The following is a 56,343-nucleotide window of genomic DNA, read 5'->3' as shown; positions in this document are numbered from 1 at the left end:
GGGAAGGGCGCCGTTCACCCCCGCTTTGGCCGCGAGGGCGAGCACGGTGCCGTACTCGGCGGCCCGGAAGAAGGGCGGGACCAGCCAGTCGAGGGCGCCCTTGAGGGGGCGGGCGACGGCCAGCGGGGACTGCAGGACGTAGAAGAGGGCGCCGAGGACGGGCCACCAGCTGCCGTACGGAGCGAGCGAGGCGGCGAGTACGACGACGGCGCCGCCGGCCAGGGCGGTGTACGCCGGGGCCCGCAGGGACACCCGGCGGGCGATGCGGGTCAGCCCCTGCGCGAGCGGTCCGCTGTCGGCGAGGTCCGCGAGTGCCTGCACGGCCCGGTCCGTGCGCCGCGCCTTGCGGGTCAGGGACCGCAGGACACGGCCCGCCGTGGTGTACGTCGCCGCGAAGGCGCAGCCGACGAGCAGCACGTAGAAGGTGATCCGGGGTGTGGTGACCGCGGTGAGGACCGCGATCATCGCCCAGCGCTCGCCGATCGGCAGCACGATCATCCGGCGCACCCACACGGTCCAGCCGACGCTGTCCAGCTTGTCGGAGAGGGCGGCGGTGGGGCTGGTGTTGGCGGTGGCGTCGTGGTTGGCCTCGTTGAAGGAGAAGTCGACCACGTGCCGGAAGGTCTGCAGGACCATCGCGCCGAGGGCGAGGGCCCACACGTCGTCGCCGCCCCGGGCCGCTCCCAGGGCGAGGCCCGCGTAGTAGGCGTACTCCTTGGCCCGGTCGAAGGTCGCGTCCAGCCAGGCGCCGAGCGTGGAGTACTTCAGGGCGTAACGGGCGAGCTGTCCGTCGGTGCAGTCCAGCACGAAGGAGGCGATCAGCAGCACGCCGGCCGCGACGAAGCCCACGCGCGTGCCCGTCGCAGCGCAGCCCGCCGCTATCAGGGCGGTGAGCAGCGAGGCCGTGGTGACCTGGTTCGGGGTCAGGCCGCGGCGGGCGCACCAGCGGGCGAGGTAGCGCGAGTAAGGGCTGATGCAGAAGGTGGTGAAGAAGCCGTCGCGGGACTTCACGGCCGACTTCAGGCGCACGGCCTCGTCGTCGACGGCGGCGACGGCCTGCCGTGCCTCGTTGCGGGCCTGCGGGTCGGCGGGGACCGCGGCGACCAGGCTGCCCAGCTCCGGCCGGTGCACCTCGCAGCCGTCGGCGTCGAGGGCGGTGACGACGCGGTCGGCGAGGCTGTCCACGGCGAGCGCGGTGCCGCCGCCGACGGAGGTCTCGCGGGCCACGGCCCGGGTCAGCGCCTGCCGGGCGGCCGGCTGGGCGGTGACGGCGCCGGGGACCGCGGAGAGCGTGAAACGCGGGTCGGTCAGGCCCAGGCGCAGGGCGTGCCGGTGGCCGACGAAGCGGGCGTCGACCAGCGCCACCCGGTCGCCGGCGGGTGCGGCGGCGAGCAGGGTCTCGGCCTCGGCGGCATCCACGGCCATCCGGACGTCGAAGCCGAGCGACCGCAGATCGTTCTCGAGCGACGATCCGGGGACCGGCTGACCGGTGACGATGGCGGTCGACAACCGAACTCACTCCCTGGGTGCCGGCGCGGCGGCACCGGTCTCTTGCGTGGTGGGGCGCCCTGACAGCGGCACCCGGGCGGCATGTCGGCAGAGGCTATCGGATGGGCGGGAGCCCTTGTTCACCGGCCGTTCACGGCCCGGCCCACGGGGGCTGCCCCGGCCTTTGCCGCGATCATCATCGGGGATCCGGGCCCCGCCCACAAACCCGTCGGCGCAGAACCGGGCAACCGGGACATGCGAACGGGCCGCATAGGGTGGACGACCATGACATGGCTGATCACCGGCGGAGCCGGATACATCGGGGCGCATGTGGCACGGGCCATGGCCGGCGCCGGGGAGAACGTCGTCGCGCTGGACGACCTGTCGGCGGCGGTCCCCGAACGGCTCCCCGCGGACGTGCCGCTCCTCCCGGGCTCGACGCTGGACGGTGAACTGCTGAAGCGGGTCTTCGCCGAGTACGACGTCACGGGCGTCGTCCACCTCGCGGCGCGCAAGCAGGTCGCCGAGTCGGTGGCGCGGCCCACCCGCTACTACCGGGAGAACGTGGGCGGCCTCGCCACGCTGCTGGACGCGGTCGCCGAGGCGGGGATCGACCGTCTGGTGTTCTCCTCGTCGGCGGCGGTGTACGGCAACCCGGACGTGGACCTGATCACCGAGGACACCCCGTGCGCGCCGGTGAATCCCTACGGCGAGACCAAGCTGGCCGGTGAGTGGCTGGTGCGGGCGGCCGGGAAGGCGCACGGAATCTCCACCGTCTGCCTGCGCTACTTCAACGTGGCGGGCGCGGCGACGCCGGAGCTCGCGGACACCGGTGTGTTCAACATCGTGCCGATGGTCTTCGACCGGCTCACCCGCGACGAGGCCCCGCGGATCTTCGGTGACGACTATCCGACGCCGGACGGCACCTGCATCCGGGACTACATCCATGTCGCCGACCTCGCCGAGGCCCACCTCGCCGCGGCGCGCCTGCTCGCCGACGGGGGCCTGTCCGGCGATCTGACACTGAACATCGGGCGGGGCGAGGGCGTCTCCGTGCGCGAGCTGATCACGGTCATCGGGGAGGTCACGGGCGACCGCCGGGAGCCGGTGGTGGAGGCGCGCCGGCCGGGGGACGCGCCGCGCGCGGTCGCCTCGGCCGAGCGGGCCGCCGAACAGCTGGGGTGGCGGGCCGGGCGCGGGGTGCGCGAGATGGTGGAGTCGGCCTGGCGGGGCTGGCGGCTGCACCACGGCGGCTGAGCCGCAGGGACGAGCCACCCCGGGAGAGCCTGGGGGCGGTGACCGCACCCACCCTGACCTGCGGAACGTTTCCGCAGGTCAGGGCACATGACAACGGTGTTCAGTGCCGCGTTGCCCGATACCCCCCACCCGTAGTTCACTGGGCCCTGCCGACGGATACGGAAGGGCGGATGTCATGGGGGCAGGGCACGACCACGGGCACGCGCACAGCCATGCGCCACCCACGGGTACGGCCGCGGCCGCGTACCGGGGGCGGCTGCGGATCGCGCTGGGCATCACGCTCACGATCATGGTGGTGGAGATCGCCGGCGGTCTGCTCGCGGACTCGCTCGCGCTGATCGCGGACGCGGCGCACATGGCGACCGACGCGGTGGGCCTCGGCATGGCGCTGCTCGCGATCCAGTTCGCGAACCGCCCGCCGAGCACGAACCGCACCTTCGGCTATGCCCGCGCCGAGATCCTCGCCGCCCTGGCCAACTGTGTGCTGCTGCTCGGGGTCGGCGGATACGTCCTGTACGAGGCCGTCCAGCGGTTCGTGACGCCCGCGGAGACCCGCGGCGGCCTGATGGTCGTGTTCGGCCTGATCGGCCTGGTCGCGAACTCGATCTCGCTGACGCTGCTGATGCGCGGGCAGAAGGAGAGCCTGAACGTGCGCGGCGCCTTCCTGGAGGTCGCCGCGGACGCGCTGGGCTCGTTCGCCGTACTGGTGTCGGCCGTGGTGATCCTGACCACCGGCTGGCAGGGCGCCGACCCGGTCGCCTCGCTGGTCATCGGCGTGATGATCGTGCCGAGGACGCTGAAGCTGCTGCGCGAGACGCTGGACGTGCTGTTGGAGGCGGCCCCGAAGAACGTCGACATGGGCGAGGTGCGGGCGCACATCCTGGCGCTGGACGGCGTGGAGGACCTACACGACCTGCACGCGTGGACGATCACCTCCGGGATGCCCGTGCTGTCGGCGCACGTGGTGGTCAGCTCGGAGGCACTCAGCGCCATCGGCCACGAGAAGCTGCTGCACGAGCTGCAGGGCTGCCTCGGCGACCACTTCGACGTGGAGCACTGCACCTTCCAGCTGGAGCCGGGCGGGCACGCGGAGCACGAGGCCCGGCTGTGCCACTGACGGCACACAGACGCACGCACAGGCGCGCGCACACACGTTCGATACCCGCCCCGGACGGTTCCGTGATCTCCTGACCGGGCACGATGATCTACCGGGTCCGCCTTCCGGTGCCGCGCCGCGCGCGGACGTGCCGGGAAGTGCCGGGAGTGCCGGATTCGTACGGCAGACTTGGGGTGCGAAGACCGAGGCGAAGGATGGGTATGCCGATCACACCTGCCACCGCGACGCACAGCTCGTCGAATGGCACCGCAGAGGCGATTTTGCTGGAACTGGTCGACGAGAAGGGTGTGACGATCGGCACGGCGGAGAAGCTCGCCGCGCACCAGCCGCCGGGACAGCTGCACCGCGCGTTCTCGGTGTTCCTCTTCGACGAGCAAGGCAGGCTGCTGCTCCAGCAGCGGGCGCTCGGCAAGTACCACTCCCCCGGCGTGTGGTCCAACACCTGCTGCGGCCACCCGTACCCGGGCGAGGCACCGTTCGCCGCCGCGGCCCGGCGCACGTTCGAGGAGCTCGGCGTGTCCCCCTCGCTGCTGGCGGAGGCCGGCACGGTCCGCTACAACCACCCGGACCCGGCCTCGGGCCTGGTCGAGCAGGAGTACAACCACCTGTTCGTCGGCCTGGTGCAGGCGCCGCTCGCGCCGGACGCGGAGGAGGTCGCCCAGACCGCCTTCGTGACGGCCGCCGAGCTGGCCGAGCGGCACGCCCGCGCCCCCTTCTCGGCCTGGTTCATGACCGTCCTGGACGCGGCCCGCCCGGCGATCAGGGAGCTGACGGGCCCGTCCGCGGACTGGTGAGCGCCCCACGGCAGCCCCGCGGGCCTGCGGCATCACGACACCGTCGGCGTGCCCGCGCTTCAGCAGTCGCGTCACCCGACGGGCCCACGGCACTCGACAGCGTCGCCGGGCTGTGGGGCCACACGGCACTCACGCAAGCCCCCGGCTCGGCAGACTCGCCTGCAGGCCCCACGGCACCCTCACGACCTCCGGTACGGCCGTCTCACCGGGCCGCAAGGCCACGGCCCTCACGCGAGCCCTGGCTCGGCGATCTCGGCAACCTGCAGGCCCCACGGCACCCTCACGACGTCCGGTACGGCCGTCTCACCGGGCTGCGAGACAACGGCACTCACACGAACCCCCGGCTCGGCAGCCGCGCCGCGGTGCGGGCCACGGCACTCACGAGCCTCCCGTTCTGCCCGGCCGCGAGGCCACGGCGCTCACGCAAGCCCCCGGCTCGGCACACTCGCCTGCCTGCAGGCCGCATGGCACCCTCACGAGCCTCCGGTACGGCCGTCTCGCCGGGCCGCGAGGACACGGTGCGTCCGCTGGGCCACCGTCTCGGCATCTTCGTGGGACTGCGGCGTCAGGGTGGATCTACGGCAGGGTCGCGGGCTTGAGTGGCAGGGCGGCCCAGATCACCTTGCCGCCGCTCGCGGTGTGCTCCACGTCGACCGTCCCGCCCGCCTCCCGCGCCACCTCACGGACCAGGAGCAGGCCCCGGCCCCCGGTCTGGCCGTGGTCCGCCTCCAGGGCGGTCGGGCGGTAGGGGTGGTTGTCCTCCACGGACACCCGCACCCACTCGGCTCCGACGGCGACCTCCACGGCCAGCATCGGCGACAGCAGCGCCGCGTGCCGGACCGCGTTGGTGACCAGCTCGGAGACGATCAGCAGCAGGCCGTACACCAGCTCGTCGGAGACCGGCACGCCTTGGCGCAGCAGCAGGTCCCGTACGGCGTGCCGGGCCTGCGGGACCGAGGCGTCCACCGCGGCGGCGGTGAACCGCCAGACGCCTTCGTACGGCAGCGGTCCGGGCGGCCGCCCGGCGCCCCCCGCTGGGCGCGGGCCGTCCCCGCGCCCGTGGTTGTCCATCGTCCGGTCGCCACCCTCACGCTCGATTGTCACCACACGTCGAGTGTTGGTAACGATCCGCTCCGGACCGCGGGACTGAACACAAGTCAGCGGGTATCGAACGCTTTCTGACCGAGTGCGTATGACACGGTCACGTGTGGGACTGTTCCTGTCCCCCGGACGCCGGTTCGTTGAACTAGTCGGGTCGTACGGGTTTGGACTGCCCCTGTTCGGAGACGAGCCCGACGACACGGCGCCCGCCGTAGCCGGTGGCCACGAGGCCGAGGCCGTCGAAGAGCAGGGCGAGCGAGAAGAAGGCGCCGATGACGTACTGACTGCTGCTCGGCCAGGAGCCGAGGACCAGGATCCCGAGCAGCAGGTCGAACGCGCCGAGCAGCAGCGTCCAGCCCAGCTGCGGTCCCCGCACGACCAGGCCGCCGACCAGCCGGAAGAGGCCTGCGGAGAGGAACAGCAGCGCGGCGAACATGGAGAGCGCGGCCGCCGCGGCGTGCGGCAGGCGGATGACGACGACGCCGGCCGCGATGTTCAGGGCGGCGACGATGACACCGAGCCAGAAGAAGCTGGTGCCACGGGCCTGGATCGCGTGCAGCAGACCGACGATCCCGCCGATCAGCAGCAGCCAGCCGAACAGCAGCATCGAGGTGAGCGTGGCGGCCGCGGTGTAGACGAGTCCGACGATCCCGGCGAGCACGAGGAGCACACCGAGCGCGGTGAGCCAGCTGAAGCCGCGGTGCAGTTTCGTCGCGCTGTCTCTGCGTGTACCGGCCCTGGCCATCGCCACCTCCTCGGTCCACGCCCCCGTCGCCCCCCTCCCTCTTTGTCCCCATCGGGAGGGTTTCGTAACGCGCCGCATCTGCCGACCCGTGCTCTCCGTACCGGCAGGCCCCCGTTACGATCCGCGCATGGAGCCCCAGCTGTCGCACCGCGTCGAAGGCGCTGTCGCCACCGTCGTCATCCGCAACCCGGCCAAGCGCAACGCCATGACCGCCGCGATGTGGCGGACCCTCCCGCCGCTGCTGGACGAGTTGGCGCACGACCCCGGCGTGCGGGCGCTGGTGCTCACCGGTGAGGGCGGGACCTTCTGCGCGGGCGCGGACATCAGCACGCTGCAGGGCTCCCCGGAGGAGGCACAAGGGCTCGCCGTGGCCGCCGAGGAGGCGCTCGCCGCATTCCCCAAGCCGACCGTGGCCGCCGTGCGCGGGCACTGCGTGGGCGGCGGGGCCCAGCTCGCCGCGGCCTGCGATCTGCGGCTGGCGGAGGAGGGTGCGCTGTTCGGGGTGACTCCGGCGCGCCTCGGCATCGTCTATCCGGCCTCCTCGACCCGCCGGCTGGTCTCGCTGGTGGGCCCGGCCGCCGCCAAGTACCTGCTGTTCACGGCCGAGTTGATCGACACGGGGCGGGCGCTCGGCTGCGGGCTGGTGGACGAGGTGCTGCCGGAGGGCGAACTGGGCAAGCGGGTCGCGGAGTTGGCCCGGGTCCTGGTCTCCCGCTCGCAGCTCACGCAGGCCGCCGCGAAGGAGTTCACGGGCGGCCGCACCGACCGGGACGCCCACTGGGCGCAGGTGGCCCGTGGCAACCCCGACACCGCGGAGGGGGTCGCCGCGTTCCTGGAGCGCCGGCAGCCGGGCTTCACCTGGAGCGTGTCTACCTCAGGATGAACCGGCTCCGGGCACGCAACTGCTCGACGAGGTGGGCGGGGGCCTTGCGCGGCGACCCGGCGGCGTAGGGCGGCTGCGGGTCGTACTCCGTGGCGAGCTGGACGGCCTGGGCGTGCTCGTCGCCGGCGATGCGGCCGGACAGGGTGAGGGCCATGTCGATGCCGGCGGAGACACCGGCTGCGGTGACGTACTTCCCGTCCGACACCACCCGCTCCTGCACCGGTTCGGCGCCGAACCGCTTCAGCTGGTCGAGCGCCAGCCAGTGCGAGGTCGCGCGCCGGCCGTCCAGGAGGCCCGCGGCGGCCAGCAGCAGCGAGCCCGTGCACACCGAGGTGGTCCAGGTGCTGGTCGCGTCGACATCCCGCAGCCAGTCCAGCAGGGGCCGGTGCTCCATCAGGTCGTTCTGCCCCGGGCCGCCCGGTACGACCACCAGGTCCGGCCGCGTGACCTCGGCCGGCGACCGGTCGGCCACGACCCCGAGCGCCCCGGTGTCGGTACGGACGGGACCGGGGCGCTCGGCGACGAACACGGTCTCGGCGTCGGGGAGGCGGGAGAGGATCTCGTAGGGGCCGATGGCGTCGAGGGCGGTGAAACGGTCGTAGACGACGATGGCGATCTGCATGGTGTGTCCCTTCTGAGGGCGGTTGTCACGGGCAGCGCGCGTGGTCGGGGGCGGACGACAGCGGGCCGTGGCGAGGCGGAAGCGTCAGGCGCCGGCGAGGCCCTTTTGCGGTCGCCGGCTCCGGGGGGACTTCGGTGCGCAGCTGCCGGCCACAACGGGGCGGTTACGGCTCTCCCCGGGTGATGGCTTGCCGTCGGTGGCTGATGCGGCCGTAGGCCGGGAATCAGGGGGCCATGGCCGGGTGGAAGCGGCGGCGGTACTCGGCCGGGGCCGTGCCGAGGGCTTTGACGAAGGCGCGGCGCATGGCCTCCGGGGTGCCGTAGCCACTGGCGCGGGCGACCCCCTCGATGGTGTCGGGGGTGTCCTCGAGCAGGCGGCGGGCGTGTTCCAGGCGGACCCGGTCGACGTAGCGGCCGGGGGTCATGCCGGTCTCCTCCCGGAAGGCGCGCGCGAAGTGGCGCGGTGAGAGGCGGGCGCGGGCGGCGAGCGCGTCGACCGTCAGGTCGCCCGCCGGATGCTCGGTGATCCAGCGCTGGACCTCCCGCAGCGGTGCGCGCTGCGCGGTCTGCGCGGCGAGCTGGGCGCTGAACTGCGCCTGGTTGCCGGGCCGGCGCAGGAAGACCACCAGATGCCGGGCGACGGCGAGCGCGACGTCCCGGTCCAGGTCCTCCTCGACCAGGGCCAGGGCCAGGTCGATGCCGGAGGTCACCCCGGCCGAGGTGGCGACGCGCCCGTCCCGGACGAAGATGGGCTCCGGGTCCACGGCGACGGCCGGGTGGTCGCGGGCGAGCGTGTCGCAGTAGGCCCAGTGGGTCGTGACCCGGCGGCCGTCGAGGAGACCGGCGGCGGCGAGCAGGATGGCGCCCGTGCACACCGAGACCAGGCGCGGGACGCGCGGTGCGCGGGCGCGCAACCAGTCGATCAGCCGGGCGTCCGGGTGGCGCGTGCCCTGACCGCCGGGCACCAGGAGGGTGTGCGGGTCGGCGGCCGTGGTGAGCGCCTCGTCGGGTACGAGGGTCAGGCCGCTGGAGGTGCGCACCGGGCCGCCGTCCAGGGAGGCCGTACGGACCCGGTAGGTGCCCGGCGTGTGCTTCTCGGCGCCCGCGAACACCTCGAGCGGCCCGGTGACGTCGAGGCTCTGCACGCCGTCGAAGAGGACGAAGAGGAGGGTTCGCCGGGCCACGTCCTCGATGGGCTGCGTCATGTCCTCGATTCTTCGCCACCCGGCGTGTGGCCGCAATGACACGTTTCCCACCTTTTCTGCCATGGGCGGCGCCGCCACGGCCCATGGGCGGGCGGCGTCCGAGGTACCCGGTGACGGACAGCGGATCCGGAGAAAAGGAGATGTTCCGTGTTCAGCGCCCTCGCAGACGTACCGCGCCGGATCGGCGGGGCCGTCGCCACCGTGGTCACGCTGCCGTTCCGGGCGCTCGCCCGGCTGTTCGGCGGGGCCTCCTCCACCGCGCGCGGCAGCCGGGCCTGATAATCGGCCCGGCGCCCGGGCGGCCCGCCGGAGTTGCCGCCCTGATCCCCGGTTGTCGGTGTCACCTGCCACAATTGCCGCGCAACCTCAGTGGAGAAGGCGGTACGGGATCGTGACGACACCCGGATCCATCGGAGCAGGATCCATCGAAGGCAGGATCGCCGAGGAACTCGGCGTACGGGAGCGGCAGGTGAAGGCCGCGGTGGAACTGCTCGACGGCGGTTCGACGGTGCCCTTCATCGCCCGCTACCGCAAGGAAGCGACCGAGATGCTCGACGACGCGCAGCTGCGCACGCTCGAGGAGCGGCTGCGCTATCTGCGGGAGCTTGAGGAGCGGCGGACCGCGATCCTGGAGTCGGTGCGCGAGCAGGGCAAGCTCACCGACGAGCTGGAGGCGCGCATCCGCGGTGCCGAGACCAAGGCGCGGCTGGAGGACATCTACCTCCCGTACAAGCCCAAGCGACGCACCAAGGCGCAGATCGCGCGCGAGGCCGGTCTGGAGCCGCTGGCGGAGGGTCTGCTGGGCGACCCGTCGGTGGAGCCGCTGGCGGCGGCGGCCGCGTTCGTGGACGCCGACAAGGGCGTCGCCGACCCGCAGGCCGCGCTGGAGGGCGCCCGGGCGATCCTCACCGAGCGGTTCTCGGAGGACGCCGACCTGATCGGCGAGCTGCGCGAGCGCATGTGGGTGCGCGGGCGGCTCGCCGCGAAGGTGCGGGAGGGCAAGGAGGAGGCGGGCGCGAAGTTCGCCGACTACTTCGACTTCGCCGAGCCGTTCACCGAGCTGCCCTCGCACCGCATCCTGGCGATGCTGCGCGGCGAGAAGGAGGAGGTCCTGGACCTCGTCCTGGAGCCGGAGGAGCCCACGGAGGGCCCGTCCTCGTACGAGGGGATCGTCGCGAACCGGTTCGGGATCGCCGACCGGGGCCGTCCCGCCGACAAGTGGCTGACGGACACCGTCCGCTGGGCCTGGCGTACCCGCATCCTCGTCCACCTGGGCATCGACCTGCGCCTCAGGCTGCGGACGGCCGCCGAGGACGAGGCGGTGAACGTGTTCGCGGCGAACCTGCGCGATCTGCTCCTGGCCGCCCCGGCCGGCACCCGCGCGACGCTGGGCCTGGACCCCGGTTTCCGTACGGGTGTGAAGGTCGCCGTGGTCGATGCGACCGGCAAGGTCGTCGCCACGGACGTGATCTACCCGCACGTCCCTGCGAACAAGTGGGACGAGGCCCTCGCCAAGCTGGCACGGCTCGCCGGGGAGCACGCGGTCGAGCTGGTCGCGATCGGCAACGGCACGGCCTCCCGCGAGACCGACAAGCTCGCCGGTGAACTGATCGCGAAACACCCGGAGCTGAAGCTCACCAAGGTGATGGTGTCCGAGGCGGGCGCCTCGGTGTACTCGGCCTCGCAGTACGCCTCGCAGGAACTGCCGGACATGGACGTGTCACTGCGCGGCGCGGTGTCCATCGCCCGGCGCCTGCAGGACCCGCTGGCCGAGCTGGTGAAGATCGACCCGAAGTCGATCGGTGTCGGCCAGTACCAGCACGACCTGTCCGAGGTGAAGCTGTCCCGCTCGCTGGACGCGGTCGTGGAGGACTGTGTGAACGGCGTGGGCGTGGACGTCAACACGGCGTCCGTGCCGCTCCTCTCGCGGGTGTCGGGCATCTCCTCCGGTCTCGCCGAGAACATCGTGGCGCACCGGGACTCCAACGGGCCGTTCACGTCCCGCTCCGAGCTGAAGAAGGTGGCGCGGCTCGGCCCGAAGGCGTACGAGCAGTGCGCGGGCTTCCTGCGCATCCGCGGCGGCGCCGACCCGCTGGACGCCTCCAGCGTGCACCCCGAGGCCTACCCGGTGGTCCGCCGCATGGTGAAGACTTCCGGCCAGGAGGTCGCCTCCCTCATCGGCAACACCGGCGTGCTGCGCTCGCTGAAGCCCGCCGAGTTCGTGGACGACACGTTCGGTCTGCCGACCGTGACGGACATCCTGAAGGAGCTGGAGAAGCCGGGCCGCGACCCGCGTCCCGCGTTCAAGACGGCCACCTTCAAGGAGGGCGTGGAGAAGATCGCCGACCTGTCCGCCGGGATGGTCCTGGAGGGCGTGGTGACGAACGTGGCCGCGTTCGGCGCGTTCGTGGACGTCGGTGTCCACCAGGACGGACTGGTGCATGTCTCGGCGATGTCGAAGACGTTCGTCAAGGACCCGCGTGATGTCGTCAAGCCGGGTGACATCGTCAAGGTGAAGGTCCTCGACGTGGACATCCCACGCAAGCGGATCGCGCTCACTCTGCGCCTGGACGACGAGGCCGCGCCGCAGGGACAGGGCGGCGGCCGGCAGCAGCGCGGTGGCGGCGCCCGGCCGCCCCAGCAGCGGCAGGGCGGCGGCCAGGGCCGGCGCGAGGGCCGCGGCGGTGACCGGGGCGGCCGCGAGGCGCCGGCACCGGCGAACAGTGCGATGGCGGACGCGCTACGCCGCGCGGGCCTGCTGGATCCGAAGAAGCGGTGACCCTGCGGGGCTTCCCGGTCGGCTGAAAGGGCACCCTCCACAGCGGAGGGTGCCCAGCGCCCCGAAGGGGCGCTGGAACTGCGCGACCAGCCCCGACGACGCCGCAGACGAACGACGGCGCATCGCGGGCCCGCTCAGCGCATCGGGGCAGGCTCGGCGCATCGCGGCCCGCTCGGCGCATCGCGGCTCGCTCAGCGGAGCGCTACCGCTCCGTCACCTTGCCGTCCGCCACCTCCAGCCGCCGGGTCACCCGGACCGCGTCCAGCATGCGCCGGTCGTGGGTGACCAGGAGCAGGGTGCCCTCGTAGGAGTCGAGGGCGGACTCCAGCTGTTCGATGGCGGGCAGGTCGAGGTGGTTCGTCGGCTCGTCCAGGACGAGGAGGTTCACTCCGCGGCCCTGGAGCAGCGCCAGCGCGGCGCGGGTGCGTTCGCCCGGGGAGAGGGTCGCGGCCGTGCGCAGGACGTGATCGGACTTCAGGCCGAACTTGGCGAGCAGGGTACGGACCTCGACCGGCTCGGTGTCGGGGACGGCCGCGCAGAACGCGTCCAGCAGGGTGTCGGTGCCGTGGAAGAGCCCGCGGGCCTGGTCGACCTCGCCGACCAGGACGCCCGAGCCGAGCGCCGCATGCCCCGCGTCGAGCGGGACGCGGCCGAGCACGGCGCCCAGCAGCGTGGACTTGCCGGCGCCGTTCGCCCCGGTCACCGCGACCCGGTCCGCCCAGTCGATCTGCAGGGACACCGGACCGAAGGTGAAGTCGCCGCGCCGGACCTCGGCGTCCCGAAGCGTCGCCACGACCGCGCCGGAGCGCGGGCCGGCGGCGATCTCCATGCGCAGCTCCCACTCCTTGCGCGGCTCCTCGACCACCTCGAGGCGCTCGATCATGCGCTGGGTCTGCCGCGCCTTGGCCGCCTGCTTCTCGCTGGCCTCGCTGCGGAACTTGCGGCCGATCTTGTCGTTGTCGTTGCCGGCCTTGCGCCGGGCGTTCTTCACACCCTTGTCCATCCAGGACCGCTGCGTCTGCGCGCGGTCGTGGAGGGCGGCCTTCTTGTCTGCGAACTCCTCGTAGTCCTCGCGCGCGTGCCGGCGCGCGACCTCGCGTTCCTCCAGGTAGGCCTCGTAGCCGCCGCCGTAGAGGTTGATCTGCTGCTGGGCCAGGTCGAGTTCGAGGACCTTGGTGACCGTGCGGATGAGGAACTCGCGGTCGTGGCTGACGACGACCGTGCCGGCGCGCAGGCCGGTGACGAAGCGTTCCAGGCGCTCCAGGCCGTCGAGATCGAGGTCGTTGGTGGGCTCGTCCAGCAGGAAGACGTCGTAGCGGGACAGCAGGAGCGAGGCGAGCCCGGCGCGGGCCGCCTGGCCGCCGGACAGCGCGGTCATCGGCTGGTCCAGGTCCACGGCGAGGCCGAGCGAGTCGGCGACCTCCTCCGCCCGCTCCTCCAGATCGGCGCCGCCGAGGCCGAGCCAGCGCTCGAGTGCGGTCGCGTAGGCGTCGTCGGCGCCGGGCGACCCGTCCACGAGGGCCTGCGTGGCCTCGTCCATGACGCGCTGGGCCTCGGCGACACCGGTACGTCGGGCCAGGAACTCCCGGACGGTCTCCCCCGGCCTGCGTTCCGGCTCCTGCGGCAGATGACCGACGGTCGCGGCCGGCGGGGACAGCCGCAGCTCGCCCTGTTCGGGCGGGGTGAGTCCGGCGAGCAGCTTCAGCAGGGTGGACTTGCCCGCGCCGTTGGCACCGACGAGACCGATCACGTCGCCGGGCGCGACGACGAGGTCCAGCCCGGAGAAGAGGGAACGGTCGCCGTGCCCGGCGGCGAGGTTCTTGGCGACGAGGGTGGCAGTCATCAGAACGCCGATCCTAACGGGCCCGCCGCCGCACCTCAGCCCGGTTTCCGGGTGGCTCGCGCCCCGCGCCGCAGCGTCGGTTCCCGGGGGCCCCACGCGCCAGAGCCTCCGTTTCCCGGTGGGCCGCTGGGGCATCTCGGCTCCCTGGACTCCCGGTGGGGTGCTCCGGACATCTCCCCCCGGCGCTCGCGGGTGGCACACCCCCGCGCCTCAGCCCCGCCCCCGCGCCTCAGCCCCGCCCCCCGTCGGTGACCGGCGCCGCGAGTACGCCGCCCGTCGTGCGGGCGACGACGTAAGCCTCGCCCTTGACCGCCTTCGGGTCCAGCGGGACGCGGTGCCGGCCGGGCTCCAGGATGCCGTCGAACACCTCGCGGGTGTGGGTGCGGTAGAGCCGGTCGAGCCGGTAGGCGCTGATCCGCACCCGGCAGGCCGAGGTCACCTCGACGTCGGCGGTGCTGCCGGCGACGGCCAGCCCCACGAGCCGGCGCTGTGGGAGCGGGCTGCGGTCGAGGGCGTGCTCGATCTGGGCGACGAGCAGCGGCACGATCGGGGCCAGGCCGTCCACCCGGGCGATGTCGACGCCGGCGCGCTCGAAGGCCTCCAGTACGGCGGCTCGTTCGGCCTCCCCGACCGCGCGGCCGAAGGCGACCGCTCCGTAACCGCGCAGTTCCTCGGCGGGAACGGCCCGGGCGTCCTGGGTGATGTCGGCGCCGATCCCGATGGCGCGCAGCGCGGCGGCCAGCTTGGCGAGGACCGCGACCCGGGCTCCGATCAGCAGCACCCGGCGGCGGGGCGCGGCGGAGCTTTCCATCAGGGCCCCGAGTGCCGCGCGGTACTCGGCGCCCTTGAACCGGAACGGCCCTATGCCGTGGTAGCCGTTCAGCTCCAGGTCGGCGTGCTCGTCCGTCTGCCAGGCGAAGTCCCGCCAGATGTAGTCCTCGCCGTCGCGTTCGATGACGGCGGTGACCGCCCCGCAGGCCAGGTCCGCGCACTCGGGGCAGCCGTAGATGACGAACCTGCCGTCGGGGAGCGGGGGTTCGGCCTCCAGGAGCAGTGCGCGCACCTGCGCGGTGAAGATGGCGGGCGGGATGTCCGAGGCGAGCGGGGAGACGGCGTCGAGGTCGGACAGCCGGAACAGCAGCGGACGGCCGTCCACGACGAAGTCCACGAAGTCGCGGTGGACCTGGTAGCCGCCGTCGGCGAGCACACCGCCGGCGCGGATCGCCGGTGCCAGGTCGAAGGTCGCGTATGCGGCAGACATGCTGTGAGTATCCCCACACCGGCACGGATGTGAGCGCGGCATGTCAGAGTCGTCCGGACAGGGCCTATCGTCCTGGCGTGGACAGCGAGCCGAGTGACGAAGTGATCGTGGTCGGGAGCGGGGTCGCCGGACTGACGACGGCCGTGGTCCTGGCGGAGTCCGGCCGCCGGGTACGGGTGTGGGCGCGGGAGCCCGCCGAGCGTACGACCTCGGCGGTCGCGGGCGGCCTGTGGTGGCCGTACCGCATCGAACCCGAACCGCTCGTCGGTGCCTGGGCGCTCGCGTCCCTCGCCGTGTACGAGGAGTTGGCGGACCGGCCGGACGAGACGGGCGTACGCCTGGTCGACGGCGTACACCGGGGGACCCGGCTGGACGACCTGGGCACCTGGGCGGGGCGGGTGCCGGGGCTGCGCGCGGTGGCCGACGGTCTTGCGGCGCGGCTGCCGGTGATCGACATGCCGGTGCATCTGGCGTGGCTGCTGGACCGGCTCGCGAAGGCGGGAGGCGTGGTGGAAACGCGCGAGGTGACGGACCTCGCCGCGGTGCCGGCGCCGGTCGTCGTCAACTGCACGGGTCTGGGCGCGCGTTCGCTGGTGCCGGACCCGGCGGTACGTCCGGTGCGCGGGCAGCTGGTGGTCGTGGAGAACCCGGGGATCACGACCTGGTTCACCTCCGTCGACCACTCCTCCGACGCCTCCACGTACTTCATCCCGCAGCCGGGCGGTCTGCTGCTCGGCGGTACGGCGGAGGAGGACGACTGGTCCCAGGAGCCGAACCCGGCCACCGCCGCGGCGATCGTGGCGCGGTGCGCGGCGGTCCGACCGGAGATCGCACAGGCACGGGTACGGGACCACCGGGTGGGGCTGCGGCCGGCCCGCGACGCGGTACGACTGGAACGTCAGCCGCTGCCGGACGGACGCCTGCTGGTGCACAACTACGGCCACGGCGGGGCCGGGATCACGGTGGCGTGGGGGTGCGCACGGCAGGCGGCGGGGTTGGCGCTCCCCGCCGCCTGAAGGGGGCCCTCGCGGCGACCGGGCACCGGTGGGCGCAGCGCCGGCGGCCCTCGAGGCCGACGGCACTGCGGCTCCCTCAGGGGCGCGGGCTGCGTTCGATGTGTGGCTCCGCCGCGTGGGCGCGACGAGCCACGACGGACCCCCACCCGGCAACGGTCAGGTACCCCAGGCCGCCCCCGTCAGTTCTACGGGATGTGCCGGCCCGCGCGGGGTGCGCCGACTCCCTCCAGCGTGCCCGGCGCGGGCGCCGTCGCCGTGCTGCCGGACGTGGCACGGTCGAACGCGGACGCCCCGCCGACCAGCGGAAGGTCGGCCGTCGTACCCGACAGCGAGACCGTCAGCGTCGGTTTCGTGGCCGGTGGGTCGATCAGATCCTTGTCCGTGCCCGCGATGATCAGCGCCAGCCGGTGCCCCTTGGGGACGACGTGGTCGGTCGCCGCCAGACGCAGAGTCATCGTGTACGCCTTGCCCGGAACGAGCGGCACGCCCTTGCCGAGCGAGGCGTAGTGGCCGAGGTCGGCCCAGCCGCGGCTGAACACGGTGTAGTCGACCTTGGCCGTCCTGGCCGCGGTCTCCTTGAAGCAGGCGCTGTCCCCGGCCGTGCTCTCGCCCCAGCAGGTGCGGTCGCCGAGGGTGGTGATGCCCTCGGCGGCGTCGGCGTAGTCGCGGATGGTGTCCGGGCCCAGGTCGACCAGGACGGCGGACAGGTGGGCCGAGGCGGTGGTCGGTGTGGCGGTCACCGTCACCGTGGACGAGCCGGACAGGCGCAGGTCGTGGCTGAGCGGCGCGGTCAGGAAGCCCGCCTTCTCCGGGGTCGGCGTGGCGAGGTGGGCCGCCCAGTCGGTCTCGCTCAGCTTCGGGTCGTCGGTGAAGGTCTCGCTCCCGGTGGCCGGGCGCAGGCCGAGCGTGCCGACGCCCGCCTCGGTGCCGGGAGCCGGGTGCACAACGGTGGTACGGGTGGTCTGCGGCGGCCAGACGCGGGAGGTGACCCACTGGTCGGGGTGGCGCTCGATGTCGGCCATCGGCTCGCGGTCGATGCCGTTGCCGTAGCCGAGGAGTTCATGGTCGAACCAGCGGTGCAGGGTGTCCACCCAGGCGCCGCGCCGGTAGTCGAAGGGGTCGACGTGCCCGGTCTGGGACAGCCAGATCTTGCGGTGCACACCGTGCCGGGCCAGCGCGTCCCACCACTGCCCGAAGTGCTTGGTACGCACGTTGAGGTCCTGCATGCCGTGCACCAGGAACACGCTGGCGCGCACCTTGGCCACGTCCTTGACGTAGTCCCGCTCGGTCCACAGCGGGGTCCAGTCGCCGCTGCGCGGGCTGCCGTCGGCGAGCTTCTTGTGTACGGCCGCGCAGTGGGCGTGCGCCGCGTCGCTCTCGACGTAACCGGCCAGTTCGTCGGGGCCGCCGTCGTAGAGCGGGGCGCCCTGCGCGAAGTAGTAGTCGTACCAGGAGGAGATGGCGCTGATCGGGACGATGGTCCGCAGGCCCTTGACGCCGGTGGCGGCGACGCCGTTGGCGATCGTGCCGTCCCAGCTCTTGCCGATCATGCCCGTCCGGCCGTTGGTCCAGGTGGCTGTGACGGTCTTCGTTCCGGTCCGGCTCGTGTACGCCGTGGCGCGGCCGTTCAGCCAGTCGACGACGGCCTTCGCGGACTGGATGTCGGAGCGGCCGCCGACGTCGACGCAGCCGTCGGAGCGATTGGTGCCGGCGAGGTCGACGCCGACGAACGCGTAGCCCCGGGGCACGAAGTAGTTGTCGTAGAACAGCGGCATCTGGACGACGTGACCCTGCGGGTCGTACGTCTTGACCTGGCTCTCGTTGCCGCGTCCGCAGCAGGAGTAGTAGGGGCTGGCGTCCATGATGACGGGCACCTTGCGGCCCTGCCGGGCGGGTTCGGCGGGCCGGACGATGTCGGCGGCGACCCGGTCGGTGTGGCCGTCGCCGTCCTCGTCGAGCCCCGTGTCCACCCACACGGACTCGCGGACGGCGTGGGCGTAGGAGTAGACGGGCCGGCTCTCGAGCGGGGTCCGGCCGCCTCCGGCGGCGGCCTGTGCGGCGGACGGGGTGAGGAGGGCGGCCGTCAGGATGGCGGCGACCGCGGTCGCGAGCGCTCTCCAGATCGTGAAGCGCGTGCGTATGAGGGTGCGTATCGGCATGCGCGGACGGTACTCCGGTGAACTCCCGTACAGAAGACGGGTTTACGGCGATCCGTGGGCTCGTGACGGCCGAATGGCGATCGTGTGACAGCAGGGGCCATGGACAGGCCGGGGGCCACAGGGACTGAATAGGCTCCGTACAGAGTTCCCCGAACGGACTTTCCCAACGGACATGCAGTCCCGACGACTTGGAGCTGACGTGCACCGCAGAATCATCGCGCCGGGCGCACTGGCGGCGGCCTCCCTCCTGCTGGCGATCCCGGCATCGGCCGCGAGCTACTCCCCCGGCGCGCCGGGCATCGGCGACCCCTACTACCCGTACTACGGCAACGGCGGCTACGACGTCTCGCACTACGACCTCAGGCTGCAGTACCAGCCGACGACGGACGAGTTGCAGGGCACGGCGACGATCCTGGCGAGGACCACGCAGGACCTGTCCAGTTTCGACCTGGACTTCCTGCTGGACGTGAGCGAGGTGCGGGTCAACGGCGCGAAGGCCGCCTTCACCACCTCCGGGCAGCACGAGCTGGTGATCACGCCGAAGACGCCGCTGGCCAAGGGCACGCCGATCACGGTGGTCGTCCGCTACAGCGGGGTGCCGTCGACGAAGAGCGCCTACGGCTTCAACACCTGGCACCGTACCCCCGACGGCGCGATCGCGGCCGACGAGCCCGAGGCCGCCTGGTGGTGGTTCCCGAGCAACGACCACCCGAGCGACAAGGCCACCTACGACGTGTCGGTGGCCGTGCCGGACGGCACCCAGGCCATCTCCAACGGCACGCTGCAGTCGAGCAGTTCGAAGCTGGGCTGGACCCGCTACTCCTGGCGGCAGAACAAGCCGCAGGCGACCTATCTGGCCACCCTCGCCATCGGCAAGTTCGACATCACGACCAGCACCTCCGACGGCGGGGTGCCGGTCATCAACGCCTACAGCAAGGACCTCGGCGACAACGACGGGGCCGCGCGGGCGAGCGTGGAGCGCACCGGGGAGATCGTGGACTGGCTGAGCGGCTACTTCGGGCCGTATCCGTTCAGCACCGCGGGCGGTTATGTCCCGAACACCACCACCGGGTACGCGCTGGAGACCCAGACGCGCGTCTACTACAGCCCGAAGCAGTTCGCGAACGGCTCCAACACCTCGGTGGTCGTGCACGAACTGGCCCACCAGTGGTACGGCGACGACGTGTCGCTGAAGGGCTGGAAGGACATCTGGATCAACGAGGGCTTCGCCCGGTACGCGCAGTGGCTGTGGTCGGAGCACGAGGGCGAGGGCACCACGCAGGAACTCGCCGACTACGTGTACGCCTCCCACCCGGCCGACGACGCGTTCTGGACGGTCGAGCCCGGCGACCCGGGCCCGGACGACCAGTTCGACATCGCCGTGTACGACCGCGGGGCGCTCGCCGTCCAGGCGCTGCGCAACGAGATCGGTGACGACGCGTTCTTCCGCATCCTGAAGGGCTGGCCGCAGGAACACGCGTACGGCAACGCCTCGGTGGCCGACTTCCAGAAGTACGCCGAGCAGGTGTCCGGCAAGCCCCTCGCGGCGCTGTTCGACACCTGGCTGTTCCAGCCGTCGAAGCCGGCGGCGCCCGCGGCGCGCGCACTGGTCAAGACGGGCGGGACCGTCACACAGCCGAAGTCGTGGAAGAGGATCGAGGCGACGAACGACATCCACGACGCGCACTGAACCGGCACTGTTCAGGGTCTCGCTTCCGCCGCCCGCCTGAGCAGCTCGTCCTGGGCTATCGACTCGGCACGGGAGGCCGGGACGGTGCAGGCGTACGCACCCGCGACCGCGCCGTAGCGGGCGCAGGTCTCGGGCGGCTCGCCGGCGAGGCGGCCGTAGAGGAACGCGGCGGCGAAGGCGTCGCCCGCGCCGTTGGAGTCCACCACCGGCGCGGGCGGCACCGCCGCGGGCACGCGGGTCAGCTCGCCGTCGGCCAGCAGATACGCGCCCTCGGCTCCGGCGGTGGCGACGACCACCTCCGCCCGGCCCTGCTCGGCGATGCGCCGCATGGTGCGCTCGGGGTCGGTCAGGGCCGCGGCCGACAGGAAGACGACGTCCGCCGCATGGGCGAACGGCTCGTGGTAGGCGTTCTCGCCGTCCCAGTCGTGCAGATCCGTGGACAGAGGTACGCCCGTCGCGGCCAGGACCGGCAGGGCCTCGGCGCAGGGCTGGGTGATGGTCACGTGCACATGCCGGCTCGCCCCGGCCAGCGCGCGCAGCGTCTCGGGTGGGAAGAGGTCGCCGGGGCGGGCCCGGCTGGTGTCGTACAGGGACAGGCGGCGGCCGTCCGGACCGACGAGGTTGACCGCCCGTTTGGTGCCGGCGGGCTGCGGGAGTGCGGTCAGTCCGATGCCGTGCTCGCGGTGCAGGGCCCGCACGAGGTCGCCCTCGGGGTCGGCCCCCAGCAGGTCGAGGTGGTGGGTGCGCAGGCCGAGTGCGGCGAGGCCCAGCGCCACGAAGTCGCCGGTCTGCCCGGCTCGGGTGCGGATGCCGGAGTCGATCATGTAGCTGTCGGCGTACGGGAGGGGCAGCTCGGGGACGTGGATGATCGTGTCCACACCGGCTCCGCCCAGCACCAGGACGTCCGCCGCAGGGGTCTGTGAGCTCATCCGCCGCCCTCACCATGGTCGTACACGGTCACCTCGATGCCGCGCTTCACCAGCCGCTCGGTGATGAACGGCTCTTTGCGGGACCAGGTGCCGCCCGCAAGGCCGCAGCCTATGCGGGGCATGTGCACGGACGCGCCCAGTTCGATCACTTCGCCGGCGAGCCGGTCCGGACCAGCTGGACCGCGCCCAGGCCGAAGTCGTCGTGTGCGCGGTCGCGGTGCCAGGCTCTGTGCGCCGTCTCCGGCTCCGGTGGCGTCACCCCGGACATACGTGATCTCCGACATGACGCCACCGTGGGCGATGCCACTGACAGTGGCGTTGAGCTGCTACTTCGTCAGCTCCGTGAGCTCCTGGTCGGTGTTCTTCGACACCCGGCGGCGCACGCCGAACCAGCCAGCGACCAGCATGACGGCGATCACCGGAATCAGCAGGATGGTCTTCCGGCCGACGTCGGGGTCGTTCCACATCATGCCGAGGCAGATCAGCAGGAACGCGATCGTGGCGATCTCGGTGACCGGGCTGAACTTCAGCTGGAAGTGCGGCCGGGTCGCCAGGCCCGCACGGGCGCGGCGGACGAAGATCATGTGGCAGAGCATGATGATCACCCAGGTGCTGATGATGCCGAGGGAGGCGACGTTCAGCACGATCTCGAAGGCCTGGCTCGGCATCAGGTAGTTCAGGCCGACGCCGAGCACACAGACCGCGCAGGTCAGCAGGATGCCGCCGTAGGGCACCTGGCTGCGGTTCATGCGGGCGGTGAACTTCGGGGCGGAGCCCGCCATGGCCATGGAGCGCAGGATGCGGCCGGTGGAGTACAGGCCGGAGTTCAGCGAGGACATGGCGGCGGTCAGGACGACCAGGTTCATCACGTCACCGGCCGCGGGGACGCCGATCTTCGACAGGACCGTGACGAACGGGCTCTCGTCGGCGGAGTACACCGAGCCGGGCAGCAGCAGGGCGAGCAGCACGACCGAGCCGACGTAGAACAGGCCCACACGCCACATGATCGAGTTCACCGCGCGCGGGACGACCTTCTCCGGCTCGGCGGTCTCGCCTGCGGCCACGCCGACCAGCTCCAGTGCGGCGTAGGCGAAGATCACGCCCTGCATGACCAGGACGACCGGCATCGCGCCGTGCGGGAAGAGTCCGCCGTGGTCGCTGATGACGCTCAGGCCGGGGGTGTGGCCGCCGACCTTGTGCTGGGTGGCGAGCAGGAAAATGCTGATCAGCATGAAGCCGACGATGGTGGCGACCTTGATGATCGCGAACCAGAACTCCATCTCGCCGAAGATCTTCACCGAGATCAGGTTCACGGCCAGGACCACCGCGAGGGCGATCAGGGCGAGCACCCACTGGGGAATGCTGGTGAACATGCTCCAGTAGTGCGTGTAGAGCGCGATCGCGGTGATGTCGGCGATGCCGGTGGTCGACCAGTTCAGGAAGTACATCCAGCCGGCGACGTAGGCGCCCTTCTCGCCGAGGAACTCGCGCGCGTAGGACACGAAGGACCCGGAGGACGGGCGGTACAGGACCAGCTCGCCGAGGGCCCGGACGACGAAGAAGGCGAAGACGCCGCACACCAGGTAGGCCAGGGCGAGTGCCGGGCCCGCGTTGTGCAGGCGGCCGCCGGCGCCCAGGAGGAGTCCGGTGCCGATGGCGCCGCCGATGGCGATCATGTTGACGTGGCGGGCCTTGAGGTCCTTGCTGTAACCGGCGTCGCCCGCGTCCGCGGGCGTCTGGGCCGCCTGGGTGGGGGCGGTGACCTGTGCCGATTCCACGGCGTCCTTGCTCACGGGTGGTTCACTTCCTGGTGCGCCCGGACCTCGTGGGTCCGGGGGACGTGCAGGGCTCGGTCCGCACCACCCTGTCGAGTCGCGGCACAGACCAAGCCAGCAGCTTCCCAGATGGATCCACCCCTACGCGGTGGCCCATGTCACACAGCGTTACTTCTCACATGATCAACGCAGAGTCCACATGACGTTCACCCGGGGTTTCACACCATTGGTGAGACAGTGATACTGCTGCACATGACGACCGATGCCGGGGAATCGCCCCTCACCGTCGACGAGCTGGCCGCCCGGGCGGGCGTCACGGTGCGCACCGTCCGGTTCTACGGCAGCAAGGGTCTGCTGCCGCCCCCGGTGATCGGGCCGCGCCGGGTGGGGCACTACGGGCCGGACCATCTGGCGCGGCTGGCCCTCATCGAGGAGTTGCAGCAGCAGGGCATGACCCTGTCGGCGATCGAGCGTTACCTCAGGCAGCTGCCCGCGGACCTCTCCCCGCACGAACTGGCCATCCACCGCGCGGTGGTCGCGTCCTGGGCGCCGGACGCGGCCGACACGCTCTCGTGGGAGGAGCTGGAGCGGCGGGCCGGACGGCCGCTCGCCGCGGAGGACGTGGAACGGCTGGCGGCGATGAACGTCCTCAAGGAGGCCGAGGGTGCGGAGGGCGGCACCTTCCGGGTCGACTCCGGGCTGCTTCGGCTCGGTGTGCAGCTGCTCGACGTACCGCTGTCGCACGAGGTGATCCTCGCGGCGCGCAAGGTGCTCGTCGAGCACTCGCGCGCCGCGGCTCACGAGCTCTCCCAGCTCTTCCGCGGCGAGGTGGAGGAGCGTGACGCCCGGGATGTGAAGTCCCTGTCGGCGCACATGCACCCGCTGGTGGTGCAGGCGCTGCTGACGACGTTCCAGCGCTCGCTGCGGGAAGAGCTGAGGGAGTGGGTCACCCGGCCGGAACCGGCCGGGCCCGGCTCAGGAGCGGACTGAATCGGCGAACGGCTCCCCCTTCTCGGCCTTCTCCACGAGCAGCGCGGGCGGGGTGAAGCGCTCGCCGTAGGCCTCGGCGAGCTCCCGCGCGCGGGCCACGAATCCGGGCAGGCCCCCTTCGTAGCCGTTGATGTACTGGAGCACACCGCCGGTCCAGCCGGGGAAGCCGATGCCGAAGATCGAGCCGATGTTGGCGTCGGCGACCGAGGTCAGGACGCCCTCCTCCAGGAGGCGCACGGTGTCGAGCGCCTCGGCGAAGAGCATCCGCTCCTGCATGTCCCGGAACGGGATCTCACGGCCGGGCTCGGTGAAGTGCTCGCGCAGGCCCGGCCAGAGTCCGGCCCGCTTGCCGTCCTCGGTGTAGTCGTAGAAGCCGGCGCCGCCGCTGCGGCCCGGGCGGCCGAACTCGTCCACCATGCGGTCGATGACCGCCTCGGCCGGGTGCGCGCTCCAGGTGCCGCCCGCCTCCTCCACGGCCCGCTTGGTCTCGTTGCGGATCTTGCGCGGGAGGGTGAGGGTCAGTTCGTCCATGAGGGAGAGAACCTTGGCCGGATAGCCCGCCTGGGCGGCGGCCTGCTCCACGGAGGCGGGCTCCAGCCCCTCGCCGACCATGGCGACGCCCTCATTGATGAAGTGGCCGATCACGCGGGAGGTGAAGAAGCCGCGCGAGTCGTTCACCACGATCGGCGTCTTGTTGATCTGCCGGACCAGGTCGAAGGCCCGGGCCAGAGCCTCGTCGCCGGTGCGCTCGCCCTTGATGATCTCCACCAGCGGCATCTTGTCGACCGGGGAGAAGAAGTGCAGCCCGATGAAGTCGGCCTGGCGCTCCACGCCCTCGGCGAGGGTGGTGATGGGCAGGGTGGAGGTGTTGGAGCACAGCAGCGCGTCGGGCGCGACGACGGACTCGATCTCCTGGAACACCTTGTGCTTGAGCGCGGTGTCCTCGAAGACGGCCTCGATCACCGCGTCGCAGCCCGCGAGGTCGGCGGCCTCGGCGGAGGGCGTGATCCGGGCGAGCAGGGCGTCCGCCTTCTCCTGGCTGGTACGGCCCTTGGCGACGGCCTTGGCGCACAGCTTCTCGGAGTAGCCCTTGCCCTTGGCCGCCGCCTCCAGGGAGACGTCCTTCAGGATCACGTCGATGCCGGCACGGGCGCAGGAGTACGCGATGCCGGCGCCCATCATGCCGGCGCCGAGGACGGCGACCTTGCGCACCTGGCGGCGCTCGATGCCCTTGGGCCGGTTGGCGCCGGAGTTGACGGCCTGGAGGTCGAAGAAGAACGCCTGGATCATGTTCTTGGCGGTCTGCCCGGTGACCAGCTCGGTGAAGTAGCGGGTCTCGATGGTGATCGCGTTCTCGAAGTCGACCTGGGAGCCCTCGACGGCCGCGGCCATGATGTTGCGCGGGGCCGGGTAGGGGGCGCCGTTCGTCTGCTTGCGCAGATTGGCCGGGAACGCGGGCAGGTTGGCGGCGAACCTCGGGTTCGCGGGGGTGCCGCCCGGGATCTTGTAGCCGGGGAGGTCCCAGGGCTGGTGCGACTCGGGGTGGGCGTCGATGAAGGCGCGGGCCTTGGCCAGCATCTCCTCGGCGGTGCCGGCCAGGTCGTGGACCAGGCCGTTCTCCAGGGCGCGGCGCGGGTTGTACTGGGTGCCCTGGAGCAACACCTTCAGCAGCGCGTCCGTGATGCCCATCAGGCGCACGGTGCGGGTGACGCCGCCGCCCGCCGGGAGCAGGCCGAGGGTCACCTCGGGCAGGCCGATCTTGGAGCCGGGTGCGTCCAGGGCGACGCGGTGGTGGGAGGCGAGCGCGATCTCGTAGCCGCCGCCGAGGGCCGCGCCGTTGATGGCTGCGACGACCGGCTTGCCGAGGGTCTCGATGCGGCGCAGCGCGTTCTTGATCTCGGTCGCGGTGTCGAAGACCTGCTGGGCGTCCTCGGGACCGGCCTTGATCATGTCCTTGAGGTCGCCGCCCGCGAAGAAGGTCTTCTTGGCGGAGGTGTAGATGATGCCGCGGATGGAGTCCTTCTCGGCCTCCGCGCGCGCGGCGATCGCCGTGATGGAGGCGCGGAACGCCTGGTTCATGGTGTTCGCGGACTGGTTGGGGTCGTCCAGGACGAGGGTGACGACACCGGTGTCGTCCTGCTCCCAGCGGATGGTGGTGCTCTCGGTCATGACAGTCGTCTTTCGTTGAGGTCCGGTGTTTCCGCGGGGAGTTCAGATGCGCTCGACGATGGTGGCGATGCCCATGCCGCCGCCGACGCACAGGGTGGCGAGGCCGTAGCGCTTGTCCTGGCGCTCCAGTTCGTCCACGAGGGTGCCGAGGATCATCGCGCCGGTCGCGCCGAGCGGGTGGCCGAGGGCGATGGCGCCGCCGTTGACGTTGACCTTGTCCAGGGACAGACCCATGTCCTTCACGAAGCGCAGGACGACCGCCGCGAACGCCTCGTTGATCTCGACCAGGTCGATGTCGTCGATGGTGAGGCCGGCCTTCGCCAGGGCCTTGCGGGTGGCGGGGGCGGGCCCGGTGAGCATGATGGTGGGCTCGGAGCCGGAGACGGCGGCGGAGACGATGCGTGCGCGGGGGGTGAGGCCGTAGCGCTCGCCGACCTCCCTGGAGCCGATGGCGACGAGCGAGGCGCCGTCGACGATGCCGGAGGAGTTGCCCGCGTGGTGGACGTGGTCGATCTTCTCCACCCAGTGGTACTTCTGCAGCGCGACGGCGTCGAAGCCACCGAGTTCGCCGATGTCCGCGAAGGACGGCTTGAGCTTGCCGAGGGAGTCGGCGGTGGTGCCGGGGCGCAGGTGCTCGTCGTGGTCGAGGACGACCAGGCCGCTGCGGTCCTTCACGGGGACGACGGAGCGCTCGAAGCGGCCCTCCTTCCAGGCGGTGGCGGCGCGCTCCTGGGACAGGGCCGCGTACTCGTCGACGTCCCGGCGGGAGAAGCCCTCGATGGTGGCGATCAGGTCGGCGCCGATGCCCTGCGGGACGAAGTTGACGGCGAGGTTGGTCATCGGGTCGTTGAACCAGGCGCCGCCGTCGGAGGCCATCGGCACCCGGGACATGGACTCCACGCCGCCCGCGAGGACCAGGTCCTCCCAGCCGGAACGCACCTTGGCCGCGGCCAGGTTGACGGCCTCCAGGCCAGAGGCACAGAAGCGGTTCTCCTGCACACCGGCGACCGTGTCGGGCAGTCCGGCGGCGATCGCGGCGATCCGGGCGATGTCGGAGCCCTGGTCGCCGACCGGTCCGACGACACCGAGCACGATGTCGTCGACGGCGGCCGGGTCGAGGCCGGGGAAGCGGTCGCGGATCTCGTGGATGAGGCCGACGACCAGGTCGATGGGCTTGGTGCCGTGCAGGGCGCCGCTCGCCTTGCCGCGGCCGCGCGGGGTGCGGATCGCGTCGTACACGTACGCTTCGGTGCTCACTGGGGTGCCTTTCGGGGTGGGCCGGGTCGGTCGGCGTCGGTGACCGGGTCGTCGTTCACGGGTGCGGGTGTCCCCCAGTCCCGCGCCACCGCCTCCGTGTCGGCGCCCGGCAGGGCAGGCCCGGTACGGACGGACGTGGGGGTGGCGGAGAAGCGGGGGGCGGGGGCCGGCTGGGTGATGCCGGCGTGGTCGGTGAAGGTGCCGCGTGCGGCCAGGTGCGGGTGGTGCGGGGCCTCGCGCAGGGACAGCACGGGAGCCACACAGGCGTCGGTTCCCTCGAAGAGGGCCGCCCACTCGTCGCGGGTGCGGGACTTGAAGCGGGCGGCGACGCGCTCGCGCAGCTCGCCCCAGCGGCTGACGTCCTTGTGGGCCGGTGCCAGGTCGTCCAGGTCGAGCAGACGCAGGAACTCCGCGTAGAACCGCCCCTCCAGGGCGCCGACCGCCATGTACTTGCCGTCGGCGGTCTCGTAGGTGCCGTAGTAGGGGCAGCCGCCGTCGAGAAGGTTGGCGGCGCGCCGGTCCTGCCAGCCGCCGGCCGCGAGCATGCCGTGGATCATCGCCGAGAGGTGGGCCGTGCCGTCGACGATGGCGGCGTCGACGACCTGTCCGGTGCCGGTCACGCGCGCGTGGTGCAGGGCGGCGAGGACGCCGACGACCAGGTAGAGAGAGCCGCCGGCGTAGTCCCCGAGCAGGTTGGCGGGGAAGACCGGGGCCTCCTCCGGGCGGCCGGTCATGCCGAGGGTGCCGGTCAGCGCGATGTAGGCCACGTCGTGGCCCGCGCGGTCGGCGAGCGGGCCGTCCTGACCCCAGCCGGTCATGCGGCCGTAGACCAGGCGCGGGTTGCGGGCGTGGCACTCCCCGGGGCCGACGCCGAGGCGCTCGGCGACACCCGGGCGGTAGCCCTCCATGAGGATGTCGGCCCGCTCGGCGAGGTCCAGCACGCGCGCGGGGCCGTCCGGTGCCTTCAGGTCGACCACGACCGAGCGCTTGTTGCGGTTGGTGACGTCGTACGCGGGGTCGATGCCGAGGCCGGGGCCGCCCGGCCGGTCCACGCGGACCACGTCCGCGCCCAGGTCGGCGAGGAGCATGGCGGCGAACGGGCCCGGCCCGATGCCGGCCAGCTCGACCACGCGCACCCCGGAGAGCGGCCCGCCGCCCGGCGCCGCCGGCGTCCCTGCCGTCGTCATGCGTCCAGCCCCCAAGGGTGTGTGACACAACTGATGTAACACCGGTGATGCTAAGAACGTGTTCCACCGGACACAAGACCTAACGAGCAAGCGCTTAGTCAAGTGCCCGGACCGGCACGGACCACCCGACCCATGTGCGTCTGGAGACCCGCGCGAATCCGGCCGTCGAGTGTTTCGGGCGTCGACCGACAGCGCTCCTCACCCGACTCGCACGGCGGGCCGACCCCGCGGCCAAGGGGGAAACCAGCACATTTCGTCCCGCTTCGTCGGGGCGTTCCTGGCTGCGGCCACCACTGCCTCCGGGCTGGTCGTCGACACTCGCACTCCTCACGCTAGCCTCAGCCACCGACAGCGGCGCGGGCTGCGGGAGCAAGGGGTGTCATGAGCAGGCTGAAAAGGATGGACCGTCCCTACGACCTCGTGCTTTTCGGGGCCACCGGCTTCGTCGGTACCCTCACGGCGGAGTATCTCGCCGCGCACGCGCCGAAGGGCCTGCGCTGGGCGGTGGCCGGCCGCGACGAACGCAGGCTGGAGCGGCTGCGCGAGCGCCTGCCGGGCGGCGCGGACGTCGGCGTCCTGCGGGCCGACGTCACCGAACACGCGACCCTGCGCGCCCTCGCCGAGCACGCGCGCGTGGTCGCCACGACCGTCGGGCCGTACGTGCTTTACGGCGAGGACCTGGTCGCCGCCTGCGCGGACGCCGGAACCGACTACCTCGACCTGACCGGCGAGCCGGAGTTCGTGGACCTGATGTACGTCCGGCACGACGCACGCGCGAGGGAGACGGGCGCGCGCCTGGTGCACGCGTGCGGCTTCGACTCCGTGCCCCACGACCTCGGCGTGTACTTCACGGTCCGGCAGCTGCCGGAGGGCGTGCCGCTTACCGTGGACGGATACGTGACCGCCGACGCGGCCTTCTCCGGCGGCACTCTGGCCTCGGCGCTGAACCAGTTCGCGCGCGGCCGGCAGCTGCTGGCCGCGGCGCGCGAACGGGGCCGGCACGAGCCGCGGCTGATGGGACGCCGGGTCGCGGCGCCGACAGGCGCGCCCCGGTTCGCCCAGGAGGTGGGCGCGTGGGCGCTGCCGTTGCCGACCGTCGACCCGCAGATCGTGCGCCGCTCGGCAAAGGCGCTCGACCGGTACGGCCCCGACTTCCGCTACCGGCACTACGCGGCGGTGCGGCACCTGCCGGTCGCCCTCGGCGGCGTCGCCGCCGTCGGCGCGGTGCTCGCGGCCGCCCAACTGCCGCCCGCTCGGCGCTGGTTGTCGGGCCGGCTGCAGCCGGGCGACGGGCCGAGCGCGGAGCGGCGGGCACGCAGCCGGTTCGCGGTGCGGTTCGTCGGCGAGGGCGGCGGGCGGCGCGTGTTCACGGAGGTCGCGGGCGGCGACCCCGGCTACGACGAGACGGCGAAGATGTTCGCGGAGGCGGCGCTCAGCCTGGCGTTCGACGATCTCCCGCCGACGGCCGGGCAGGTCACCACGGCGCAGGCGATGGGTGACGCCCTGACCGAGCGGCTGCGCGCCGCGGGGATCACCTTCCGGGTCGCGGCCACGGCCCCGGGCGTCTCCTCCCCCGTGTGAGACTTTCGCAGCCGATGTCCTCAAGTCGCTGGGGATTTCGCCGCGAAAGTCTCACACGTCCTTCAAAGAAACGATGGAGGCCAGGGCCGCAGAGCCGAAGGAGGCGGGACAGGCGTGAAGTTCGTGCTCGAAGTGCCCTCGAACCCGGGGACGGCTCGGCCGTCCGCGACTCGGCGTATCAGGAGGTCGGCGCCTGGCGCGTGGTCGCCTCCTGAGCGCTTCCTCCAACGCTTCGTGCCGCCTCCCGCAGCGCGCGGCGGCACAGGGCGTCCGCCCGGCGTGTGGTCTCCGGCAGCCGGTGGCGCGGGGTCAGGGCCAGCGTGTGGGCCACGGCGTTGTCCAGGCTCACGCGGTGGCCGACGGAGACGAAGACCGGTTTGACGCCGTCCCGGGTGCGCAGCGCCCGCCCGACCTCCTCGTCCCCCGCGCGCAGCGGAGCGCAGGCGCCCCGCGCCGGGCCGGGATCGTCGTACGTGAAGGTGAACGGGTTCTTGGCGACACCGATGACCTGCAGGCCGGTGAGCACGCCGAGGTGGCTCGCGAGACCGAAGCGGCGCGGATGGGCCAGGCCGTAGCCGTCGCAGACGACCAGGCCGGGCGGACACGGCAGCCGGTCCAGGACGGCCCGGACGGTGGGGATCTCACGGAAGGCGAGCAGGCCGGGCACGTACGGGAAGGAGACCCTGCCGACGGCCGTCGCCTCCGCCACCACGTCCAGGGTCACGGCGTCCAGCACGACGGCCGCCGCGGCGACGAGGTCGAGGTCGTCGTCGTAGGCGACGTCGACCCCGGTGACCCGGCCCGTGCCCGGCTCCGGTCCCCGCTCGTCGAGCACCACCCGCCCACGCAGCTCGTCCTGCACCGCGCGGGCCTCTTCCTCGGTCGCGGGCCAGCCCGCGGGTACGCCTACGGTCGTCATGGTGACCTGAACTGTACGGTCCCCGGGCCGTTGTCGGAGCCCGGGGGTACGCTCGCGATCATGTTCGTACTGGAGCTGACCTACACCGCACCTCTCGACGCCGTCGACGCGCTGCTGCCCGACCACCGGGCGTGGCTCGAGGAGCAGTACGAGAAGGGCTTCTTCCTGGCCTCCGGGCGCAAGCAGCCCCGGAACGGCGGGGTGATCCTCGCCGTCGCCGAGGACCGCGCCCGGATCGAGGAGATCGTGGCGGGCGACCCGTTCGCCGTGGGCGGCGCGTGCACGTACCGCATCACGGAATTCGTCGCCACGAAGACGGTTCCCGAGCTGGCCCGCCACCGGCAGACACCGGACTGACTGCCGCTCATCCCTTCTTGGCGTTCAGCGCGCGCTGCAGCTCGCCCTTGTTCATGTGCGAACGGCCCTCGATGCCGCGCTGCTTCGCCTCGTTGTAGAGCTGGTCGCGGGTCGGGCCCTGGGAACCGGCCCGGTTGCCCGACCGCTGACCGCCACGCTTGCTGGACGACATGTCCTCCGTCGAGCTGCGGCTGGCGGTCCTGGACTCGCCGGAACGGGCACGTTCCTTGTTCACGGTCCGCGCGGCGATCTCCTCGGCGCGCCCGGTGCTCTCGCCCCGGTCCTGCGCGCTCTTCTTGATGTGTTCGTACTGACGCTCGCGCTTGGAGCTGGAACCGGCGGGCATGATGGCTCCCTTCGTCTCGGTTCCCGTGCGACCCGAGTACCCGGTTCCGGCCGCGCACCTCAGCGTTCCAGCCGCGCGACCCTCCCCTGTTCACCGGCCGCCCAGCAACTGAGGTCGGGGGTGCAGTCCACGGTGTCGTACGAGCCGGTGTCGATCGTGCGCCAGGTGCGGCCGGCGTCGGTGGTGAGGTCGGTGCCGGTGGGGCCGACCGCGAGCGCGGCGGTGCGGCTGTGCGGCAGCCAGGCGGCCCCGGAGCGGTAGGCGGGCGGGGGCGTGGCGGCCGGGGCCCAGGTGCGGCCGCCGTCGGCGGTGACCGCGGCGGCCTGCGGCGAGGCCTGGTCGGGGCGGTAGTCGCCGCCGACGGCGAGGCCGTGGCCGCGGTCGCGGAAGGCGAGCGCGAAGACGCCCTTGGCGGGATCGCCGGCGGGCACCGGTGTGTCGGCGGCGATCCAGGTCAGTCCCCGGTCGGCGGAGTGCAGCACGCGCGCGTGGGCGCCGCCGCCGGTCGCGAGCCAGACGTCCTTCGGGCCCGAGGTGACCAGGCACTGGCCGCTCGCGGCGAAGCCCGCCTCACCGTCCAGGGCCGGCGGCATGCCCGTGGAGGGCAGGAGCCGCCAGGAGCGGCCGCCGTCGCTGGTGGACAGGATGCGGAACCTTCCGTCCACGGGGTCGCTCATGGCGAGGCCGTGCCGGCGGTCGAAGAAGGCGAGGCAGTCGTAGAACGCCTTCGGGTCGGTGTTGCGGAAGGACTCCGTCCAGGTGGCCCCGCCGTCGTCGGTGCGGTACACGCGCGAGGCCTCGCCCTCACCGATGGCCAGCACCACGGCGTGGCGCGCGTCGAACGCCTCGACGTCGCGGAACTGCAGATCGGCCGCGCCGGGCGGAGAGACGTTCCGCCAGCCGACTCCGCCGTCGGTGGTGCGCAGCACCGTGCCGCCGGTACCGGCCAGCCAGGCGGTGTGCCGGTCGACGGCCGCGAGGCCCCGGAAGCGGACCTGCGGGGTGCCCGGGTCCTTCGGCGCCCAGTGCGGACTCCCCTGCCCGAGGGGTGCTGCCTCGGCGGCGGGCACGGTCAGCGCTGCCAGCGCCGCGCCGCACGCCACCCCCGCCGCCACCAGTCTGCTCGTGCGTCCTCTGCGTCGCGTGTTCCCCAAGCGCCTCATGGCGGGCGAAGCTAGCCCACCGGCCCGGTGCCGTCCAGAGGCCAACTGCCCTCCGTCGCAAGGGAGAAACGGCGGAACCCCGCCGTGCATGAACGCGGTGACCGAGGTCACTCGTGATTCCTGTGCACGGATCGGCCGGATCCGTCGTCTCTTCCGGTGCCGGGTGTCTCACACCCGGGCGTAGTCCAGCCGTCACGAGGGAGCAAGGCGTTGTCCACCGTCATCGAGCAGCCCGTAGAGGCCCGTCTCGTCGCCGCCGCACCGCGCATGCCGACCATTCCCGCGACGCTGCGCTACGACCGACGCGACCCGTTCGCCGTCGTCATGACCTTCCCGGCCCCGGCCACCCTCGAAGGGGTCGAGGTGTGCTGGACCTTCTCCCGCGAGCTGCTCACGGCCGGGCTGCAGCAGCCCGAGGGGCACGGGGACGTCCGGGTGCGGCCCTACGGCTACGACCGCACCGTGCTGGAGTTCCACGCCCCCGAGGGCACCGCGATCGTGCACGTGCGCTCGGGCGAGATCCGGCACTTCCTGGAGGCGACCAACGAGCTCGTCCCCGTCGGCCTGGAACACCTCCAGCTCGACCTTGACCACGGCCTGGCCGAACTGATGCGGGACGCCTGCTGAGCGCCACGCGCGCGTGAAGCCGACGTGCCTGGCCACGCGCGCGTGCAGCCGTGTGCGGGGCTCCGCGGGCGTGGCCGACCCGTTCAGTCCGCCGTGGGCGTGAGCAGGGTGTTCAGCTCCCCGTAGTCGTACCCGTCGGCCAGCGCCCCGTACGTCCCCGCCTCCAGCAGCTCCCGCGCGGCGCGGCGGACCAGGGCGTGGGCGGCCTGGGCGAGTGCGGACCCCGCGCTGATCCGGGCGACGCCCAGGGCGGCCAGTTCGGCGACGGACGGCGCGCCGGGGAAGACCATCACGTTGACCGGGCCGTCGATCCCCTCGACCAGTTCCTTCACCGTCCCCGGGTCGACGGCCCCGGGGACGAAGATCCCGTCGGCGCCCGCGGCGCGGAAGGCCGCGGCCCGCTCCAGGGTGGCGTCCACTCCCCCGGCGCCGCGCAGGAACGTGTCGATCCGCGCGTTGACGAACAGCGGTACGCCCGCTTCGTCGGCGGCCGCGCGGGCGGCGGCAATCCTCTCCGCCTGCTCGGCGACGGGCCGCAGCGGCTCGCCGCCCGCCTCGTGCCGGGCGTCCTCGATGTTGACGCCGACCGCGCCGGCGGTGAGCACGGCCCGGACGGTGTCGGCGACCCCGGCAGGGTCCGTGGCGTACCCGGCCTCGATGTCCGCGCTGACCGGGACGCGCACGACGGCGGCGATCCGGGCCACGGCCTCCCGTGCTCGGTCGCGGTCGAGCCGGTCGCCGTCGGCGGCGCCGAGCGACCAGGCCAGCCCGGCACTGGTGGTCGCGACCGCCGCGGCGCCGGCCCGCGCCACGACGGCGGCACTGGCCGCGTCCCAGGCATTGGGCAGCACGAGCGGCCGGCCGGGCACGTGCAGGGCGTGGAAGGCGAGGGCGGTTTCGCGGAGCGGGTGCGGATGCGTCATGGGCCCAGCCAAGCATGCGGCGCGAGCCAGGAGCTGGCAGGAATCCGACATGTCCGTGGGGCGTGCCCTCCGGTCGCCGGCCGTTGCACGGACGGGGCCGCCCTTAATTGCGTTGACAGCCCTCAGGGCCCTTCCTACGGTGTACATCGGTCCTGTTGTCGTCGATTGGAGAAGGACGTTGCTCGTCTGAGGTCCTGAGGCATCGCGTTCGCACCGGTAGAGGTGTGCGCGGCATGCGACCTCGGCGTCCGAGCCGTCCTCGGGCACAGGCCCTTTTTCGTGGCCTCTCCGTGCCCCCACGACCCTTCGGTTCCCGCCTCGCGGTGTCTCGACATGCCTCCCCCGACCGCACGAAACCCCTCGCGAGGCCCTCATGTCACCATCCCTCACCTGTACGTCCATTTCCTTCGCCTGGGCCGACGGCACCGCCGTCTTCGACGGCCTCGACATCTCCTTCGGGCCCGGCCGGACCGGCCTCGTCGGCGTCAACGGATCAGGGAAATCCACCCTGTTGAAGCTGCTTGCCGGTGAGCTCACCCCGGCCGACGGCACCGTCAGGGTGTACGGCGAGGTCGGCTACCTCCCGCAGAACGTCACCCTCGACACCACGCTCCGCGTCGACCGGGCCCTCGGCATCGCCGAACGGCGGGCTGCGCTGCACGCCATCGAGGCGGGCGACGTCGCCGAGGAGCACTTCGAGACGCTCGGCGACGACTGGGACGTCGAGGAACGCGCCCTCGTCACGCTCGGCGAGCTCGGCCTCGGCCACATCGGCCTGGACCGCACGGTCGGCGAGGTCTCCGGCGGCGAGTCGGTGCTGCTGCGGCTGGCCGCGCTGTTGCTGCGCCGCCCGGACGTGCTGTTGCTGGACGAGCCCACCAACAACCTCGACCTGTATGCGCGCAGACGGCTGTACCAGGCCGTCTCCGCGTGGCCGGGCGTCCTGGTCGTGGTCAGTCACGACCGGGAACTGCTCGACCTGGTCGACCAGATCGCGGAACTGCGCTCCGGGGACGTCACCTGGTACGGCGGCAACTTCTCTGCGTACGAGGAGGCTCTGGCCGTCGAGCAGGAGGCGGCCGAGCGGATGATGCGCGTCGCCGAGGCCGATGTGCGCAAGCAGAAGCGCGAGCTGGCCGACGCCCAGGTCAAGCTGGCCCGCCGCAAGCGGTACGGGCAGAAGATGTGGGACTCCAAGCGCGAACCGAAGATCGTCATGGGCGCCCGCAAACGCGCCGCCCAGGAGTCGGCGGGCAAGCACCGCATCATGCACGAGGAACGGCTCGCCGAGGCCAGGGAACGCCTGGACGAGGCGGTGGAGGCGGTGCGGGACGACGACGAGATCCGCGTCGACCTGCCGTACACGGCCGTACCGCCCGGCCGGCAGGTGCTCACCCTGCAGAACCTGGGCATGGCCTACCACGCGCGCGTGGAGGGCATTCTCGATCTGCGCGGCCCGGAGCGCATCGCGCTGGTCGGCCACAACGGCGCCGGCAAGACGACGCTGCTGCGGACCGTCGCGGGCGAGCTGGCACCGGTGGCCGGCGAGGCGCGGGCGCATGTCCCGCTGCGTTTCCTGCCCCAGCGGCTGGACGTGCTGGACGACGCGCTGTCGGTCGTCGAGAACGTGGCGCGGTTCGCGCCGGACGCCACGAACAACCGGATCCGGGCGCGGCTCGCCCGCTTCCTGTTCCGGGGCGCGCGGGCCGACCAGAAGGCGGGCACCCTGTCCGGCGGCGAGCGGTTCCGCGCGGCGCTGGCCGCGCTGATGCTCGCCGAGCCGGCACCCCAGCTGCTGCTGCTCGACGAGCCGACCAACAACCTGGACATGGCGAGCGCGCGGCAGCTGACCTCGGCCCTGGAGTCGTACGAGGGCGCGCTGCTCGTGGCAAGCCACGACCTGCCGTTCCTCGAGTCGATCGGGGTCACGCGCTGGCTGCTGATGGAGGAGGGAGAGCTGAAGGAGATCGCGCCGGAGGACATCGGGGTCCCGCCCGGGTTCTGACGTCTCAGGAGGGGCACAGCCTGACAACGAGGGTTTTGTCGTGGCCGGGGCGGATTGCATGATGGCGGACCGGCGCCGCGTTCAGCGGCGCCGGCCACCGCACCATCGATTCGAAAGGCCCCTCGTGCCCAGCAAGAAGGCCCTCGTCCGCCGCCCCAGCCCCCGCCTCGCCGAAGGCCTGGTGACGCACATCGAGCGGGAGAAGGTCGATGTCGGGCTCGCCCTCGAGCAGTGGGAGGCCTATGTCGAGGCCCTGGACACGCACGGCTGGGAGACGATCGAGGTCGACCCGGAGGACGACTGCCCGGACTCGGTGTTCGTCGAGGACACCGTCGTCATGTACAAGAACGTGGCGTTGATCACCCGGCCCGGCGCGGAGTCCCGGCGCGCGGAGACCGTCGGGGTGGAGGAGGCGGTGGCGCGCATCGGCTGCTCGGTCAACTGGATCTGGGAGCCGGGCACGCTGGACGGCGGTGACGTCCTGAAGGTCGGCGACACGGTGTACGTCGGGCGCGGCGGACGCACCAACGCCGCCGGTGTGCAGCAGGTGCGGGCCGCCTTCGAGCCGCTGGGCGCGCGTGTGGTGGCCGTTCCCGTGAGCAAGGTGCTGCACCTGAAGTCCGCGGTGACCGCGCTGCCGGACGGCACGGTGATCGGGCACATCCCGAAGGTCGACCGGCCGTCGCTGTTCCCCGGCTTCCTGTCGGTTCCGGAGGAGTCCGGCTCGCACGTGGTGCTGCTCGGCGGGCACAAGCTGCTGATGGCGGCGAGCGCACCGAAGACCGCGGAACTGCTGACGGATCTCGGCCACGAGGTGGTCACGGTGGACATCAGCGAGTTCGAGAAGCTCGAGGGCTGTGTGACGTGCCTCTCGGTGCGGCTGCGGGAGCTGTACTCCTGACGGATCGTCCCATCCCTGCGGCGGCCCCTGGATCCGCAGATCCCGGAGCCGCCGCAGGTCCCGGAGAGGCCGGCGGCAACGCGGGGAGACACGACTGGCGGAGTCCGTCCGGCCGTACTGATCAGCGATCTTTACGACAGCCTTAACCTACGGCTTCGTAACCTACGGTTTCGTAGCCTACGATCTCGTAGGTCTCCGGCACCGCTCGCCGGACCGCCCTCCTTGTTCGGCGTCCCCCCTGGAGTTCCCGTGACGATCACTTCCCCTCACCTCGGCAGCCCGTCCGTGTGGACCGACGCGCGGCTGCTGTTCGCGCTGGAGGAAGTGGTCGAGACCGAACTGAACCGGCATCTGAAGGTCGCCAAGGACTGGATGCCGCACGAGTACGTGCCCTGGAGCGACGGCCGCAACTTCCCCGGCCTGTTCGAGGACGGGGAGGCCTGGGCCAAGGACCAGTCCAAGGTGACCGAGATCGGCCGCATCGCCCTCGTGGTCAACCTGCTCACCGAGGACAACCTGCCGAGCTACCACCACGAGATCGCCACGCTCTTCGGCCGGGACGGCGCCTGGGGCACCTGGGTGCACCGCTGGACGGCCGAGGAGGGCCGGCACGGCATCGTGATGCGCGACTATCTGCTCGCCTCGCGCGCGGTGGACCCGGACAAGCTGGAGCAGTTCCGCATGTCCCACATGAGCGAGGGCTTCGAGTCCGACAACCGGCACTCGATGCTGCACTCGATCGCCTACGTCGCCTTCCAGGAACTGGCCACCCGGATCTCGCACCGCAACACCGGCCACCAGTCCGGCGACCCGGTCTGCGACCGCATGCTGTCCCGCATCGCGACCGACGAGAACCTGCACATGGTCTTCTACCGCAACCTGCTGAAGGCCGCCTTCGAGCTGGCCCCCGACCTGACCATGCAGGCGGTCCGGGACGTCGTGGTGAACTTCCGCATGCCCGGCCACGGCATCCCCGGCTTCGAGCGGGCCGCCGCGCAGATGGCGATCGGCGAGGTCTACAACCTGCGCATCCACCACGACGACGTGCTGCAGCCCGTGCTGCGCTTCCTGAAGGTCCTGGAGATCGACGGCCTCGGCCCCGAGGGCCGCGAGGCGCAGGAGGAACTCGGCCTGTTCATGGGCGGCCTGAACGCGGAGGCCCTCAAGTTCGACGAGAAGCTGGCCGCCCGCAAGGCCCGCATGGCGACCCGGGCCGGGGCCTGACGCACACCGGCGCCTGACACTCGCCGGGCCGACCCGCTGAGCGGACGGGTGACCGGCGGGCGTCGGCGGACGACGTCAGTGGGACGTGCGGCGCAGGGCGAGGCGTTCCTTCTCGGACAGTCCGCCCCAGACGCCGAAGCGCTCGTCGTTGGCCAGCGCGTAGTCCAGGCAGGCCGGGCGCAGCTCGCACATGGCGCAGATGCGCTTGGCCTCGCGCACCGAGCTGCCGGGCTCGGGGAAGAAGAAGTCCGGCCCGGTCTGCGCGCACAGGGCCTGCGCCTGCCAGGTGTCGTCGGCCGGGGTGATCGTCTCGAAGTGCATGCCGAGGATCGTGCCGCGCGGCGAAAAACGTTCGATCAACGGCCGGTCAACGCCGCCGGCAGGGCTCCGGCCGCCCCCGATGATGCTCCCCCGGCCCCACCGGCGCACGGCGGCGCGCGGGGCGCGTCGAAAACGCGGTGAACGCGTCCGGCCGCCCAGGGTGAGAGCGGGATCCGTCCGGCGCGTCGCGGCGCTGCGGCGGCGATTGTCAGTGGGGGGTGCCAGACTCGGCAGTGCAGAGGACGGGACCCCTTTCGAGGAGGGCGAAGATGCTCACCACCCGTTTCGTCAACGGCGCCCCGAACTGGCTCGACATCAGCACCCCCGACATCGACGGCGCCACCTCCTTCTACGGCGGCCTCTTCGGCTGGCAGTTCCAGTCGGCGGGGCCGGACGCCGGAGGCTACGGCTTCTTCCAGCTGGGCGGCAGGACCGTCGCGGGCGGCGTGCAGACCGGCCCCGACCAGGGTCCGCCGGCCTGGACGGTGTACTTCCAGAGCGCGGACGCACAGGCCACCGCCAAGGCCGCCGAACAGGCCCACGGCAGCGTGCTGTTCCAGCCGATGGACGTCATGGGCGAGGGGCACATGGCGGTGCTCGCCGATCCGGCGGGCGTGCCGTTCGGTATCTGGCAGCCGGGCCGGACCAAGGGCGTGGACGTGGCGAGCGAGCCGGGCTCGCTGTGCTGGGTCGAGCTGTACACCCCGGACATCGCGGCGGCGGCGGCCTTCTACCACCAGGTGCTGGGTCTGGAGACCTCCGGCGTGCCCTTCCCGGGCGGGACGTACACGTGCGTCAATCCGGCCGAGGGCGGGGAGGACGCGATGTTCGGCGGGATGGTGCCGCTGGCCGACGACCCGTCCGAGGCTCAGGGCAGCCCGTACTGGCTGCCGTACTTCGAGGTCGAGGACACCGACGCGCTCGTGGAGAAGGTGCAGCAACTCGGCGGCACGGTGCGCATGCCGGCGACGACCCTGGAGGGCGTCGGCCGCATGGCCCGGCTCACCGATCCGTACGGCGCCCGTTTCGCGGTGATCAAGAGCGAGGCGCCTCAGGGCTGAGTTCCCGCGGCGTTCCGGGCCGGGGCCGCCTGGTGCGGCGGTCAGGCAGACGCCCGTCGTATCAGCGTGGTCGGGAGGATCACGCCACCGGCGGGCGGCGGCCCGTCCGCCGTGGCTCCGGTCCGGTCACGGCCGTCCGCCCCGTCACGGCCGTCCTTCCGATCGCGGGCATCCAGCCGGTCACGGGCATCCGTCCGGTCACGGCCGTCGGACAGGCCATGCAGCAGCAGGCGGGCCATCAGGCGGCCCATCTCCTCGATGTCCTGACGGACCGTCGTCAGGGGCGGGTCGGCCTCCTCGGCGACGGGCAGCATGTCGTCGAAGCCGATCACGGCCACGTCCTCGGGCACCCGGCGACCGCTCGCGCGCAGCACGCGCAGGGCGCCGAGCGCGGTCAGGTCGTTGGCGGCGAACACGGCGTCCACGTCGGGGCAGCGGTCGAGGAGTTCGCGCATGGCGCGTTCGCCGCCGGCCGGGGTGAAGTCGCTCTCCACCACCAGCCGGGGATCGTTCCCGCCCGGCACCTCGTCCATGACGTCCCGGTAGCCGTCGAGCCGGTCCACCGCCGACGTCTGGTCCAGGACGCCGGTGAGATGCGCGATGCGCCTGCGGCCGAGGTCCACGAGATGCCGTACCGCCGCACGTGCCCCGCCCCGGTTGTCGCAGTCGACGTACACCACGCCCGGGTCCTTCGCCGCCGAGCGGGCGGGGCCGGTCGCGCCGCCGTCGTCGCCCCAGCCCGGCCGACCGCCGAACACGGTGGGCACGCCGGCGTCGTGGATGAGGCCGGGCAGCGGGTCGTCGAGGTGCAGGGAGAAGACGAGCGCCCCGTCGACATGGCCTCCGGAGAGATACCGGGCCACGCGCGCGTGATCGTCGCGGCCCTCGGTCAGCAGCAGCACCAACTGGTTGTCGTGCGCGGTCAGTTCCTTGCTGATGCCGCGCAGCTGCAGTGCGAAGAAGGGGTCGGCGAAGACCCGGGTCTCGGGCTCGGCGATGACGACCGCGACCGCGTCGTGCCGCTTGGTGACGAGGCTGCGCGCCGCCTGGTTGGGGACGTAACCCAGCTCCGCCACGGCCTGCCGGACGCGCTCGGCCAGGGGTTCGCGCACCCCGTCGCCGCCGTTGACCACCCGCGACACGGTGGCCCGGGACACCCCGGCCCGCGCGGCCACGGCCTCCAGCGTGGGACGCGACACTGCCTCGGTCACTTCGGGACTCCTCATCGGCGGCTGCCGGTCAGGATAACCGCGCGGTGGTGACCCGTCGGTGCCACGAGGGAGGCATGGCCCAGGTGGCGGGCCGGCGGCTGAGGCCCGGCCCTCGATCCCGCGTGAGCCCGGGGGTGCCGCCCGGCGCGGCACCGCGGCTCACTGCAGCAGGTCGATCGTCGCGCCCACGCCCCGGCGTTCCGCCTCCCGCCAGGCGAGCCAGGTGAGGGCGAGGTCCTGCCAGGGCAGTCCGACCGGTGCGTACACCGTGCCCTGCCGGACCGAGGTACGGCCGGGATGCGTGCCGCGCAGGACGTCCGCGAGGGTGGCGTCGGCGGTGGTACGGGCGAGGCCGGGCGCGGCCAACGCGCCCATCTGCGCGGCGAGTTCGGTGTCGTCGACGACCAGGAGCGCGGCCTCCAGCAGGTCCGGGGCGAGTTCCCGCTTACCGGGCTCGTCGCGGTGCCGAGGCTCGTGACGTGCTGTCCGGCGCGGGTGTCCGCGAGGGCGAGCAGCGGGGCCCGGGACCAGGTCGCGAGCAGGACGGTGTCCGCCGCCTCGGCCACCGCGCGGGCCGAGTCCAGCACCCGTCCGCCGTGCCGGGCGGCGAAGGGCGCGGCCCGGCCGGAGTCGGTGTCGTGCACGACGAGCCGACCGGGCGGGCGCTCGCTCGCCAGGCCGCGCAGCGTCAACTCGGCCTGCGCACCGGCTCCGATCACGCCGAGCACCTCGTGGCCGGCCGGGGCCAGGAGAGCGGTGCCGAGGGCGGCGGCCAGTCCCGTCCGCCAGGCCGTGACGGTCGCCGAGTCCAGCAGGGCGAGCAGTTCGCCGTCCGCGCCGCCGTGCAGGCGGATCACGCCGCGCAGGGCCGGCCGGGCCGCGGGGAACTTGGCGTCGACCTTCACGGTGTACGCCTCGACGCCGGGCAGCAGGCCGGGAATGAGCGCCGTGGCAGTGCCGGGGAACGGCAGGTCGGTACGGACCAGTCGGCCCGGTACGGCGGTGGCGTCGGCCCTGCGGAAGCCGTCACGGAGGGCGGTGAGACACTCCGCGGGCTCCAGCACGGCTTCCAGGTCGCTTCGGGTCAGCACACGGGTCATGCCGGCATGATCCCTGGCGCGGGGCCGTTGTCAGTGCCGTGGTGCATGCTGTGATCAGTGGGGGGCGGGCGGCCGTGGACCGCCGTGGACCAGGGGGTGGACAGCGTGTTCAGGGGGATCGAGGACATCGACTGGGCGAACCGGGCGGTGGCCGGACGGGGGGCCGTCGCCGGGACAGCCCACCACGGCCGCCGGCCTGGCCGACGGCCGACGCGTCCTGGCCGCGTGCGGCGAGCCATGGTCCGGCTGAAACCGTCGTCCGCGCACGGCCCTCAGGACGTCGGCTCGCGCCGGGCCCGGCTCGGCTGGACGCGCTTGGGTTCGCCGGGCATCTTCGGGTACTCCGGCGGGTACGGCAGATCGCCCAGACCGTGCTCGTGTTCGTCGCGGCGGGCCAGCTCCAGGAGGGCGTCCAGGGAGTAGGCGTGGTCATCCATGTCGGCGTGCACGTCGCCGAGTTCGGCGAAGCGGGCCGGCATGGTGGCGAGGTCGAAGTCGGCCGGGCGGGCCACGCCGACCTCCTCCCAGCGCAGCGGGGCCGAGACGGTGGCGGCGGGGTGGGGGCGTACGGAGTAGGCGGAGGCGATGGTGCGGTCGCGGGCGGTCTGGTTGTAGTCGAGGAAGATACGGCGGCCCCGCTCCTCCTTCCACCACTTGATCGTCACCTGCTCGGGCATCCGGCGTTCCATCTCCCGGCCGACGGCGATCGCGGCGCGGCGCACCTGGGTGAAGGTCCAGCGCGGTTCGATCGGGACGAAGACGTGCAGCCCCCGGCCGCCGGAGGTCTTCGGCCAGCCGCGCAGCCCGCCGAACTCGTCCAGGACGGCGCGCAGTTCATGGGCGGCGCGGACCGCGTCGTCGAAGTCGGTGCCGGGCTGCGGGTCGAGGTCGATGCGGAGTTCGTCGGGGTGGTCGACGTCCGTGGCCCGCACCGGCCAGGGGTGGAACGTGAGCGTGCCGTACTGGGCGGCCCAGACCACGGCGGCCTGTTCGGTGGGGCACATCTCGTCGGCGCTGCGGCCGCTGGGGAAGGTGATGTGGGCGGTCGGGATCCAGTCGGGCATGCCCTTCGGGGCCCGCTTCTGGAAGAACCACTCGCCGCCCACGCCGTCCGGGTAGCGCTCCAGGGTGGTGGGGCGGTTGCGCAGGGCGCGCAGGATGCCGGAGCCGACGGCGACGTAGTACCGGGCCAGGTCCAGCTTGGTGAAGCCCCGTTCCGGGAAGAAGACCTTGTCCGGACTGGACAGCCGTACGGTCCGGCCGTCCACCTCCAGTTCCACCGCAGCACCCATGCGGCCACGGTAGGCGCACCCCGCACGGCTCGCACACCGGGCGGCACGGGATGTATGCGAGCAGAATCGGTTGCATGGATCTGCCCGTCATGCCACCTGTGAAGCCCATGCTCGCCAAGTCGGTGGCGAAGATCCCGCCGGGTATGCACTACGAGGCGAAGTGGGACGGGTTCCGTTCGATCGTGTTCCGGGACGGGGCCGAGGTCGAGTTGGGCAGCCGTACCGGGAAGCCGTTGACCAGGTACTTTCCCGAGCTGGTGGCGGCGCTGAAGGAGCGGGTGCCGGAGCGGTGCGTGCTGGACGGGGAGATCGTGATCGCGCGGGAGGGCCATCTGGACTTCGACGCGCTGACCGAGCGGATCCATCCGGCCGACTCCCGGGTACGGATGCTGGCGGAGAGGACACCGGCGTCCTTCGTCGCCTTCGACCTGCTCGCCCTGGACGACCAGTCCCTGCTCGACGTCCCGCTGACCGACCGCAGGGCCCTGCTGGAACGGGCGCTCGCCGACGCGACACCCCCGGTGCATGTGGCGCCCGCGACGACCGACGTCGAGGTGGCGCAGCAGTGGTTCGAGCAGTACGAGGGGGCCGGCCTCGACGGAGTCGTGGCGAAACCGCTCGACCTGCTGTATCGACAGGACGCGCGGGTCATGTTCAAGGTCAAGCACGAGCGGACGGCGGATGTCGTCGTGGCCGGATACCGGTTCCACAAGAGCGGCCCTGTGGTGGGCTCGCTGCTGCTCGGCCTGTACGACGACCGGGGACGGCTCCAGCATGTGGGGGTGTCGGCCGCCTTCGCCATGAAGAAGCGGTCCGAACTGGTCGAGGAGCTGGAGCCGCTGCGCATGGAGGACGTGACCGGGCACCCGTGGGCGGCCTGGTCGGAGGAGGCCGCCCATGAGACGGCCCGGCTGCCCGGCGCGCCGAGCCGCTGGTCCGGCAAGAAGGACCTGTCCTGGGTGCCGCTCCGGCCGGAGCGGGTCGCCGAGGTGGCCTACGACCACATGGAGAACGGGCAGCGCTTCCGGCACACCGCCCGCTTCCGCCGCTGGCGCCCGGACCGCACACCCGAGAGCTGCACCTACGCCCAGCTGGAGGAGCCGGTGCGCTACGACCTCGCGGAGATCCTGGGCGAGAAGGACCGGAGCTGAGCCGGCGACCGGGGACCGAGCCGGAGCTCTACGGCTGCATGAGGATCTTGATGGCGCCGTCCTGCTTGTGCTGGAACATGTCGTAGGCGTGCGGTGCCTCGGCGAGCGGCAGCCGATGGGTGGCGAAGTCGTCGACGCCGAGCGGGTCCTCGTCGGTGAGATAGGGCATGATCTCGTCGCACCAACGGCGGACGTTGGCCTGGCCCATGCGCAGCTGGATCTGCTTGTCGAACAGGGTGAGCATCGGCATGGGATCGGCCGTGCCGCCGTACACGCCGCTCAGCGAGATGGTGCCGCCGCGCCGTACCAGGTCGATCGCCATGTGCAGGGCGCCCAGCCGGTCGATGCTGAAGCGTTCCGCGAGGGGCCCGCTGAGCTTGCGGGGCAGCAGCCCGGTGGCCGTCTGCGCGAGCTTGGCGGCGGCGCTGCCGTGGGCCTCGGTGCCGACGGCGTCGATCACGGCGTCCGGGCCCCGGCCACCGGTCTCGTCGTGGATCGCGTGGACCAGCGCCTTCTCGTCGTCGAAGGTCCTCAGGTCGTACGTCTCCACACCGTCCCGGTCGGCACGCGCGAGCCGTTCCGGCACCAGGTCGATGCCGAACACCCGCTCCGCGCCGCGGGCCTTGGCGATCCGGCAGGCCATGTCGCCGATCGGGCCGAGGCCGAGAACGGCGAGGGTACCGCCGGGCGGGACGCCGGCGTACTCGACGGCCTGCCAGGCGGTGGGCAGGACGTCGGAGAGGTAGACGAAGCGGTCGTCCGGCGGGCCCTCGGGCACCTTCATCGGGCCGAACTGCGCCTGCGGCACCCGCAGATACTCGGCCTGGGCGCCGGGCACGGCGCCGTACAGGCGGGTGTAGCCGAACAGGGCGGCGCCCATTCCCTCGCCGGTGACCTGGGTGGTCTCGCACTGGGTGGGCAGTCCGGTCAGGCACATCCAGCAGTTGCCGCAGGCGATCTGGAACGGCACCACGACCCGGTCCCCGGCCTGGAGGTCCGGCACTCCGGGGCCGACCTCCTCGACGATGCCCATCGGTTCGTGTCCGAGGATGTCGCCGGGTGTCATGAACGGGGTGAGCACCTCGTACAGATGCAGGTCCGAGCCGCACAGTCCGGTGGACGTGATGCGGATGACGGCGTCGGTGGGCTCTTCGATCCGCGGGTCGGGCACGTCCTCGACCCGGACGTCCCGCCGCCCCTGCCAGGTGACTGCCTTCATGGGATCCCTCTCCCTCGCTCGCGTGGGCGTTTCGCGGTGGCGCCCGGGTACCCGCGCCCACCAGCACCGAACCCCGTCGCGCCAGGTCGGCCCGGCGCCTGCCGGCGGGGCGGGACCGGGCGGTGGTGCGGGTGGCGGCGCCGGTGCCGGCGGGTCGCGGGTGAGCCCGAACGCCCCACGGAACGCGCATGCCCGTAAGCGCACGGATATGGCCAGCGATGACCCGATGAGCGCACAATCGGACAAACGAACGGGGGGTCACGGTGGGCACACGCCACAGATCGCGCATGCGACGCGGGACGGCACTGACGGCGGCGGCGCTGGCGGTCTCGCTGAGCGTCTCCCTCATGGCCGGCTGCAGCCACCACGGCCGGCACGACGACCGCGCCCCGCGGCACACGCCGGCACCCACGGCGCCGGCTCCGAGTCCGGCGCCCTCGGCCGCGGCAGCCGGTTCACCGCTCGCCGTGAAGATCGACAACGTGCCCGCGGCCCGTCCGCAGACAGGGCTCGCCGCGGCGGACGTGGTGTACGCCGAGCAGGTGGAGGGCGGTCTGAGCCGGCTGATGGCGGTGTACGCGACCAGGCTCCCCAAGACCGTCGGACCGGTGCGCAGCGCACGCGAGTCCGATCTGGAGCTGCTGCGCCAGTTCCACCGGCCGACGCTCGCCTTCTCCGGCGCCCAGCACAAGCTGCTGCCGCTGATCGACAGGGCACCCCTGCGGGCGGAGTCCGCCGACGAGGCCCCCGCCGCCTACTACCGGGGCACCGCCAAGGCCGCCCCGCACAACCTCTATCTGCACCCCGCCAAGCTGCTGCCGTCCGCCCCGGGCAAGGCGGCGCTGACGACCGGCTTCAGCTACGGTCCGGCCCCGTCCGGCGGCACCCCCACGACCGCGCGCACGGTCCGCTACCCGGCGGCCCGCTTCACCTTCACCTGGTCCGCCGGGCGGCACCGCTGGCTGGTCGCGATGGACGGCACGCCCACGGTGACGACGGACGGCGCGCGGGTGGCCCCGGCGACGGTCGTCGTGCAGTACGTGAAGATCCGCACCTCCCGCTACCACGACGTGCTCGGCAACCCCACGCCGTACACCGAGACCGTCGGCTCGGGGAAGGCACAGGTGCTGCGGGACGGCCGGTCCTTCGACGCCACCTGGTCACGGCCGGCCGCGACGGACGGTACGACGTTCACGGCGGCGGACGGCGGCCGGATGAACTTCGCCGACGGCCAGGTGTGGGTGGTGTTCGCGCCGGCGCCGTGAACTGCCGTACGCGCCGGTCAGCCCCGCGCCGCCAGCGGTTCGGCCGGGTTGCGCAGGCCCTCGGCCGCGTCCGCGACCCGGCGGATCAGGTCGAAGAACACGGTCTGTTCCTCGGCGGACAGCGGCGCCAGGAAGACCTGGTTCATCCGGGCGGTGCGCACGGTCAGCTTGCGGTGGATGCGCAGGCCGTCGTCGGTCACTCGGAGCAGGAAGCGCCGGCCGTCCTCCGGGTCGCGCACCTTGGTCAGCAGCCCCCGGCGGCCGAGCCGGCTGATGACCTCGGCGATCGTCGAGCGGTCCAGGCCCACCCGCTCGCCCACGGTCCGCTGATCGAGGCCGGGCTCGGCGACGAGCGCGTTCATGACCGCGAACTGCGGCGAGGTGATCTCCTCGGAGACCATCGTGTTCCACAGCAGGTAGTGCGCCTGCTGCAGCCGCCGGGCCAGGTGCCCGGGATGGGTGGTGAGGTCCACCGCGGCCATGTGCGCTCCCTGATCATTTCGTTGGTGCACTGAACAATACTCGCCGACCTGACCGCCTGTCTCCCACGGAAAGGACAAACAGGCGGTGTCTTGACGGACATCGCCTCCGGTGGCAGCGTGTGGAGCACCTCGCTGAAATACTCAGTGCGCTGATTAATGGCGAAGAGATGGGGCTTCACGGATGGACAAGGTGGTCGCCACGGCCCTTCAGGCGGTGACCGATGTGCCGGACGGCGCGTCGCTCGCGGTCGGCGGGTTCGGGCTGAGCGGTGTGCCGAACGTGCTGATCGAGGCGTTGTACGAGCGCGGGGTCGGCTCGCTCTCGGTCGTCTCCAACAACTGCGGAGCCATGGAGTCCGGACTCGCGGTCCTGCTGGCCGCCGGGCGGATCAGCCGGGTGACCGGCTCCTACATCGGCGGCAACAAGGAGTTCGCCCGCCAGTACCTGGGCGGTGAGCTGGAGCTGGAGCTGATCCCGCAGGGCACGCTGGCCGAGCGGTTGCGCGCGGGCGGCGCCGGCATCCCCGCCTTCTACACCCCGGCCGGGGTCGGCACCCAGGTCGCCGAGGGCGGGCTGCCGTGGCGCTACGACGGCGAGGGCGGCGTCGCGCTGGCCTCGCCGCCGAAGGAGGTGCGGGAGTTCGACGGCGTGGAGTACGTCCTGGAGCGCGCCATCCGCACCGACTTCGCGCTGGTCAGGGCCGCGAAGGGCGACCGGCACGGAAACCTGGTCTTCAACAGGTCCGCCCGCAACTTCAACCCCCTCGCGGCCATGGCGGGCAAGGTCACGATCGCCGAGGTGGAGGAGCTGGTCGAGCCCGGCGCGATCGACCCGGACGCGGTGCACCTGCCGGGCGTCTTCGTGCAGCGGGTGGTGGCCCTGACCCCGGAGCAGGCGGCGGACAAGCGGATCGAACGGCGCACGATTTCCGCGCCTCCGGCACGAGAGACGGTGAGCGGCTGATGGCCTGGACACGCGAGGAGATCGCCGCGCGGGCGGCGCGGGAGCTGCGCGACGGGCAGTACGTCAATCTCGGCATCGGCCTGCCGACGCTGATCCCGAACCATCTGCCGCCGGGTGTCGAGGTGGTGCTGGAGTCGGAGAACGGAATCCTGGGCACCGGGCCGTATCCGACCGATGACCAGGTCGACCCTGATCTGATCAACGCCGGCAAGGAGACCGTGACGGTCCTGCCGGGCGCGTCCTTCTTCGACTCGGCGCTGTCCTTCGCGATGATCCGCGGCGGACACATCGACGTGGCCGTGCTCGGCGCGATGCAGGTCTCGGCCGGCGGCGACCTGGCCAACTGGGCCGTGCCGGGCAAGCTGGTCACCGGGATCGGCGGTGCGATGGACCTGGTGCACGGCGCCCGTCAGGTGATCGTGGTGATGACCCACACCGCGAAGGACGGCTCCCCGAAGATCCTCAAGGAGTGCACGCTGCCGCTCACCGGCAAGTCCTGTGTGAACCGGGTCATCACCGACCTCGCGGTGCTGGACGTCACCGAGCGGGGTCTCGCCCTCGTGGAGACCGCGCCCGGTGTGAGCGTCGACGACGTCGTCGCCCGGACCGACGCCGAACTCACCCTCACGGAGAAGTCGCTGTGAACGCCGTCAACAGGCTCAACACGGTTTACCTCGTCGACGCCGTCCGCAGCCCCATCGGCCGCTACAACGGCGCCCTGGCCTCCGTACGCCCGGACGACCTCGCCGCCCACACGATCCGCGCACTCCTCGCCCGCACCCCGGCCCTGGACCCGGCCCGGATCGAGGACGTCTGGTTCGGCAACGCCAACGGCGCCGGCGAGGAGAACCGCAACGTGGCCCGCATGGCCGCGCTGCTGGCCGGGCTGCCGACCTCCGTGCCCGGCGTGACCGTCAACCGGCTGTGCGCCTCCGGCCTGGAAGCCGTGGTCCAGGCGGCCCGCGCCATCGCCGTCGGCGACGCGCACATCGCCCTCGCGGGCGGCGTGGAGTCCATGACCCGTGCCCCCTACGTCCTGCCCAAGTCCGACCGCCCCTTCCCGGCCGGGCACGCCGAGCTGTACTCGACCACGCTCGGCTGGCGCATGGTCAACCCGGCGATGGATCCGCAGTGGACCATCCCCCTGGGCGAGTCCGCCGAACTCATCGCCGACAAACACAAGATCACCCGCGAGCAGCAGGACGAGTTCGCCCTCGTCTCCCACCGCAAGGCGGCCGCCGCACAGGAACAGGGCCTGTTCGACGCCGAGTTGGCCCCCGTGCCCGTCCCGCAGCGCAAGGGTGAGCCGGTCTCCTTCGCCGCCGACGAGTGCGTACGGCCCGACGCCTCCCTCGCGGCGATGGCCAGGCTCAAGCCGTCCTTCCGTACCGAGCGGGGCACGGTCACCGCGGGCAACGCCTCCCCGCTGAACGACGGCGCCGCCGCCCTCCTCCTCACCGACGAGGAGGGGCTCAAGGCCACCGGCCGTGAACCGCTCGCCCGGATCTCCGCGACCGGGGTGGCCGCGACCGATCCGCACTACTTCGGGCTCGCCCCCGTCGAGGCCGTCGACCGGGCTCTCGCCAAAGCGGGCAAGGGGTTCGGCGACCTGTCGGTCCTGGAGCTGAACGAGGCATTCGCCGCCCAGGTCCTCGGCTGCCTCGCCGAGTGGCCCGAGTTCGACCCGGCGATCCTCAACCCTCAGGGCGGCGCCATCGCGCTCGGCCACCCCCTCGGCGCCTCGGGCGCCCGGCTCGCCGGCACCGTCGCCCACCAGCTCGCCCGCCGCGGCTCCGGCACCGGCGTGGCCGGCCTGTGCATCGGTGTGGGCCAGGGCCTCGCCCTCGTTCTCGAACGCTGACCTGAGACCCCTAGGACTTCGTATGCCTCTCACCCAAGCCGACATCGACCTCGAAATCGCCGCCGAGCACGCCGCGTACGAGAAGCGGGTCGCCGACGGCGCCCCCGTCGAGCACCACCCGCGCCGCGACTACGCGCCCTACCGCTCCTCCGTACTCCGCCATCCCCGGCAGCCCCTGGTCGCGATCGACACCGCGCAGGACCCGGAGCTGGTGGAGTTGCGCTCCCCCGCCTTCGGGGAGCGTGACATCACCGGGATCGACAACGACCTCACCCGGCACCACCGGGGCGAGCCGATCGGTGAGCGGATCACCGTCTCCGGACGGCTGCTGGACCGCGACGGGCACCCGGTGCGCGGACAACTCGTCGAGATCTGGCAGGCCAACTCGGCCGGCCGGTACGCCCACCAGCGCGAGCAGCACGACGCCCCGCTCGACCCGAACTTCACCGGTTTCGGCCGCACCCTCACCGACGCCGAGGGCCGCTACCACTTCACCACCATCCAGCCCGGCCCCTACCCGTGGCGCAACCACGTGAACGCCTGGCGCCCGGCCCACATCCACTTCTCGGTGTTCGGTACGGCGTTCACCCAGCGGCTGGTGACGCAGATGTACTTCCCCAACGACCCGTTGTTCCCGTACGACCCGATCCTGCAGTCGGTGACGGACGACGCGGCCCGGCAGCGGCTGGTCGCCACCTACGACCACAGCCTGTCGGTGCCGGAGTTCTCGCTCGGCTACCACTGGGACATCGTGCTGGACGGCCCGGCCGGCACCTGGATCGAGGAAGGACGCTGACCGCCATGACGACGATCGACACGAGCAGCCCGGAGCAGGTGCTGCCCACCCCGTCCCACACGGTCGGCCCCTTCTACGGCTACGCGCTGCCCTTCCGCGGCGGCGAGGAGATCGCCCCGCTCGGTCACCCGGACACGATCACCGTGCACGGGTACGTCCTCGACGGCGAGGGCAGGCCGCTGCCGGACGCGCTCGTCGAACTGTGGGGTGCGGGCCCCGACGGCACGGTGCCTCGGGTGGACGGCTCCATCCGGCGCGACCCGGCCACCGGCGGGTATCTCGGCCGCAACGGCGTGGAGTTCACCGGCTGGGGCCGCATCCAGACCGACGCCGACGGCCACTGGTACGCCCGTACGCTCCGCCCCGGCGCCCGCGGGCGCAGCGCGCCGTACCTCAGCGTCTGTGTCTTCGCGCGCGGCCTGCTCGTGCACCTGTTCACCCGCCTCTATCTGCCGGGAGACACCGCCGCGCTCGCCGCCGACCCGCTGCTCACCCGGGTGGGGGACCGGCGCGACACGCTGATCGCCGCCGAGGACGGGCCGGGCGCCTACCGTTTCGACATCCGCCTTCAGGGCGAAGGCGAGACGGTCTTCCTGGAGTACCAGTGACATCTGCGTCCCCTCCGTACGCCGACACCGGCCTGCTCGCACCCGGGTGGGGGCTGTCGGGCGCCGCGTCCGAGACCAGTGACCACGCGTATCTGCGGGCACTGCTCGACGCCGAGGCCGCGCTGACCCGGGCGCAGGCCGCACTCGGACTCGCCCCGGCCGGGGCCGCGGCCGCGGTCACCGAGGCGGCCGTCCCGGAGCGGTTCGGCATCCGGGACCTGGCCGCGCGGACCCCGGCCGGCGGCAACCCGGTCATCCCGCTGGTGGCCGACCTGACCAGGGAGGTCGGCGAGGAGTACGGCCCCTACGTCCACCGGGGCGCCACCAGCCAGGACATCATGGACACGGCCACGATGCTGGTCGCCTTGCGCACTCTCGGCCTGGTCCTCGCCGACCTCGGGCGCGCCGAGCGGGCGCTGGCCGGGCTCGCCGCCGAGCACCGGGAGACGGTGATGCCGGGACGGACCCTCACCCAGCACGCCGTACCGACCACGTTCGGACTGAAGGCGGCCGGCTGGCGCTCGCTGGTCCTGGACGCACGCGACCGCCTCGCCCGGGTACGGGACTCGCTCCCCGCCCAACTGGGCGGTGCCGCCGGGACCCTGGCGGCCTTCCAGGCGTACGGCGCCCAGGACCCCACCGCGCTGACGGCGGCGTACGCCCGCGAAGTGGGTCTCGCCGCACCGGCGTTGCCCTGGCACACGTTGCGCACGCCGATCGCCGACCTGGCGGGGTGCCTGGCCTTCGCGGCGGGGGCGCTGGGCAAGCCGGCCGTGGATGTGCTGACGCTGTCGCGCACCGAGATCGGCGAGGTGAGCGAGGGCAGCGGCGGCGGCTCGTCGGCCATGCCGCACAAGGCGAACCCGGTGCGCGCCACACTCCTTCTGGCCGCCGCCCGGCGCGCACCCCAGCTGGCGGCCACGCTGTACGGCTGTGTCGCCGCCGAGGACGAGCGGCCGGCCGGCGCCTGGCATGCCGAGTGGGAGCCGCTGCGCGACCTGCTCCGGCTGGTGGGCGGCGCGGCCGCCCACGCGGCCGAGCTGGCCGAGGGCCTGCGCGTGCACCCCGCCGCGATGCGCCGGAACCTCGGCGTCACCCGGGGCCTGATCGTCTCCGAACGGCTGTCGGCCGCCCTCTCCCCCGTCCTCGGCCGGGCGCGTGCCAAGGAGCTGCTGAGCGAACTGGCTCGCCGCGCCCACGCCGAGGACCGTTCACTGCACGAACTCCTCGCGAATGAGCCGGAGCTGACGGACATCGATCTGGACGACCTCTGCGCCCCCGCCCGCTACACCGGCTTCGCCGTGTCTCTCACCGACCATGCCCTGGAGCGACGTTGACCGAGAAACTCCTCAACCACCTGGCTGAAGGCCCGGCCTCGGCGCCCCCGCTGCTGCTCGGACCCTCGCTCGGCACCTCGTACGCGCTGTGGGACGCGGTGGCGCCGGAACTGTCGGCCGCCCACCGCGTGGTGCGCTGGGACCTGCCCGGCCACGGCGGTTCGGCGCCGGAGCCGATCGGGCCGGGCGCGACCGTCGGCGACCTCGCCGCGCTGGTGCTGGCCCTCGCCGACGCGCTCGGCATCGACCGCTTCGCCTACGCGGGCGTCTCCCTCGGCGGCGCCGTCGGCCTCCACCTGGCCGTGCACCACCCCGACCGGCTGACCTCCCTGGCGGTCATCTGTTCCTCCGCCCACTTCGGCGACGCGGCACCCTGGCGGGAGCGGGCGCGGCGGGTGCGCCGCGAGGGCATGGAGTGGCTGGTGGAGAGCGCCGACGCGCGCTGGTTCACCCCCGGCTTCACCATGCCGGGGCTGGTCCGGGACCATCGGGAGGCCGATCCGGAGGCGTACGCCGCCTGCTGCGACGCGCTCGCCGCGTTCGACCTGCGCGACCGGCTCGGCGACATCGCCGTACCGACGCTCCTCGTGGCGGGCCGGCAGGATCCGGCGACGCCGCCCGCGCATCTGCGGGAGATCGCCGACGCCGTGCCCGGCTCGACGCTGGTGGAACTGCCCGGCGCCTCCCATCTGGCGCCCGCCGAGTGCCCGCGGGCCGTGCTGACGGCGCTGCGCACCCACCTCGACGGGCCGCCGGCGAGCGGTATGACGGTGCGCCGGGAGGTGCTGGGCGACGCGCACGTGGACCGGGCGCAGGCCCGGCAGACCCCGTTCACCGCCCGGTTCCAGGACTTCATCTCCCGCTACGCCTGGGGCGAGATCTGGACCGATCCGACGCTGTCCCGGCGCGAGCGCAGCATGATCACGCTGACCGCGCTGGTCGCGCACGGCCACTACGACGAGCTGGCGATGCATGTCCGGGCGGCGCGCCGCAACGGGCTGACGCCCGAGGAGATCGGCGCGGTACTGCTGCAGACCGCCGTCTACTGCGGGGTGCCGGCCGCCAACTCCGCGTTCGCGACGGCGCAGCGGGTGCTCGCGGAGGAGGACCGCGAAGGAGGGTGACCCTGCCGGTCGTAGCGTCAACAGCACCACCCTCGCGGCGCCGGGCCGTGCCTAGGGTGGGAGCATGTCCACCATTCTGATCACCGGCGCCACCTCCGGACTCGGCCGGTACGTGGCCTTCGAGCTGGTCCGCTCGGGCCATGTCGTCCTCGCCCACGGCCGGGACCGGGACCGTACCGAGCGGCTGGTCGCGGAGCTGCGCACCGAGGGCGAGGCCGAGGGGTTCGTCGCCGACCTGGCGCGTCTCGCCGAGGTGCGGGAGCTGGGCGCCCGGGTCGGCGAGGCGCATCCCGACCTCGACGTGCTGATCAACAACGCGGGGGCGGGCGGCGGCACGCCCGGCTCGGGGCGGGAGCTGAGCGCCGACGGCCACGAGCTCAGGCTTGCCGTGAACTATCTCGCGCCCGTCGTCCTCACCCGGTCCCTGCTGCCGGTCCTGCGGGCCAACGCGCCGGCCCGGATCGTGAACGTCGGCTCGGCCGGCCAGGAACCCCTCGACTTCGCCGACCCGGAACTCACCCGTGGCTACAGCGGGATGTCGGCGTACTGCCGCAGCAAGTTCGCCCTCGCCGCGCACACCTTCACGCTCGCCGAGGAGCTCGGGGACAGCGGGGTGTCGGTGAACGTCCTGCACCCCGCCACCTTCATGGACACGGCGATGGTCAGGCAGAGCGAGATCGCCCCGTGGAACTCGGTCGCCGACGGCGCACCGGGCGTACTGGCCCTCGCCACCCAGGAGTTGGGCAGCGGCGGCTATTTCGACGGCACGCGTAGGGCCCGGGCGCACGAGGAGACGTACGCCCCGGAGGTACGGCGGCGCCTGGCGGCGGTCACGGAGCAGTTGCTCACGGTCTGACACCCGCCGAAGGGCGTTCACCGAAGGGCGCTACCGGAGCCCCCGCCCTGTCTCCAGCACCTCTCTCGCCTGGGCCGCCAGCCCGTCCGCGCCGCAGGCCCGGGCGAGGTCCAGGCCCCGGTTCAGCTCCGCGACGGAGCGGGCGGCGATGCCGTACTCGACGCGGGCGGCCGCGTGTTCGTACTGGCAGGGCGAGGCCTCCAGGTAGGTGACGGCCCGGGCGGCGAGCTGGATCGCGCGTCCGCCGGTCTCCAGGGCGGCGGCGCAGCGCAGGGCCTCGCCGATGGCGGTGTCCGTGCCGAAGCGCTCGGCCTGCCGGCGGGCGTCGGCGGCGAGCTGCACGGCACGGGCCGGGTCCTGTTCGGCGAGGGCCTTGGCGAGGTCGATGGACCAGGGCGAGAGCACCGGGTTGTGGCCGCCGCGCGAGGCGGCGGTCTTCTCGGCGGCCTCCAGTTCGTGGACGCCCTCCTCGGTGCGGCCGACGGCGAGCAGCAGCCGGCCGCGTACACAGCGGATGTCGGGCAGCACGATCGTGGACGGGTAGGGCGGCGCGAAGCCGTACTGCTCGGCGATCGACCAGGCCTCGTCGATACGGCCGCGGGCCAGCAGGGTGTCGACCAGTCCGCAGGTCGCCGACCAGTACAGGGGCAGGCGGCGGCCGACGCGTTCGGCGAGCAGCAGTGCCTCGCGCAGGGCGGACTCGGCGTCGCGCAGCCGGCCCTGCCTGCGGTAGGCGAGCCCGAGGAAGGCGTTGGCGAGGGAGAGGTGGCCGCCGCGCCAGCCGGCGCCGGTGTAGACGCGCAGGGCCTCGGCGAAGAGGCTCTCGGCGCGGTCGAGCCGGTCGGCGTAGGCGTACGCGCTGCCGAGCATCATCAGCAGCTCGATGCCCCACTCGGGGTCGGTCCAGCCGAGGCCGGGTGCGAGGCGGCCGTTGACCAGGGCGCGGTCGCACAGTTCGAGGACCTCGTCGGCGCTCTCGCCGTGGGTCATGGCGTCGAAGCCGCGCAGGATGAGCAGCGCGCGTTCGGCGTTGTCGCGGCCGGTGCAGGTGCTCGCGAGTTCGGCGAGGCGCCGGGAGCGGGCCGGGGAGACGGTCTCGCCGTGGATGCCCTCCCACATGAACTGCACGGCCTGCAGCCGCATCTTCACGGGGCCGGGTTCGTGCCGGGCGGCCTCGGCCTCGACCGTGCGGACGGCCTCCTCCAGCTGGTCGTTGTGGAGCAGCGCCTGGGAGAGCCGGACCACCGCGTCGACCCGCCGCTCGGGGTCGAGGCCGGGCGTGCCGAGGGCGTGCTGGAGGTGTTCGACGGTGACGGCGGGTGCCGTGAGCAGGGTCGCGCAGCCCAGTTCGTACAGGACGTGTGCGTGGACCGCGGGGAGCGG

At 72.5% G+C, this 56,343-nt stretch carries 49 protein-coding genes and 2 pseudogenes (2 of these 51 only partly in view); 26 read left to right on the top strand and 25 right to left on the bottom strand.

Features of this window, described 5'->3' with window-relative positions; genetic code table 11:
- Positions 1-1,509 carry the 5' portion of a DUF5941 domain-containing protein gene (locus SRB17_RS07730; RefSeq protein WP_153536188.1) on the bottom strand. Its footprint begins 288 nt before the window's first position, so only the first 1,509 of its 1,797 coding nucleotides appear in the window; the start codon lies at positions 1,507-1,509; its stop codon lies off the left edge, out of view.
- A gap of 264 nt (positions 1,510-1,773) precedes the next feature.
- Between SRB17_RS07730 and galE the strand changes: the two genes are divergently transcribed.
- The 3 genes from galE (at position 1,774) to idi (ending at position 4,656) form a co-directional block, all read left to right on the top strand.
- The gene (gene galE, locus SRB17_RS07725; protein WP_153536186.1) at positions 1,774-2,745 is read left to right on the top strand and encodes a UDP-glucose 4-epimerase GalE; all 972 of its coding nucleotides are present in this window, start codon (positions 1,774-1,776) and stop codon (positions 2,743-2,745) included.
- 175 nt (positions 2,746-2,920) lie between these two features.
- Positions 2,921-3,862 carry a cation diffusion facilitator family transporter gene (locus SRB17_RS07720; RefSeq protein WP_153536184.1) on the top strand — a complete coding sequence of 314 codons (942 nt, stop codon included), beginning with the start codon at positions 2,921-2,923 and terminating at the stop codon, positions 3,860-3,862.
- 200 nt (positions 3,863-4,062) lie between these two features.
- Positions 4,063-4,656, top strand: a complete 594-nt coding sequence (idi, locus tag SRB17_RS07715; RefSeq protein ID WP_153536182.1) for an isopentenyl-diphosphate Delta-isomerase — start codon at positions 4,063-4,065, stop codon at positions 4,654-4,656.
- Between the two features lie 576 nt (positions 4,657-5,232).
- On the opposite strand, the gene SRB17_RS07710 is transcribed toward idi, so the two are convergent.
- Both SRB17_RS07710 and SRB17_RS07705 read right to left on the bottom strand, forming a co-directional pair.
- On the bottom strand, positions 5,233-5,727 hold the full coding sequence (locus SRB17_RS07710) for an ATP-binding protein (RefSeq protein WP_153538000.1): 495 nt from the start codon (positions 5,725-5,727) through the stop codon (positions 5,233-5,235).
- Between the two features lie 175 nt (positions 5,728-5,902).
- Positions 5,903-6,502: an HdeD family acid-resistance protein gene (locus SRB17_RS07705; RefSeq protein WP_153536180.1), complete on the bottom strand. Its 600-nt coding sequence runs from the start codon at positions 6,500-6,502 to the stop codon at positions 5,903-5,905.
- 127 nt (positions 6,503-6,629) lie between these two features.
- On the opposite strand from SRB17_RS07705, the gene SRB17_RS07700 reads away from it, so the two are divergent.
- On the top strand, positions 6,630-7,385 hold the full coding sequence (locus SRB17_RS07700; RefSeq protein ID WP_153536178.1) for an enoyl-CoA hydratase/isomerase family protein: 756 nt from the start codon (positions 6,630-6,632) through the stop codon (positions 7,383-7,385).
- Here the strand turns inward: SRB17_RS07700 and SRB17_RS07695 are convergent.
- Entirely contained in the window at positions 7,372-8,007 is a 636-nt protein-coding gene (locus tag SRB17_RS07695; RefSeq protein WP_153536176.1) for a DJ-1/PfpI family protein, read from the bottom strand. The genes SRB17_RS07700 and SRB17_RS07695 overlap by 14 nt on opposite strands.
- A 223-nt stretch (positions 8,008-8,230) precedes the next feature.
- The gene (locus tag SRB17_RS07690) at positions 8,231-9,190 is read right to left on the bottom strand and encodes a GlxA family transcriptional regulator (RefSeq protein ID WP_416237045.1); all 960 of its coding nucleotides are present in this window, start codon (positions 9,188-9,190) and stop codon (positions 8,231-8,233) included.
- A 168-nt stretch (positions 9,191-9,358) separates the two neighbouring features.
- Between SRB17_RS07690 and SRB17_RS47505 the strand changes: the two genes are divergently transcribed.
- Positions 9,359-9,490 carry an LPFR motif small protein gene (locus tag SRB17_RS47505; RefSeq protein WP_323375156.1) on the top strand — a complete coding sequence of 44 codons (132 nt, stop codon included), beginning with the start codon at positions 9,359-9,361 and terminating at the stop codon, positions 9,488-9,490.
- A 112-nt stretch (positions 9,491-9,602) separates the two neighbouring features.
- Positions 9,603-11,990, top strand: coding sequence for a Tex family protein (locus tag SRB17_RS07685; protein WP_323375155.1), 2,388 nt, complete (start codon positions 9,603-9,605; stop codon positions 11,988-11,990).
- A 202-nt stretch (positions 11,991-12,192) separates the two neighbouring features.
- Here SRB17_RS07685 and SRB17_RS07680 read toward each other — a convergent pair whose 3' ends face one another.
- Both SRB17_RS07680 and SRB17_RS07675 read right to left on the bottom strand, forming a co-directional pair.
- Positions 12,193-13,833: an ABC-F family ATP-binding cassette domain-containing protein gene (locus tag SRB17_RS07680; RefSeq protein ID WP_153536170.1), complete on the bottom strand. Its 1,641-nt coding sequence runs from the start codon at positions 13,831-13,833 to the stop codon at positions 12,193-12,195.
- 229 nt (positions 13,834-14,062) lie between these two features.
- Positions 14,063-15,094 carry an oxidoreductase gene (locus tag SRB17_RS07675; RefSeq protein ID WP_153536168.1) on the bottom strand — a complete coding sequence of 344 codons (1,032 nt, stop codon included), beginning with the start codon at positions 15,092-15,094 and terminating at the stop codon, positions 14,063-14,065.
- A gap of 101 nt (positions 15,095-15,195) precedes the next feature.
- Here SRB17_RS07675 and SRB17_RS07670 point away from each other — a divergent pair, with 101 nt between their 5' ends.
- Positions 15,196-16,110, top strand: coding sequence for an FAD-dependent oxidoreductase (locus SRB17_RS07670; protein WP_416237044.1), 915 nt, complete (start codon positions 15,196-15,198; stop codon positions 16,108-16,110).
- 185 nt (positions 16,111-16,295) lie between these two features.
- Here the strand turns inward: SRB17_RS07670 and SRB17_RS07665 are convergent, their stop codons facing one another.
- Complete coding sequence (locus tag SRB17_RS07665; protein WP_153536164.1) at positions 16,296-18,269, bottom strand: Xaa-Pro dipeptidyl-peptidase; 1,974 nt, start codon at positions 18,267-18,269, stop codon at positions 16,296-16,298.
- A gap of 199 nt (positions 18,270-18,468) precedes the next feature.
- On the opposite strand from SRB17_RS07665, the gene SRB17_RS07660 reads away from it, so the two are divergent.
- The gene (locus SRB17_RS07660; RefSeq protein ID WP_323375153.1) at positions 18,469-19,959 is read left to right on the top strand and encodes a M1 family metallopeptidase; all 1,491 of its coding nucleotides are present in this window, start codon (positions 18,469-18,471) and stop codon (positions 19,957-19,959) included.
- A gap of 11 nt (positions 19,960-19,970) precedes the next feature.
- On the opposite strand, the gene SRB17_RS07655 is transcribed toward SRB17_RS07660, so the two are convergent.
- From SRB17_RS07655 to SRB17_RS07645, 3 genes and pseudogenes are all read right to left on the bottom strand, one after another.
- Positions 19,971-20,888, bottom strand: a complete 918-nt coding sequence (locus SRB17_RS07655) for a PfkB family carbohydrate kinase (protein WP_153536160.1) — start codon at positions 20,886-20,888, stop codon at positions 19,971-19,973.
- Positions 20,885-21,138 (bottom strand): annotated as a pseudogene (locus tag SRB17_RS07650) (Appr-1-p processing protein); the annotation flags it as partial. The pseudogene SRB17_RS07650 and the gene SRB17_RS07655, both read right to left, overlap by 4 nt.
- Positions 21,139-21,214: 76 nt before the next feature.
- Positions 21,215-22,681: an amino acid permease gene (locus SRB17_RS07645; RefSeq protein ID WP_323375152.1), complete on the bottom strand. Its 1,467-nt coding sequence runs from the start codon at positions 22,679-22,681 to the stop codon at positions 21,215-21,217.
- A gap of 234 nt (positions 22,682-22,915) precedes the next feature.
- Between SRB17_RS07645 and SRB17_RS07640 the strand changes: the two genes are divergently transcribed.
- Positions 22,916-23,653 carry a MerR family transcriptional regulator gene (locus tag SRB17_RS07640; protein ID WP_153536156.1) on the top strand — a complete coding sequence of 246 codons (738 nt, stop codon included), beginning with the start codon at positions 22,916-22,918 and terminating at the stop codon, positions 23,651-23,653.
- Here SRB17_RS07640 and SRB17_RS07635 read toward each other — a convergent pair.
- From SRB17_RS07635 to SRB17_RS07625, 3 genes are read right to left on the bottom strand one after another with little or no spacing between them, the layout of a single operon-like run.
- Complete coding sequence (locus SRB17_RS07635) at positions 23,639-25,822, bottom strand: 3-hydroxyacyl-CoA dehydrogenase NAD-binding domain-containing protein (RefSeq protein ID WP_153536154.1); 2,184 nt, start codon at positions 25,820-25,822, stop codon at positions 23,639-23,641. The two genes, SRB17_RS07640 and SRB17_RS07635, sit on opposite strands and share 15 nt — an antisense overlap.
- A 42-nt stretch (positions 25,823-25,864) precedes the next feature.
- Positions 25,865-27,079 carry an acetyl-CoA C-acetyltransferase gene (locus tag SRB17_RS07630; RefSeq protein ID WP_323375151.1) on the bottom strand — a complete coding sequence of 405 codons (1,215 nt, stop codon included), beginning with the start codon at positions 27,077-27,079 and terminating at the stop codon, positions 25,865-25,867.
- Positions 27,076-28,266 carry a CaiB/BaiF CoA transferase family protein gene (locus SRB17_RS07625; RefSeq protein ID WP_153536152.1) on the bottom strand — a complete coding sequence of 397 codons (1,191 nt, stop codon included), beginning with the start codon at positions 28,264-28,266 and terminating at the stop codon, positions 27,076-27,078. The genes SRB17_RS07630 and SRB17_RS07625 overlap by 4 nt, the downstream gene beginning before the upstream one ends.
- Positions 28,267-28,647: 381 nt before the next feature.
- Between SRB17_RS07625 and SRB17_RS07620 the strand changes: the two genes are divergently transcribed.
- Positions 28,648-29,847, top strand: coding sequence for a saccharopine dehydrogenase family protein (locus SRB17_RS07620; RefSeq protein WP_153536150.1), 1,200 nt, complete (start codon positions 28,648-28,650; stop codon positions 29,845-29,847).
- A 178-nt stretch (positions 29,848-30,025) separates the two neighbouring features.
- On the opposite strand, the gene SRB17_RS07615 is transcribed toward SRB17_RS07620, so the two are convergent.
- Positions 30,026-30,766: an endonuclease V gene (locus SRB17_RS07615; RefSeq protein WP_153536148.1), complete on the bottom strand. Its 741-nt coding sequence runs from the start codon at positions 30,764-30,766 to the stop codon at positions 30,026-30,028.
- A 60-nt stretch (positions 30,767-30,826) separates the two neighbouring features.
- Between SRB17_RS07615 and SRB17_RS07610 the strand changes: the two genes are divergently transcribed.
- Positions 30,827-31,123, top strand: a complete 297-nt coding sequence (locus SRB17_RS07610; protein WP_153536146.1) for a YciI family protein — start codon at positions 30,827-30,829, stop codon at positions 31,121-31,123.
- Positions 31,124-31,130: 7 nt separating this feature from the next.
- On the opposite strand, the gene SRB17_RS07605 is transcribed toward SRB17_RS07610, so the two are convergent.
- Positions 31,131-31,469 carry a plasmid stabilization protein gene (locus tag SRB17_RS07605; protein WP_153536144.1) on the bottom strand — a complete coding sequence of 113 codons (339 nt, stop codon included), beginning with the start codon at positions 31,467-31,469 and terminating at the stop codon, positions 31,131-31,133.
- Positions 31,470-31,528: 59 nt separating this feature from the next.
- Positions 31,529-32,632, bottom strand: coding sequence for a WD40/YVTN/BNR-like repeat-containing protein (locus SRB17_RS07600; protein WP_153536142.1), 1,104 nt, complete (start codon positions 32,630-32,632; stop codon positions 31,529-31,531).
- 210 nt (positions 32,633-32,842) lie between these two features.
- Between SRB17_RS07600 and SRB17_RS07595 the strand changes: the two genes are divergently transcribed.
- A complete protein-coding gene (locus SRB17_RS07595) occupies positions 32,843-33,259 on the top strand; it encodes an SsgA family sporulation/cell division regulator (RefSeq protein WP_153536140.1) in 417 nt (138 codons plus the stop codon).
- Between the two features lie 83 nt (positions 33,260-33,342).
- Here SRB17_RS07595 and SRB17_RS07590 read toward each other — a convergent pair whose 3' ends face one another.
- Complete coding sequence (locus SRB17_RS07590; RefSeq protein ID WP_153536138.1) at positions 33,343-34,182, bottom strand: isocitrate lyase/PEP mutase family protein; 840 nt, start codon at positions 34,180-34,182, stop codon at positions 33,343-33,345.
- Positions 34,183-34,555: 373 nt separating this feature from the next.
- Between SRB17_RS07590 and SRB17_RS07585 the strand changes: the two genes are divergently transcribed.
- The 3 genes from SRB17_RS07585 (at position 34,556) to SRB17_RS07575 (ending at position 38,312) form a co-directional block, all read left to right on the top strand.
- Positions 34,556-36,187, top strand: coding sequence for an ABC-F family ATP-binding cassette domain-containing protein (locus SRB17_RS07585; RefSeq protein WP_153536136.1), 1,632 nt, complete (start codon positions 34,556-34,558; stop codon positions 36,185-36,187).
- A 124-nt stretch (positions 36,188-36,311) separates the two neighbouring features.
- Complete coding sequence (ddaH, locus tag SRB17_RS07580; protein WP_323375150.1) at positions 36,312-37,088, top strand: dimethylargininase; 777 nt, start codon at positions 36,312-36,314, stop codon at positions 37,086-37,088.
- Positions 37,089-37,337: 249 nt separating this feature from the next.
- Positions 37,338-38,312: an acyl-ACP desaturase gene (locus tag SRB17_RS07575; protein WP_323375149.1), complete on the top strand. Its 975-nt coding sequence runs from the start codon at positions 37,338-37,340 to the stop codon at positions 38,310-38,312.
- 75 nt (positions 38,313-38,387) lie between these two features.
- On the opposite strand, the gene SRB17_RS07570 is transcribed toward SRB17_RS07575, so the two are convergent.
- On the bottom strand, positions 38,388-38,633 hold the full coding sequence (locus SRB17_RS07570; RefSeq protein ID WP_153536132.1) for a WhiB family transcriptional regulator: 246 nt from the start codon (positions 38,631-38,633) through the stop codon (positions 38,388-38,390).
- Between the two features lie 269 nt (positions 38,634-38,902).
- Between SRB17_RS07570 and SRB17_RS07565 the strand changes: the two genes are divergently transcribed.
- Positions 38,903-39,694 (top strand): VOC family protein, encoded by a 792-nt coding sequence (locus tag SRB17_RS07565; protein WP_153536130.1) that lies wholly within the window; start codon positions 38,903-38,905, stop codon positions 39,692-39,694.
- A gap of 41 nt (positions 39,695-39,735) precedes the next feature.
- On the opposite strand, the gene SRB17_RS07560 is transcribed toward SRB17_RS07565, so the two are convergent.
- The 3 genes and pseudogenes from SRB17_RS07560 to ligD form a co-directional block, all read right to left on the bottom strand.
- Complete coding sequence (locus SRB17_RS07560) at positions 39,736-40,905, bottom strand: LacI family DNA-binding transcriptional regulator (RefSeq protein WP_323375148.1); 1,170 nt, start codon at positions 40,903-40,905, stop codon at positions 39,736-39,738.
- A gap of 159 nt (positions 40,906-41,064) precedes the next feature.
- Positions 41,065-42,005, bottom strand: a pseudogene (locus SRB17_RS07555) (ornithine cyclodeaminase family protein).
- Positions 42,006-42,277: 272 nt separating this feature from the next.
- Complete coding sequence (gene ligD, locus SRB17_RS07550; RefSeq protein ID WP_153536126.1) at positions 42,278-43,297, bottom strand: non-homologous end-joining DNA ligase; 1,020 nt, start codon at positions 43,295-43,297, stop codon at positions 42,278-42,280.
- Between the two features lie 74 nt (positions 43,298-43,371).
- On the opposite strand from ligD, the gene SRB17_RS07545 reads away from it, so the two are divergent.
- A complete protein-coding gene (locus tag SRB17_RS07545) occupies positions 43,372-44,448 on the top strand; it encodes an ATP-dependent DNA ligase (RefSeq protein WP_153536124.1) in 1,077 nt (358 codons plus the stop codon).
- 28 nt (positions 44,449-44,476) lie between these two features.
- Here SRB17_RS07545 and SRB17_RS07540 read toward each other — a convergent pair whose 3' ends face one another.
- The gene (locus SRB17_RS07540; RefSeq protein ID WP_153536122.1) at positions 44,477-45,667 is read right to left on the bottom strand and encodes a zinc-dependent alcohol dehydrogenase; all 1,191 of its coding nucleotides are present in this window, start codon (positions 45,665-45,667) and stop codon (positions 44,477-44,479) included.
- A gap of 287 nt (positions 45,668-45,954) precedes the next feature.
- Here SRB17_RS07540 and SRB17_RS07535 point away from each other — a divergent pair, with 287 nt between their 5' ends.
- Positions 45,955-46,932, top strand: coding sequence for a DUF3048 domain-containing protein (locus SRB17_RS07535; RefSeq protein ID WP_153536120.1), 978 nt, complete (start codon positions 45,955-45,957; stop codon positions 46,930-46,932).
- Between the two features lie 17 nt (positions 46,933-46,949).
- On the opposite strand, the gene SRB17_RS07530 is transcribed toward SRB17_RS07535, so the two are convergent.
- Entirely contained in the window at positions 46,950-47,414 is a 465-nt protein-coding gene (locus SRB17_RS07530; RefSeq protein ID WP_153536118.1) for a MarR family winged helix-turn-helix transcriptional regulator, read from the bottom strand.
- Positions 47,415-47,595: 181 nt separating this feature from the next.
- On the opposite strand from SRB17_RS07530, the gene SRB17_RS07525 reads away from it, so the two are divergent.
- The 8 genes from SRB17_RS07525 (at position 47,596) to SRB17_RS07490 (ending at position 54,960) form a co-directional block, all read left to right on the top strand.
- Positions 47,596-48,378, top strand: a complete 783-nt coding sequence (locus SRB17_RS07525; protein WP_153536116.1) for a CoA transferase subunit A — start codon at positions 47,596-47,598, stop codon at positions 48,376-48,378.
- Positions 48,378-49,022, top strand: coding sequence for a CoA transferase subunit B (locus SRB17_RS07520; protein WP_153536114.1), 645 nt, complete (start codon positions 48,378-48,380; stop codon positions 49,020-49,022). Before SRB17_RS07525 ends, SRB17_RS07520 begins: the two co-directional genes overlap by 1 nt.
- A complete protein-coding gene (locus SRB17_RS07515) occupies positions 49,019-50,239 on the top strand; it encodes a thiolase family protein (protein WP_323375147.1) in 1,221 nt (406 codons plus the stop codon). The genes SRB17_RS07520 and SRB17_RS07515 overlap by 4 nt, the downstream gene beginning before the upstream one ends.
- 22 nt (positions 50,240-50,261) lie before the next feature.
- A complete protein-coding gene (gene pcaH / locus SRB17_RS07510; protein ID WP_153536112.1) occupies positions 50,262-51,035 on the top strand; it encodes a protocatechuate 3,4-dioxygenase subunit beta in 774 nt (257 codons plus the stop codon).
- Between the two features lie 5 nt (positions 51,036-51,040).
- Complete coding sequence (gene pcaG / locus SRB17_RS07505) at positions 51,041-51,643, top strand: protocatechuate 3,4-dioxygenase subunit alpha (RefSeq protein WP_153536110.1); 603 nt, start codon at positions 51,041-51,043, stop codon at positions 51,641-51,643.
- On the top strand, positions 51,640-52,980 hold the full coding sequence (gene pcaB / locus SRB17_RS07500) for a 3-carboxy-cis,cis-muconate cycloisomerase (RefSeq protein WP_323375146.1): 1,341 nt from the start codon (positions 51,640-51,642) through the stop codon (positions 52,978-52,980). Before pcaG ends, pcaB begins: the two co-directional genes overlap by 4 nt.
- Positions 52,977-54,104, top strand: coding sequence for a 3-oxoadipate enol-lactonase (gene pcaD, locus SRB17_RS07495; RefSeq protein WP_153536108.1), 1,128 nt, complete (start codon positions 52,977-52,979; stop codon positions 54,102-54,104). The genes pcaB and pcaD overlap by 4 nt, the downstream gene beginning before the upstream one ends.
- A gap of 64 nt (positions 54,105-54,168) precedes the next feature.
- Complete coding sequence (locus SRB17_RS07490) at positions 54,169-54,960, top strand: SDR family NAD(P)-dependent oxidoreductase (RefSeq protein ID WP_153536106.1); 792 nt, start codon at positions 54,169-54,171, stop codon at positions 54,958-54,960.
- A 30-nt stretch (positions 54,961-54,990) separates the two neighbouring features.
- Here SRB17_RS07490 and SRB17_RS07485 read toward each other — a convergent pair whose 3' ends face one another.
- Positions 54,991-56,343: the 3' portion of an ATP-binding protein gene (locus SRB17_RS07485; RefSeq protein ID WP_153536104.1), read on the bottom strand. The gene runs 1,332 nt beyond the window's last position; the window shows 1,353 of its 2,685 coding nt (coding positions 1,333-2,685); its start codon lies beyond the right edge, outside the window — the gene reads right to left on this strand; it ends in the stop codon at positions 54,991-54,993.

Source organism: Streptomyces sp. RB17 (assembly GCF_009604455.1).
In the GTDB taxonomy this organism is placed as follows: Bacteria; Actinomycetota; Actinomycetes; order Streptomycetales; family Streptomycetaceae; genus Streptomyces.
Note: the sequence above shows the minus strand (reverse complement) of the source record. Positions and strands in the feature narration are given on the sequence as shown.

Excerpts from the sequence above, each read along its gene's own strand:
- SRB17_RS07710 (WP_153538000.1), bottom strand. The coding sequence starts at position 5,727 with ATGGACAACCACGGGCGCGGGGACGGCCCGCGCCCAGCGGGGGGCGCC.
- SRB17_RS07585 (WP_153536136.1), top strand. The coding sequence starts at position 34,556 with ATGTCACCATCCCTCACCTGTACGTCCATTTCCTTCGCCTGGGCCGAC.
- SRB17_RS07605 (WP_153536144.1), bottom strand. The coding sequence starts at position 31,469 with ATGCCCGCCGGTTCCAGCTCCAAGCGCGAGCGTCAGTACGAACACATC.
- SRB17_RS07675 (WP_153536168.1), bottom strand. The coding sequence starts at position 15,094 with ATGTCTGCCGCATACGCGACCTTCGACCTGGCACCGGCGATCCGCGCC.
- SRB17_RS07535 (WP_153536120.1), top strand. The coding sequence starts at position 45,955 with ATGCGACGCGGGACGGCACTGACGGCGGCGGCGCTGGCGGTCTCGCTG.
- SRB17_RS07610 (WP_153536146.1), top strand. The coding sequence starts at position 30,827 with ATGTTCGTACTGGAGCTGACCTACACCGCACCTCTCGACGCCGTCGAC.
- SRB17_RS07530 (WP_153536118.1), bottom strand. The coding sequence starts at position 47,414 with ATGGCCGCGGTGGACCTCACCACCCATCCCGGGCACCTGGCCCGGCGG.
- galE (WP_153536186.1), top strand. The coding sequence starts at position 1,774 with ATGACATGGCTGATCACCGGCGGAGCCGGATACATCGGGGCGCATGTG.
- SRB17_RS07620 (WP_153536150.1), top strand. The coding sequence starts at position 28,648 with ATGAGCAGGCTGAAAAGGATGGACCGTCCCTACGACCTCGTGCTTTTC.
- SRB17_RS07680 (WP_153536170.1), bottom strand. The coding sequence starts at position 13,833 with ATGACTGCCACCCTCGTCGCCAAGAACCTCGCCGCCGGGCACGGCGAC.
- SRB17_RS07600 (WP_153536142.1), bottom strand. The coding sequence starts at position 32,632 with ATGAGGCGCTTGGGGAACACGCGACGCAGAGGACGCACGAGCAGACTG.
- pcaG (WP_153536110.1), top strand. The coding sequence starts at position 51,041 with ATGACGACGATCGACACGAGCAGCCCGGAGCAGGTGCTGCCCACCCCG.
- SRB17_RS07520 (WP_153536114.1), top strand. The coding sequence starts at position 48,378 with ATGGCCTGGACACGCGAGGAGATCGCCGCGCGGGCGGCGCGGGAGCTG.
- SRB17_RS07635 (WP_153536154.1), bottom strand. The coding sequence starts at position 25,822 with ATGACCGAGAGCACCACCATCCGCTGGGAGCAGGACGACACCGGTGTC.
- idi (WP_153536182.1), top strand. The coding sequence starts at position 4,063 with ATGCCGATCACACCTGCCACCGCGACGCACAGCTCGTCGAATGGCACC.
- SRB17_RS07665 (WP_153536164.1), bottom strand. The coding sequence starts at position 18,269 with ATGCCGATACGCACCCTCATACGCACGCGCTTCACGATCTGGAGAGCG.
- pcaH (WP_153536112.1), top strand. The coding sequence starts at position 50,262 with ATGCCTCTCACCCAAGCCGACATCGACCTCGAAATCGCCGCCGAGCAC.
- SRB17_RS07590 (WP_153536138.1), bottom strand. The coding sequence starts at position 34,182 with ATGACGCATCCGCACCCGCTCCGCGAAACCGCCCTCGCCTTCCACGCC.
- SRB17_RS07570 (WP_153536132.1), bottom strand. The coding sequence starts at position 38,633 with ATGCACTTCGAGACGATCACCCCGGCCGACGACACCTGGCAGGCGCAG.
- SRB17_RS07720 (WP_153536184.1), top strand. The coding sequence starts at position 2,921 with ATGGGGGCAGGGCACGACCACGGGCACGCGCACAGCCATGCGCCACCC.
- SRB17_RS07525 (WP_153536116.1), top strand. The coding sequence starts at position 47,596 with ATGGACAAGGTGGTCGCCACGGCCCTTCAGGCGGTGACCGATGTGCCG.
- SRB17_RS07700 (WP_153536178.1), top strand. The coding sequence starts at position 6,630 with ATGGAGCCCCAGCTGTCGCACCGCGTCGAAGGCGCTGTCGCCACCGTC.
- SRB17_RS07540 (WP_153536122.1), bottom strand. The coding sequence starts at position 45,667 with ATGAAGGCAGTCACCTGGCAGGGGCGGCGGGACGTCCGGGTCGAGGAC.
- SRB17_RS07615 (WP_153536148.1), bottom strand. The coding sequence starts at position 30,766 with ATGACGACCGTAGGCGTACCCGCGGGCTGGCCCGCGACCGAGGAAGAG.
- ligD (WP_153536126.1), bottom strand. The coding sequence starts at position 43,297 with ATGGGTGCTGCGGTGGAACTGGAGGTGGACGGCCGGACCGTACGGCTG.
- SRB17_RS07565 (WP_153536130.1), top strand. The coding sequence starts at position 38,903 with ATGCTCACCACCCGTTTCGTCAACGGCGCCCCGAACTGGCTCGACATC.
- SRB17_RS07490 (WP_153536106.1), top strand. The coding sequence starts at position 54,169 with ATGTCCACCATTCTGATCACCGGCGCCACCTCCGGACTCGGCCGGTAC.
- SRB17_RS07705 (WP_153536180.1), bottom strand. The coding sequence starts at position 6,502 with ATGGCCAGGGCCGGTACACGCAGAGACAGCGCGACGAAACTGCACCGC.
- SRB17_RS07625 (WP_153536152.1), bottom strand. The coding sequence starts at position 28,266 with ATGACGACGGCAGGGACGCCGGCGGCGCCGGGCGGCGGGCCGCTCTCC.
- SRB17_RS07695 (WP_153536176.1), bottom strand. The coding sequence starts at position 8,007 with ATGCAGATCGCCATCGTCGTCTACGACCGTTTCACCGCCCTCGACGCC.
- SRB17_RS07655 (WP_153536160.1), bottom strand. The coding sequence starts at position 20,888 with ATGAGCTCACAGACCCCTGCGGCGGACGTCCTGGTGCTGGGCGGAGCC.
- SRB17_RS07640 (WP_153536156.1), top strand. The coding sequence starts at position 22,916 with ATGACGACCGATGCCGGGGAATCGCCCCTCACCGTCGACGAGCTGGCC.
- SRB17_RS07545 (WP_153536124.1), top strand. The coding sequence starts at position 43,372 with ATGGATCTGCCCGTCATGCCACCTGTGAAGCCCATGCTCGCCAAGTCG.